General features: G+C 74.1%; 52 protein-coding genes and 4 pseudogenes. 28 read left to right on the plus strand and 28 right to left on the minus strand.

Annotation, left to right across the window (positions count from 1 at the left end; genetic code table 11):
• The 5 genes and pseudogenes from C2142_RS05930 to C2142_RS05950 all read left to right on the plus strand — a co-directional run bounded on the left by C2142_RS05930 (nucleotide 1) and on the right by C2142_RS05950 (nucleotide 6,606).
• A complete protein-coding gene (locus tag C2142_RS05930; protein ID WP_148641418.1) occupies nucleotides 1-1,221 on the plus strand; it encodes a HEAT repeat domain-containing protein in 1,221 nt (406 codons plus the stop codon).
• Nucleotides 1,222-1,361: 140 nt separating this feature from the next.
• Nucleotides 1,362-1,802: a hypothetical protein gene (locus C2142_RS05935; RefSeq protein WP_148641419.1), complete on the plus strand. Its 441-nt coding sequence runs from the start codon at nucleotides 1,362-1,364 to the stop codon at nucleotides 1,800-1,802.
• A pseudogene (locus C2142_RS05940) lies at nucleotides 1,742-2,482 on the plus strand (IS5 family transposase); the annotation flags it as partial. The gene C2142_RS05935 and the pseudogene C2142_RS05940, both read left to right, overlap by 61 nt.
• Before the next feature lie 561 nt (nucleotides 2,483-3,043).
• Nucleotides 3,044-6,007, plus strand: coding sequence for a hypothetical protein (locus tag C2142_RS39375; RefSeq protein ID WP_241002397.1), 2,964 nt, complete (start codon nucleotides 3,044-3,046; stop codon nucleotides 6,005-6,007).
• 377 nt (nucleotides 6,008-6,384) lie between these two features.
• Entirely contained in the window at nucleotides 6,385-6,606 is a 222-nt protein-coding gene (locus C2142_RS05950) for a hypothetical protein (RefSeq protein WP_148641420.1), read from the plus strand.
• Between the two features lie 37 nt (nucleotides 6,607-6,643).
• Here C2142_RS05950 and C2142_RS05955 read toward each other — a convergent pair whose 3' ends face one another.
• Nucleotides 6,644-7,306 (minus strand): DinB family protein, encoded by a 663-nt coding sequence (locus C2142_RS05955; RefSeq protein WP_148641421.1) that lies wholly within the window; start codon nucleotides 7,304-7,306, stop codon nucleotides 6,644-6,646.
• Nucleotides 7,307-7,477: 171 nt separating this feature from the next.
• On the opposite strand from C2142_RS05955, the gene C2142_RS05960 reads away from it, so the two are divergent.
• Complete coding sequence (locus tag C2142_RS05960; protein ID WP_148641422.1) at nucleotides 7,478-8,263, plus strand: VOC family protein; 786 nt, start codon at nucleotides 7,478-7,480, stop codon at nucleotides 8,261-8,263.
• Nucleotide 8,264: 1 nt separating this feature from the next.
• On the plus strand, nucleotides 8,265-8,594 hold the full coding sequence (locus C2142_RS05965) for a hypothetical protein (protein WP_206670901.1): 330 nt from the start codon (nucleotides 8,265-8,267) through the stop codon (nucleotides 8,592-8,594).
• Nucleotides 8,595-8,652: 58 nt separating this feature from the next.
• On the opposite strand, the gene C2142_RS05970 is transcribed toward C2142_RS05965, so the two are convergent.
• From C2142_RS05970 to C2142_RS05985, 4 genes are all read right to left on the minus strand, one after another.
• Nucleotides 8,653-9,189, minus strand: a complete 537-nt coding sequence (locus C2142_RS05970; protein WP_148641423.1) for an aminoglycoside adenylyltransferase — start codon at nucleotides 9,187-9,189, stop codon at nucleotides 8,653-8,655.
• 130 nt (nucleotides 9,190-9,319) lie between these two features.
• Nucleotides 9,320-10,168 carry a carbohydrate ABC transporter permease gene (locus tag C2142_RS05975; protein ID WP_241002398.1) on the minus strand — a complete coding sequence of 283 codons (849 nt, stop codon included), beginning with the start codon at nucleotides 10,166-10,168 and terminating at the stop codon, nucleotides 9,320-9,322.
• Nucleotides 10,165-11,145 carry a sugar ABC transporter permease gene (locus C2142_RS05980; protein WP_241002399.1) on the minus strand — a complete coding sequence of 327 codons (981 nt, stop codon included), beginning with the start codon at nucleotides 11,143-11,145 and terminating at the stop codon, nucleotides 10,165-10,167. The genes C2142_RS05975 and C2142_RS05980 overlap by 4 nt, the downstream gene beginning before the upstream one ends.
• Before the next feature lie 95 nt (nucleotides 11,146-11,240).
• The gene (locus tag C2142_RS05985) at nucleotides 11,241-12,551 is read right to left on the minus strand and encodes an extracellular solute-binding protein (RefSeq protein WP_148641424.1); all 1,311 of its coding nucleotides are present in this window, start codon (nucleotides 12,549-12,551) and stop codon (nucleotides 11,241-11,243) included.
• A gap of 321 nt (nucleotides 12,552-12,872) precedes the next feature.
• Here C2142_RS05985 and C2142_RS05990 point away from each other — a divergent pair, with 321 nt between their 5' ends.
• Nucleotides 12,873-13,766: an IclR family transcriptional regulator gene (locus C2142_RS05990; protein ID WP_148641425.1), complete on the plus strand. Its 894-nt coding sequence runs from the start codon at nucleotides 12,873-12,875 to the stop codon at nucleotides 13,764-13,766.
• A gap of 473 nt (nucleotides 13,767-14,239) precedes the next feature.
• Nucleotides 14,240-14,965, plus strand: a complete 726-nt coding sequence (locus tag C2142_RS05995; RefSeq protein WP_241002400.1) for an alpha/beta hydrolase — start codon at nucleotides 14,240-14,242, stop codon at nucleotides 14,963-14,965.
• Nucleotides 14,966-14,969: 4 nt separating this feature from the next.
• Here C2142_RS05995 and C2142_RS06000 read toward each other — a convergent pair whose 3' ends face one another.
• The 7 genes from C2142_RS06000 to C2142_RS06030 all read right to left on the minus strand — a co-directional run bounded on the left by C2142_RS06000 (nucleotide 14,970) and on the right by C2142_RS06030 (nucleotide 24,111).
• Nucleotides 14,970-15,356, minus strand: coding sequence for a hypothetical protein (locus C2142_RS06000; RefSeq protein ID WP_148641426.1), 387 nt, complete (start codon nucleotides 15,354-15,356; stop codon nucleotides 14,970-14,972).
• 4 nt (nucleotides 15,357-15,360) lie between these two features.
• Nucleotides 15,361-15,945 (minus strand): universal stress protein, encoded by a 585-nt coding sequence (locus C2142_RS06005; protein ID WP_148641427.1) that lies wholly within the window; start codon nucleotides 15,943-15,945, stop codon nucleotides 15,361-15,363.
• Nucleotides 15,946-16,359: 414 nt separating this feature from the next.
• Nucleotides 16,360-17,718 (minus strand): nitrate/nitrite transporter, encoded by a 1,359-nt coding sequence (locus C2142_RS06010; RefSeq protein ID WP_148641428.1) that lies wholly within the window; start codon nucleotides 17,716-17,718, stop codon nucleotides 16,360-16,362.
• Nucleotides 17,715-18,089, minus strand: a complete 375-nt coding sequence (gene nirD / locus C2142_RS06015; RefSeq protein WP_194235759.1) for a nitrite reductase small subunit NirD — start codon at nucleotides 18,087-18,089, stop codon at nucleotides 17,715-17,717. The genes C2142_RS06010 and nirD overlap by 4 nt, the downstream gene beginning before the upstream one ends.
• Nucleotides 18,086-20,680: a nitrite reductase large subunit NirB gene (gene nirB, locus C2142_RS06020; RefSeq protein WP_148641429.1), complete on the minus strand. Its 2,595-nt coding sequence runs from the start codon at nucleotides 20,678-20,680 to the stop codon at nucleotides 18,086-18,088. Before nirB ends, nirD begins: the two co-directional genes overlap by 4 nt.
• A gap of 126 nt (nucleotides 20,681-20,806) precedes the next feature.
• Nucleotides 20,807-22,015 carry an FAD-dependent oxidoreductase gene (locus C2142_RS06025; RefSeq protein ID WP_148641430.1) on the minus strand — a complete coding sequence of 403 codons (1,209 nt, stop codon included), beginning with the start codon at nucleotides 22,013-22,015 and terminating at the stop codon, nucleotides 20,807-20,809.
• Nucleotides 22,012-24,111, minus strand: coding sequence for a molybdopterin oxidoreductase family protein (locus C2142_RS06030; RefSeq protein WP_148641431.1), 2,100 nt, complete (start codon nucleotides 24,109-24,111; stop codon nucleotides 22,012-22,014). Before C2142_RS06030 ends, C2142_RS06025 begins: the two co-directional genes overlap by 4 nt.
• A gap of 192 nt (nucleotides 24,112-24,303) precedes the next feature.
• Between C2142_RS06030 and C2142_RS06035 the strand changes: the two genes are divergently transcribed.
• On the plus strand, nucleotides 24,304-25,446 hold the full coding sequence (locus C2142_RS06035) for a uroporphyrinogen-III synthase (protein ID WP_148641432.1): 1,143 nt from the start codon (nucleotides 24,304-24,306) through the stop codon (nucleotides 25,444-25,446).
• The gene (locus C2142_RS41440) at nucleotides 25,446-26,351 is read left to right on the plus strand and encodes a CbiX/SirB N-terminal domain-containing protein (RefSeq protein ID WP_148641433.1); all 906 of its coding nucleotides are present in this window, start codon (nucleotides 25,446-25,448) and stop codon (nucleotides 26,349-26,351) included. The genes C2142_RS06035 and C2142_RS41440 overlap by 1 nt, the downstream gene beginning before the upstream one ends.
• An 11-nt stretch (nucleotides 26,352-26,362) precedes the next feature.
• On the opposite strand, the gene C2142_RS06045 is transcribed toward C2142_RS41440, so the two are convergent.
• Nucleotides 26,363-26,704 (minus strand): hypothetical protein, encoded by a 342-nt coding sequence (locus C2142_RS06045; protein ID WP_148641434.1) that lies wholly within the window; start codon nucleotides 26,702-26,704, stop codon nucleotides 26,363-26,365.
• On the minus strand, nucleotides 26,701-27,105 hold the full coding sequence (locus C2142_RS06050) for a hypothetical protein (RefSeq protein ID WP_148642218.1): 405 nt from the start codon (nucleotides 27,103-27,105) through the stop codon (nucleotides 26,701-26,703). Before C2142_RS06050 ends, C2142_RS06045 begins: the two co-directional genes overlap by 4 nt.
• Nucleotides 27,106-27,260: 155 nt before the next feature.
• Here C2142_RS06050 and C2142_RS06055 point away from each other — a divergent pair, with 155 nt between their 5' ends.
• Nucleotides 27,261-28,859 (plus strand): acetyl-CoA carboxylase carboxyltransferase subunit alpha/beta, encoded by a 1,599-nt coding sequence (locus C2142_RS06055; protein ID WP_241002401.1) that lies wholly within the window; start codon nucleotides 27,261-27,263, stop codon nucleotides 28,857-28,859.
• A 199-nt stretch (nucleotides 28,860-29,058) separates the two neighbouring features.
• On the opposite strand, the gene C2142_RS06060 is transcribed toward C2142_RS06055, so the two are convergent.
• The 3 genes from C2142_RS06060 to C2142_RS39390 all read right to left on the minus strand — a co-directional run bounded on the left by C2142_RS06060 (nucleotide 29,059) and on the right by C2142_RS39390 (nucleotide 30,328).
• Nucleotides 29,059-29,631: a GNAT family N-acetyltransferase gene (locus tag C2142_RS06060; RefSeq protein ID WP_148641435.1), complete on the minus strand. Its 573-nt coding sequence runs from the start codon at nucleotides 29,629-29,631 to the stop codon at nucleotides 29,059-29,061.
• A gap of 122 nt (nucleotides 29,632-29,753) precedes the next feature.
• Complete coding sequence (locus C2142_RS06065) at nucleotides 29,754-30,206, minus strand: hypothetical protein (RefSeq protein ID WP_241003119.1); 453 nt, start codon at nucleotides 30,204-30,206, stop codon at nucleotides 29,754-29,756.
• A complete protein-coding gene (locus tag C2142_RS39390; protein ID WP_241002402.1) occupies nucleotides 30,122-30,328 on the minus strand; it encodes a hypothetical protein in 207 nt (68 codons plus the stop codon). Before C2142_RS39390 ends, C2142_RS06065 begins: the two co-directional genes overlap by 85 nt.
• Nucleotides 30,329-30,913: 585 nt before the next feature.
• On the opposite strand from C2142_RS39390, the gene C2142_RS06070 reads away from it, so the two are divergent.
• From C2142_RS06070 to C2142_RS06080, 3 genes are all read left to right on the plus strand, one after another.
• Nucleotides 30,914-31,288, plus strand: coding sequence for a transglycosylase SLT domain-containing protein (locus C2142_RS06070; protein ID WP_241002403.1), 375 nt, complete (start codon nucleotides 30,914-30,916; stop codon nucleotides 31,286-31,288).
• A gap of 268 nt (nucleotides 31,289-31,556) precedes the next feature.
• Nucleotides 31,557-32,777: an ROK family transcriptional regulator gene (locus C2142_RS06075; protein WP_162002416.1), complete on the plus strand. Its 1,221-nt coding sequence runs from the start codon at nucleotides 31,557-31,559 to the stop codon at nucleotides 32,775-32,777.
• A gap of 411 nt (nucleotides 32,778-33,188) precedes the next feature.
• Entirely contained in the window at nucleotides 33,189-34,067 is an 879-nt protein-coding gene (locus C2142_RS06080; RefSeq protein ID WP_206670903.1) for a hydroxyacid dehydrogenase, read from the plus strand.
• On the opposite strand, the gene C2142_RS39395 is transcribed toward C2142_RS06080, so the two are convergent.
• Nucleotides 34,049-34,432 carry a hypothetical protein gene (locus tag C2142_RS39395; RefSeq protein WP_241002404.1) on the minus strand — a complete coding sequence of 128 codons (384 nt, stop codon included), beginning with the start codon at nucleotides 34,430-34,432 and terminating at the stop codon, nucleotides 34,049-34,051. The two genes, C2142_RS06080 and C2142_RS39395, sit on opposite strands and share 19 nt — an antisense overlap.
• A gap of 161 nt (nucleotides 34,433-34,593) precedes the next feature.
• Entirely contained in the window at nucleotides 34,594-35,043 is a 450-nt protein-coding gene (locus C2142_RS06090) for an HD domain-containing protein (protein ID WP_148641439.1), read from the minus strand.
• A gap of 179 nt (nucleotides 35,044-35,222) precedes the next feature.
• On the opposite strand from C2142_RS06090, the gene C2142_RS06095 reads away from it, so the two are divergent.
• Together C2142_RS06095 and C2142_RS06100 are read left to right on the plus strand one after the other, a co-directional pair.
• Nucleotides 35,223-36,161, plus strand: coding sequence for an AEC family transporter (locus C2142_RS06095; protein WP_148641440.1), 939 nt, complete (start codon nucleotides 35,223-35,225; stop codon nucleotides 36,159-36,161).
• 183 nt (nucleotides 36,162-36,344) lie between these two features.
• Nucleotides 36,345-36,692, plus strand: a complete 348-nt coding sequence (locus tag C2142_RS06100) for a hypothetical protein (protein WP_148641441.1) — start codon at nucleotides 36,345-36,347, stop codon at nucleotides 36,690-36,692.
• Between the two features lie 43 nt (nucleotides 36,693-36,735).
• Here C2142_RS06100 and C2142_RS39400 read toward each other — a convergent pair whose 3' ends face one another.
• The 3 genes and pseudogenes from C2142_RS39400 to C2142_RS06110 form a co-directional block, all read right to left on the minus strand.
• Nucleotides 36,736-37,338, minus strand: a complete 603-nt coding sequence (locus C2142_RS39400) for a PQQ-binding-like beta-propeller repeat protein (protein ID WP_241003120.1) — start codon at nucleotides 37,336-37,338, stop codon at nucleotides 36,736-36,738.
• Nucleotides 37,318-37,623, minus strand: a pseudogene (locus tag C2142_RS39405) (ABC transporter ATP-binding protein); the annotation flags it as partial. The pseudogene C2142_RS39405 and the gene C2142_RS39400, both read right to left, overlap by 21 nt.
• A gap of 374 nt (nucleotides 37,624-37,997) precedes the next feature.
• Entirely contained in the window at nucleotides 37,998-38,435 is a 438-nt protein-coding gene (locus C2142_RS06110) for a MarR family transcriptional regulator (RefSeq protein ID WP_148641443.1), read from the minus strand.
• A gap of 116 nt (nucleotides 38,436-38,551) precedes the next feature.
• Here C2142_RS06110 and C2142_RS06115 point away from each other — a divergent pair, with 116 nt between their 5' ends.
• The 5 genes from C2142_RS06115 (at nucleotide 38,552) to C2142_RS06130 (ending at nucleotide 41,696) form a co-directional block, all read left to right on the plus strand.
• A complete protein-coding gene (locus tag C2142_RS06115) occupies nucleotides 38,552-39,454 on the plus strand; it encodes an alpha/beta fold hydrolase (RefSeq protein ID WP_148641444.1) in 903 nt (300 codons plus the stop codon).
• Between the two features lie 70 nt (nucleotides 39,455-39,524).
• A complete protein-coding gene (locus C2142_RS39410) occupies nucleotides 39,525-39,665 on the plus strand; it encodes a hypothetical protein (protein WP_241002405.1) in 141 nt (46 codons plus the stop codon).
• 93 nt (nucleotides 39,666-39,758) lie between these two features.
• On the plus strand, nucleotides 39,759-39,911 hold the full coding sequence (locus C2142_RS39415; RefSeq protein WP_241002406.1) for a hypothetical protein: 153 nt from the start codon (nucleotides 39,759-39,761) through the stop codon (nucleotides 39,909-39,911).
• A gap of 168 nt (nucleotides 39,912-40,079) precedes the next feature.
• The gene (locus C2142_RS06125; RefSeq protein WP_148641445.1) at nucleotides 40,080-40,823 is read left to right on the plus strand and encodes a maleylpyruvate isomerase family mycothiol-dependent enzyme; all 744 of its coding nucleotides are present in this window, start codon (nucleotides 40,080-40,082) and stop codon (nucleotides 40,821-40,823) included.
• 252 nt (nucleotides 40,824-41,075) lie between these two features.
• Nucleotides 41,076-41,696, plus strand: a complete 621-nt coding sequence (locus tag C2142_RS06130) for an SMI1/KNR4 family protein (protein ID WP_148641446.1) — start codon at nucleotides 41,076-41,078, stop codon at nucleotides 41,694-41,696.
• A gap of 1,062 nt (nucleotides 41,697-42,758) precedes the next feature.
• Here the strand turns inward: C2142_RS06130 and C2142_RS06135 are convergent.
• A complete protein-coding gene (locus tag C2142_RS06135; protein ID WP_148641447.1) occupies nucleotides 42,759-43,022 on the minus strand; it encodes a dsRBD fold-containing protein in 264 nt (87 codons plus the stop codon).
• A 329-nt stretch (nucleotides 43,023-43,351) separates the two neighbouring features.
• Here C2142_RS06135 and C2142_RS06140 point away from each other — a divergent pair.
• The 3 genes and pseudogenes from C2142_RS06140 to C2142_RS06150 form a co-directional block, all read left to right on the plus strand.
• Nucleotides 43,352-44,200 (plus strand): annotated as a pseudogene (locus C2142_RS06140) (DMT family transporter); the annotation flags it as partial.
• A gap of 439 nt (nucleotides 44,201-44,639) precedes the next feature.
• Nucleotides 44,640-45,284 (plus strand): DUF6629 family protein, encoded by a 645-nt coding sequence (locus tag C2142_RS06145; RefSeq protein WP_148641448.1) that lies wholly within the window; start codon nucleotides 44,640-44,642, stop codon nucleotides 45,282-45,284.
• 310 nt (nucleotides 45,285-45,594) lie between these two features.
• On the plus strand, nucleotides 45,595-45,819 hold the full coding sequence (locus C2142_RS06150) for a hypothetical protein (RefSeq protein ID WP_148641449.1): 225 nt from the start codon (nucleotides 45,595-45,597) through the stop codon (nucleotides 45,817-45,819).
• Nucleotides 45,820-45,825: 6 nt separating this feature from the next.
• On the opposite strand, the gene C2142_RS06155 is transcribed toward C2142_RS06150, so the two are convergent.
• The 3 genes from C2142_RS06155 to C2142_RS06165 all read right to left on the minus strand — a co-directional run bounded on the left by C2142_RS06155 (nucleotide 45,826) and on the right by C2142_RS06165 (nucleotide 48,647).
• Entirely contained in the window at nucleotides 45,826-47,169 is a 1,344-nt protein-coding gene (locus C2142_RS06155; RefSeq protein ID WP_148641450.1) for an MFS transporter, read from the minus strand.
• On the minus strand, nucleotides 47,166-47,903 hold the full coding sequence (locus C2142_RS06160; protein ID WP_148641451.1) for a helix-turn-helix domain-containing protein: 738 nt from the start codon (nucleotides 47,901-47,903) through the stop codon (nucleotides 47,166-47,168). The genes C2142_RS06155 and C2142_RS06160 overlap by 4 nt, the downstream gene beginning before the upstream one ends.
• A gap of 117 nt (nucleotides 47,904-48,020) precedes the next feature.
• Nucleotides 48,021-48,647, minus strand: a complete 627-nt coding sequence (locus C2142_RS06165; RefSeq protein WP_148641452.1) for a hypothetical protein — start codon at nucleotides 48,645-48,647, stop codon at nucleotides 48,021-48,023.
• Between the two features lie 611 nt (nucleotides 48,648-49,258).
• Here C2142_RS06165 and C2142_RS06170 point away from each other — a divergent pair.
• A complete protein-coding gene (locus C2142_RS06170; protein ID WP_148641453.1) occupies nucleotides 49,259-51,076 on the plus strand; it encodes a helix-hairpin-helix domain-containing protein in 1,818 nt (605 codons plus the stop codon).
• 344 nt (nucleotides 51,077-51,420) lie between these two features.
• On the opposite strand, the gene C2142_RS06175 is transcribed toward C2142_RS06170, so the two are convergent.
• Complete coding sequence (locus C2142_RS06175; RefSeq protein ID WP_148642220.1) at nucleotides 51,421-52,116, minus strand: response regulator transcription factor; 696 nt, start codon at nucleotides 52,114-52,116, stop codon at nucleotides 51,421-51,423.
• A 186-nt stretch (nucleotides 52,117-52,302) separates the two neighbouring features.
• Nucleotides 52,303-52,737 carry a hypothetical protein gene (locus tag C2142_RS06180; protein WP_148641454.1) on the minus strand — a complete coding sequence of 145 codons (435 nt, stop codon included), beginning with the start codon at nucleotides 52,735-52,737 and terminating at the stop codon, nucleotides 52,303-52,305.
• Between C2142_RS06180 and C2142_RS06185 the strand changes: the two genes are divergently transcribed.
• Both C2142_RS06185 and C2142_RS39420 read left to right on the plus strand, forming a co-directional pair.
• Nucleotides 52,725-53,879, plus strand: coding sequence for a hypothetical protein (locus C2142_RS06185; RefSeq protein ID WP_174315592.1), 1,155 nt, complete (start codon nucleotides 52,725-52,727; stop codon nucleotides 53,877-53,879). The two genes, C2142_RS06180 and C2142_RS06185, sit on opposite strands and share 13 nt — an antisense overlap.
• 179 nt (nucleotides 53,880-54,058) lie before the next feature.
• Nucleotides 54,059-54,200: pseudogene (locus C2142_RS39420) on the plus strand (IS5/IS1182 family transposase); the annotation flags it as partial.

The following is a 54,200-nucleotide window of genomic DNA, read 5'->3' on the forward strand; positions in this document are numbered from 1 at the left end:
ATGGGAACTCCACTCATCGCGGCGGTCCGGCGCGGGGACGCCCCGGCCGTGCGCGAGCTGCTGGCCGCCGGCGCGGACCCGGACGCGGTCGACGAGGTCGGAACCCCCGCCCTCTGCCTCGCCGTCGACGCCTTCGACCTGCCCACCGCCGAGGAGCTGGCGGCGTCGGCACGCTTGGACCGCGTCGCCCCGGACGGGCGGACCGCCCTGCTGCGGGCGGTCGACCGCGGCGCCCACGACATCACCGACCTGCTCATCGGCAGGGGCGCGCAGATGTGGCACGAGGACGCCGAGGGGCGCGACGCCCTGCACCTGGCCCGGCACTGGCACGAGACCGGGGCGGAGGCCGAGCTGCGCCGCCGGACCGGCCGGCCGGAGCCGGCCACCCGCAGGACGGTGTGGCACGACGGCTGGAACACCGGTGAACTGACCCTCGGCGGCCTGACCGTCCGGACCGGTCACACCGCCGTCCTCACCTCGCTGGAGCCCTCGTACGGGATCACCCCGCCGTTCGCCGAACTGCTCGACCGGGCGCTGGCCGAACCCGACGTCGGCCACGAGGTCTGGTGGGCGACCACCTACGCGCTCCAGCGGCGCAGCGCCCCGGGCGTCTGGGACGCGGCCGCCGCACTCCGGGACGACGACGACCCGTTGGCGCGGTACTTCGGCGCCGAGGTGCTGTACCTGGTCAACCTCCTCGACGAGGACGAGGACGCGCCGTTCGACCGGCCGCTCGTGGACCTCTTCCTGCCCTGGGTGGCGCAGGAGCCGGACCCGCGGGTGGTCCGCACACTCACCGCCGGGCTGCGCGACGCCCTGGACGCGCGCGCCGCCCGGCCGCTCCCCGCGCTCACCCGCCACCGCGAGGCCGCCGTCCGGCTGGTCGCGGTGGACGGGCTGCGGCGGACCGTCGCGGCCGGGGACACGGGGGCGCTCGCGGCCGTGCTCGACCGGCTGACGGACGAGGACCCGGCGGTCCGCCGGACGGCCTGCTCGGCCCTGGCCGCCGCACCCGGCTCCGCCGGCGCCGTGGCGGACGCCCTGGCCGGCCGGCTCACCGACGAGGACGAGGCCGTCCGGGTGGAGGCCGCGGCCCGGCTGGCGCTGCGCGACGACCCGCGCGGCGACGCGATCCTGCACGGCCTGCGGTCGGTGCCCGGGGCGTCGCCCTACGAGGGCCTGCTGCTGGACGTCCAGCAGCACCGGGAGCGGCGCCACTAGGGTCGGCGGTGGGGCCGGCAGCGGGGACGGCGGTGGGGCTGCCCCCATCCCGGCTCGGGGAACAGTCCCATGGGACCGGCGGCCGCCACGGGGAAGAGTGACGACCCGTCAGCACTCCTCCGGTGAAAGGGACTCCGACGATGTCCTCCAGCATGCGACGCTCCACCGCCCGCCGTTCCGCCGTCGGCACCGCCGCCCGGGCCGCCGCCGTCTCGGTGCTCTGCCTCGGCCTCGCGGCGGGGACGGCCGCGCCGGCTCTGGCCGCCGGGTCGGGCCACGGCGCGCAGCCGCGGCGCGGCACGCTCGTCTCCGCCACCGAGCTGGTGCGCATGGACGCCGGCCAGGCCACCGCCTACGTCCAGGGCATGGGGTTCGCCACCGCGCCCGCCGCGGAGGACGGCGTCGACGTGTACCGCCTCACGTACCGGACGGTGGACCCGGCGGGCCGGCCGACCACCGCCAGCGGGGTGGTGGCGCCCCCGCACAGCGCCTCCGCGCGCGGCCCGCACGGGCTCCCGAGCGGCGCCACCGCTTTCCGGGTCGGCTGCGTACTCCCGACCGGGCGGCCCTCGCCGGTGTGATGTACGTGCTGCGGACTGGTGTCGCCTGGCGCGACGTCCCCGCCGAGATAGTCGGTTGCTCCGGAGTGACGGCTTGGCGCCGACTGCGGGACTGGACTGAGGCCGGAGTCTGGTCACGTCTGCACGCCGCCTTGCTGACCGAGCTGCGCCGGGCAAACCTCTTGGATCTCGACGACTGCGCCGTGGACGGCTCACATGTCCGGGCCCTGGAAGGGGGGACCACGTCGGCCCTTCGCCCGTCGATCGCGCCCGGCCCGGCTCGAAGCACCATCTGATCGTCGACCGGCACGGCACCCCGCTCGCCGTCACGCTCACTGGCGGGAATCGGCACGACGTCACCCAGTTGTTGCCGTTGCTGGATGCGGTCCCGCCGATCCGGGGACTTCGGGGGCGCCCCCGCCGCAGACCGCGGCACTTGTACGCCGACCGGGGCTACGACTTCGACAAGTACCGCCGTCTGCTGCGGCAGCGCGGTATCAAGCCGTTGATCGCCCGGCGCGGTGTCGCCCACGGCTCCGGCTTGGGCAAGGTGCGCTGGGTGGTCGAGCGCGCCTTCCGCCTGGCTGCACCAGTTCAAGCGGCCCCGCACCCGCTACGAGCGGCGCGCCGACCTCCATCATGGCCTGCTCGAACTGGCCTGTGGGCTCATATGCCTTCGCCGGCTGCGGCCCTCGCTCTGAAGCGGACGGTGGGGCTGGGGGAAGTGGCCGCTGTGCGGCCTTGGACGGCTGTTCTCCCCCGGCGGCGTCCTGGTACGGGATCAGCCGATGCGGCTGATCCCGCCGCGGCGGCCAGCAGCGACGCCGCGCCGCAGACGGCGAGGCCGCCCGCCGTGCGCGGGGTGCCTGTCGGCGGTCGAGGACATGGGTTCCGCCTTTCGGATGAAACTGACCGGAATCCACCGCTCCAGTTCAACCGATGCTATTCACAGCTCACTTGACGGCGCATCGCATGTCTGACCTTGATCGGAAAAGCACAGTCCTGACCTGTCGCGATCGAATCGAATCGGTTCGCAGGGGCTTCACCGTGGCCGCCGGTCCGACTGGCCAGCTCGCCGGGGCAGACGTTGCAAGAGGGCTGTTTCGGCACGCACCGGATCTGGCCAAGTTCTTTGAAATGCAACGAAGTTGTGATCGTCCTGGATAGCTTTCGAGCGAACCGGAAGGCGTCGTTCGCCCATGGGCTGGGCGTTCCGACGCCCGGCTGCCTCTCCCTGACCTCCTTCGCAGACGGGAACAGTGATGACCACCCCGAGCACCGGAACACCTGCCACCACCCCGGCGACACCCCCGGCGGCCCGTGCCGGGCTGGACGGCGAGACACCCAAGGACCTGCTCCCGACGACCGGCAACTACCCCACGGAGATCGTCCGCTACCGGTCGGTGGTGCTCACCGACATCCCCGGCGCCAAGCCGGCGCGCAAGCTCACCGGCGCCATCGACCTCGGCGAGGAGCACCTGCCGTTCTACGACCGACCGGCCGAGGGCATGATCGTCACCACGGAGCAGAGCTGGAAAGCCGAGGGCGTCACGCTCGGCCGGCTGCTGCACAGCCTGGCGCTCGCGCCCGGAGAGAGCACCAAGGTCGCGGTCGTCGACTGGCAGCGCGGCACCAAGGCCACCGGCACCGAGAACACCGCCGAGAACGACTCGCTCTCCAGCATCACCGACCAGAACCGCTCGATCAGCGAGGTCGCCAACGCGATCGCCCGCGAGGAGCAGTACGGCACCTCCCAGGCCTCCCAAGCAAGCAACTCCGCCAGCTCGGGCGGCACCTTCGGCACCTCGCTCGGCATCATCAGCGGCGGCGCGTCCTGGAGTAACTCGTCCAACTCGGGATTCACGACCGCGGTCTCGCGCTCCACCGGCGTGAAGTCGGTCGCCGCCGAGGCCGCGCAGCGCATCAGCGCGCGCACCCAGCAACTGGCCACCGCCGCCCGCAGCCGGAACATGACCGTGGTACGGGAGACGACGCAGTCGGAGAAGGAGAAGGTCCTCACCCGCGTCGTCACCAACTACAACCACATGCACGCGATGTCGGTGCAGTACTACGAGGTCGTACAGGTCTACAGCGTGACGACCAAGCCGACCAAGCTCGAACGCTGCCTGTTCATCCCGCTGCAGGAACTCACCTTCACCAACACCACCCTGCAGCGGTACAAGGAGGTCCTCGCGTCGGTGGCGCCCGCCGAGTGGGCGAAGAAGATCCGGGAGGCCAACCCCTTCAACACCGCCGAGCGCAAGCTGGACGCGTGCACGGCGCCGGAAGCACCCCAGGTGGCGCACTTCGACGGGGTGGACCTCGCGGACATCGCCGCCTCTCCCATGGGCGTGTACGGGGTGCGCAAGTCCGACGGCAGCCCGGTCCGCTTCGACCCGGTGGCCCGGCAGTGGAACCCGCTGCCCACCACCGGCCTGGACAGCGGCCTGATCCGCATCGCCCCGGGCAAGGACACCCTCTGGGCGCTCAGGACCGACAACCTGCTCGTCCAGTTCGACGGCACGACCTGGCGGCGCGACGCACAGGGCTGGGCGGGACGCTCTCTGGCCTGCGGTTCGGACGGCACGCTCTATGTCATCGGCATGGGCAACGCGATCCACTACCGTGACCCGAACGGCGTGTCGCATGACACGAACGTCCTGGCTGACGACATCACCGCTGTCGGCCGGGACAGGGCCTGGTATTGCCGGCAGGGGCGGACCTACGAGCGCAGCGGCGGCGGATGGCTGGAGCGGACCCCGGTGCCGAACGTGCAGCGCCTGTCCGCAGGTCCGGACGGCACGCTGTGGGGCATCACCGCCGAGGGCAAGGCCCTCGTGGTGGAACCGGGCGCGATCGCCTGGACCACTCCCAAGCCCCCCTTCGCGACGATCACCGGCATAGCCGAGATCGTCTCGTCCAGCAACGGGGACCACTGGGTGCTCAAGAGCGACGGCTCCCTCCTGCGGATCCTGATGGCGCAGCGGGAAGCGCCGGTGGCCTTCGACGCCCCGCCGAAGGCCGACTCCTCCTACGCCTCCAAGATCGACGTCTGGTACGACGAGGCCGGAATCCGCAGCATTCAGGTGGTCTTCCCCGGCCAGACCGTCCGCTTCGGCGACAGTGGCGGCTCCGGCGTCCTCCAGCGCGCCTCCTACACCTTCGGCCCCAGCGACAAGCTGCTCTCCTACGACGCCTGGGCCGGCACCGGCGCCCGCGGCAGCCTCGCCGGACTGCGCCTGACGATGACTTCGGGCGTGGCCAACTTCGGCGTCGCCGAGACCACCACCGCGGCGCCCGACCTGAGCGAGGACGCCGGCGGAGCGGCCCTGTGCGGGCTGTTCGGTGCGACGGTGAAGTCCGGCACTCGTACCTACCTCTCCTCGCTCGGCTTCCACGTGCGCGGCGGGAGCGTGCCGCAAGCGGTGCTAGACCACCTCAACGACAACCGCCGCCACTACAGCCAGGCCGTGTGGGTCAACGCCGACGAGCTGACCCTCAGCCGCATCCTCGCCAACTACTCCTACACCCCGGCCGGCTCGACCGCCGCCGCGGTCCCGCTCGGCATGCTGCTGGACCCCAAGCCCGTTGCCGCCACCGGCAACTACCTCGGCTTTCGGTGGAACTTCCCCACCGAACAGGAACGCGAGGCATGGGCCAAGGCCCGCCACCAGAGCGACACCTCGCTCGGCGCGTCGGTGACCAACACCATCGCCATCGCCACCGACGGCGTGTTCGCCGAGGCCGTCCTCGGCCGGGCCAACTCGGCCGAGAAGATCGACCTCACACGGTTCTGGAACTGGAAGGACTCGCCCATCCAGATCACCGCCCCCGACATCGCACCGGTCGCCACCGGCACCCGCGCGCAGAACCTCGACCTGTCGGTGGCCGGCCTGGGCACCACCGCGGCGTCCTTCACGCCGCTGGTGGCCATGCCCGACCCGACCGGTCTCCAAGCCGCGCAGGCCATTACCACCGCGAACCTGTTCCGCGACATGAGTGGCCTCAACACCATGGGCCAGGTCCTCACCAAGGGCATCGAAGCCGCCGCCGCCGGCGACAAGGCCGCCGGCGAACGCGCCCAGGACGCCATGAAGACCGCCACCCAGCACCTGGAGAAGATGGCCGAACTCGTCATCCAGGCCACCAAGAAGACCACCCCGGCCGGGGCCGCCACCAACCCGACCGTCACCGGAGGTGAGATCAACCAAGCCGTCAAGGCCTGACCACCACACCACGCGGGCCCGGACCACAACCCGGGCCCGCCCCCGCGCTGGCCCCGGTCAGCGGCCCGTACGACCTCCGCGGCGCCGAGCTCCCGGCCGCCTTCGACGGCCGGCTGGCCCCGCCGACCGCGGCCTTCTACCTCGCCTACGTCGTCACGGCGTGGAACCGGCTGCACCCCCTGTACGACTCCCCCGCCGAGGCGTTCCGGGCGCCGTACGCGGACACCGTCGAGGCGCTCTTCGACGGCGACCACACGGACGAGCAGATCGCGGCCGCCCTGCCCGGCACCCCGGAGGAGCTGTTCACGCCGCAGTTCGCCGAATGCCTGAAGCACCCCACCGGCACCCTCGCCCGGCTCCTGCGCTCCGCCGACGCCGTGTGCACCGACTGGACGCCGCGCGCCCCGGTCCGCCTCTACGCCGGCACCGCGGACCGCGACGTGGCCTTCGCCAACACGGAGTCCTGCCGTCGCAGCCTGGCCGCCAACGGCGTCGACGCACCGGTCGAGCAGATCGCCGGCGCCGACCACGTCGGCTCCGCGCTCGCCTCGTACCCGCGGATCGTCCGCTGGTTCCGCGAGCTCGCCGCCCGCCCGTGACCGGCGCCGCACCCCGGGGTGCGGCGCCGCCCGGCCGTCAGCTCCGCGGAGCGGGCGTGAGCGGGGATCCGGAGGCCTTCCCCCCGTCGCCCCGAACGGCGGCCTGATCGGAGGCCTGATCCGCGGCCTGCCTGGCGGCCCGTTCGACGCGGTCGTGGTGGGCCTGCCACCAGGCCGCGTCGCCGGGGGCGGTGTTCCCGCCGTCGGGGCGCTGGCCGGTGGTGCCGTCGATGAGTTCGCGGACGATGTCGGCGTGGCCGGCGTGGCGCTGGGTCTCGGCGATCATGTGGACGAGGGAGCCGTGCAGGGTCACCTCGCTGCGCCCGCCCCAGGGGACGCGGCCGACGGCGTCGAGGGGCAGGGCGGCGATGGTCTCGTCGGCGTGGGCACACGCCTCGCGGTACCACCCGACGATCTGGTCGCGGCTTTCCTCCGGGGTGGCCCAGAGGTCCGCGTTCGGCTCGGCGGCGCCGGTGATCCAGAGCGCCGGGCCGGTGAAGGGGCGGCCGTAGGTCTCGCCGAAGTAGACGGCCTCGGCGCCGGTGAGGTGCTTGACCAGGCCGAGCAGGTTGGTGCCGGTCGGTGTCAGGGGACGGCGGACGTCGTACTCCGAGAGCCCTTCGAGCTTCCACAGGAGGGCGTCGCGGGCGTCCTGGAGGTAGACCAGAAGGTCCTTCTTGGGATCTTTTCCGGTGGTCATGGCGACCAGTCTGCCGATCGCGGGACCGTTGTCCACCGACTTGATCCGACCGTCCGACGAGCACCGCCCGGGCCCGGGTTGCCGGGGCCCGGTTGCCGTGCACCGCCCCGGGTCCGGTTGCCGGGGCCACGGCGGCGGCGGAGGCTGGCGGGAAGGACCGAGGAGGACCGCATGCCGAAGGCGGGCAGGTACCGGGAGGGCGTCCCGTGCTGGGTCGAGCTGGCGGCCGGACCAAACGCGGGCCCGGCGCGGAGCTTCTACGGCGCGCTGTTCGGGTGGGAGTTCGTCGACCTGGCCGGACACCCCGGCCACACCGTGGCGACGCTGCGCGGGGCGCAGGTCGCGGGGATCGCCCGGGGGCCCGGGGGCGACGGCTCCGCCTGGCTGACCTACCTCGCGGTGGACGACGCCGACCGGGCCGCCGAGGCGGTCCGGCAGGCCGGCGGCCGGATCGTCCGGGAGCCCGGCGAGCTGGCCGAGCTGGGGCGCAGCGCGCTCGCCGTGGATCCGCTCGGTGCGCCCTTCGGCCTCTGGCAGGGCCGGCTGAACCCGGGGGCGGCCCTGGTCAACGAGCCGGGTACGTTCACCTGGAACGAGCACCTCTCCCCCGACCCGGACGGGGCCCGGGCGTTCTACCGGCAGGTCCTCGGGTACGAGTACGCGCGCCCGGCGGGCGACTACACGGTGTTCCGGGCCGGCGGGCTGCCGGCGGGCGGGATCGGCCCGAACCCCTGGGTCGGGCCGGAGGGTCCGGCGGCGCTGTGGGCGGTGTACTTCGGCACGGCGGACACCGACTCGACGGTGGAGCGGGCGGTCCGGCTCGGTGGCAGCGTGCTGGACGGGCCCGAGCCGACGCCGTTCGGGCGGGTGGCGGTGGTGCGGGACGACGGTGGGGCGGCGTTCACCCTGATCGCCGTCCCGGCGGGCGGGACGGCGGCCCAGGAGGAGGCGGTCTGAGTTGACCGGACCGGACGAGCAGCGGTTCGCCGCCCTGGCACGGGAGTTGGCGACGCTGGACGGCGTCACCACCCCCTCGGCGGAGGGCCGGCGGCGCTTCGGCTCGGACGCACTGAAGTCCGACGGGCACATCTTCGCGATGCTCTCGGCCGGCCGCCTGGTGGTGAAGCTGCCGCGGACCCGGGTGGACGAACTGGTGGCGTCCGGCGACGGCGAGCGGTTCGACGCGGGGCGCGGGCGTCCGATGCGCGAGTGGCTCGCGCTGGACCCGGGCTCGCCCCTGCCGTGGTCCCGACTGGCCCGGGAGGCCTACGCCTTCGTCCACGGGTAGCGGTGGTGGCAGCGGCAGCGGCAGCGGTGGTGGCAGCGGCAGCGGCAGCGGCAGCGGCTCAGCCGAGCGCCTCCCGCAGCCGGGCGATGTCCTCGGCGTCCTTGGGACGGCGCGGGCGGCGGGTGTCCCAGACCGGCATCATCTGCTTGATCTCGATCTGCGCCTCGGGGCTGACGATCGGGCACTCGACGCCGCCGAGCCGCCCGGGTTCGGCGGCCAGCAGGCCGGCCGGCCAGGGGGTGCCGGCCCAGGGGCCGCCGGCGACCAGCGCCCGCCCGTCGGCGGCGAAGTCCAGCAGGGTGAAGCTGGACTCCAGGCCGTCCTTCTCGAAGTCGAGCTGCTGCTCGGGCGGGACGCCGCCGAGCGGGCGGTAGCCGAGCTCGTGCAGGCCCGCGGCGAGGGCGGGCGCGTCGGCGGCCGGGGCGAACCAGTCGATGTCCTCGTGGTCCCGGGTGAGCCTGCCGAGGAAGAAGTCCATCGCCCAGCCGCCGCGCAGCCAGACGTCGATACCGAGACGGCGGGCGAGGCCCACCGTCCCGGCGATCTGGGCGAGTTGCCCCTCGGCACGTTCCCGGTTCGCAGACCCCACATCCATGATCCGGGACGCTAGCAGCCGCCACCCTGCCTCACCAGGGATTTCCGGGGCCGTCGGACGGGCCCCGGGGCATGGCCGACGGCTCCCGCCGGACGCCCGTCGGGAACCGCCGGGAACCGTCGGACACGCGTCAGTCCTTCACCGCACCCGCCAGGCCGGAGACCAGCCTGCGCTGCACCGCGATGAAGAAGACCAGCACCGGCACCGTCATCAGCGTGGAGGCCGCCATGATCCCGCCCCAGTCGTTCTCGTCCGGCTTGAAGAAGACCAGCAGCGCCGAGGGGAGGGTCTGGTTCTCGGTGGCACTGATGATGAAGGTCTTGGCGAAGACGAAGTCGTTCCACGCCGCGATGAAGGAGAAGACGCTGGTCGCGGCCAGGCCGGGGGCCACCAGCGGGAGCAGGATCCGCCACAGGATGCGGGTGCGGCTCGCGCCGTCGATCTGGGCGGCCTCCTCGATGGAGACCGGGACGGCGGCGACGAAGCCGCGCATCATCCAGATGCCGAACGGCAGTGAGAAGGCCAGCTGGACCAGGATCAGCGAGGCCAGCGTGTTGAGGCCGATGCCCGGCGCGACCCGGCCGGCGTCGCGGAACATGAAGAACAGCGGGATGGTCAGCGCCTCGACCGGGATCATCTGGGCGATCAGGAACATCACCATGACGGTGGTGCGGAACCTGAACCGGAAGCGGGTCACCGCCACCGCGGCCAGGAAGACCACCAGCGCCGACAGCACCACCACCGACACCGCGATGACCAGGCTGTTCGTGAAGTACCGGCCGAAGCCGTCGACGCTCAGCACCTGCCGGAAGCTGTCCAGCGTGGGGTGGGTGGTCCACGGTTTCGGGTCCAGCGACTGCACCTCGCCCTTGGGCTTGAAGGCCGAGAGCACCATCCAGAAGATCGGGAAGGCGGTGACGACGCCCACCACGACGGCGGTGGTGTCGGCGGCGAGCCGCCGGCGGCTGCGGGTGTTCACAGGTCGTTCCCCGTCCGTCGCAGGGTGCGGATGTAGAGGATGGTCGGGATCACCAGGACGAGCAGCATGATCACGCCGATGGCCGCGCCGAGTCCGTACTGGGAGGAGGCGAACGCCTTCTGGTAGGCGTACACGTTGAGGACGAGGTTCTGGCCGGCGATGCCGCCGCCCTCGGTCATCACGTAGATCTGGGTGAAGACCTTGAAGTCCCAGATGACCGACTGGATCACCACGATGGTCAGGATCGGCCGCAGCATCGGGGCGGTGATCCGGCGGAAGGTGGTCCAGGTGCCGGCACCGTCCAGGGCGGCGGCCTCCAGGATCTCCTCGGGGATCGCCCGGATGCCCGCGTAGAGCGTCACCATGACGAACGGGAAGGAGTGCCAGACCACCACGGCGCCGACGATCAGGAACGCCGTCCACTTGTCGTAGAACCAGTTGAACTCGTGGAAGCCGCTCAGCCCGAGGTTGACCAGGGTCTTGTTGACCAGGCCCAGGTTGGTGTCGAAGAGGAAGCTCCACACCGTCGAACCGGTCATCGCCGGCGCCGCCCAGGCCGCCATCGCGGCGGTGGTCAGGAAGAGGCGGGCCGCCCGGCCGACCCTGGTCAGGAGGACGGCGAGGGTGGCTCCGACGGCGAGGGTGGCGACCACGCAGAAGGCGGCGAAGCCGATCGTCTGCAGCAGCACCGACCAGAACTGGCCGTCGTTCAGGATCCGCCGGTAGTTGCCGAGCCCGACGAAGCTGGTCGGCACGCCCCCGGACGCCTGGGCCTGGCCGAAGTCCAGTACCGACAGCAGGCCGAGCTGGTAGATCGGGTACGCCACCAGCGGGATCATGATGATCGCGGCCGGCAGCAGGAGCAGCAGCGGGGTTCGCCGGCGCCGGCCGCTCGGGGGCGCGGCCGGGCCGGTGCCCCGGCGACGCCCGCTCGGGGCGGCCGGCGCCGCCGGGGCGGTCGTGGTGGATGCGGACACGTACGGGACCTGCTCTCTGGATGCGCCTGGCTGCTTCCGCCTGGGGCCCTGTTCGCGCGGGGCCGCTCCGGGCCCCGCGCGCCGGGGGCCGTTGATCAGTGGGCCGCGAAGGCCGAGGTGATCTGCGTGGCGGCGTCGCCCGAGGCCTTGGCCACGTCCGCCTTGCCGGTGACGACCTGCTGGAGCATCGTCGGGACGACGGCCTGTGCGTCGATCTGCGCCCACGCCTGGTCCAGCGGCACGAACCGGGTGCCCGCGGCGATGGTGTCGGTGAACGGCTTCAGGAAGGCGTCCTTGGCCGCGACCTTGTCGTTGACGGACTTGAGCGTCGGCAGGTTGCCCATCGCGTCGTACATCTGCTCCTGGTAGCCGGGGCCCGCCAGCAGCTCGGCGAACTCGACCGCGAGGGTGCGGTGCTTGGCCGCCTTCATCACCCCCAGGTTGTTGCCGCCGCCGAACGCCGGGGCGATCGAGCCGGCCTTCTCGCCGGGCAGCGGGACGACGCCGTACCGGCCCTTGACCGCGCCCGCGTCGACCTTGCTGCGGCTGGAGTTGGGCAGGATCGCCATCGCGGACTTGCCGGCCGCGAAGAGGTCGACGGTCTTGCCGCCGGTCAGGTCGGCGCACTGCTGGGCCGGGCAGCCGTTCTCGCCGAACAGGTCGGTGTAGCGCTTGATCCCGGCCTGTGAGGCGGACGAGTTGATGGCGGCCTTGAAGGTGCCGCCCTCCTTGGTCGCGATGTCGCCGCCCGCGTCCCAGACGAACGGCAGGGCGCCGAAGGTGTACTTTCCGCCGACCGCGATGCCGAAGGTGTCCGGGTGGGCGGCGTGGATCTTCTGGTTGGCGGCGACCAGTTCGTCGTACGACTTCGGCGGGGTCAGCCCGGCCTCGGTGAACAGGTCGGTGCGGAAGTACAGCGCGCGCACGCCGACCCACCAGGGCAGGCCGTACGTCTTGCCGTCCAGCACGGCGGTCCTGGCGATCGCCGGGTCGAGGTCGCCCTTCTCCTTCCACCTGTCGAGGTCGGCACCGATGTCGGCGAGGCCACCGGCGGCGACGTAGCCGGGGAGGTCGGTGTTGCCGAACTCGACCAGGTCCGGGGCGCTGTTCGGGTCGTTGAACGCGCCCTTCATCTTGGCGGCGCGGGCGGAGGCGTCGGTGTCGATGTAGCTGACGTTCACCGTCACGCCCTGGTGGGAGCCCTGGAACTCGGCGACCGCCTTGCCGATCACCGCTTCCTTCGCCGCGTTGCCGGCCTCGTTGTACAACCAGACCTGGAGCGTGCCCGTCCGGTCGTCCCCGGCCCTGTCACCGGCCGGCAGCGCGGTGCCGGGCGAACAGGCGGCCGCCGCGATACAGGTGACGGTGAGAACGGCGGCCGCAGCGGTCCGTCTGATGAGTCGCATGGGTGGAGACCTCCCCTCCCGACAGTTGCCGCCGAGACGTGCGCCGCTGGGGACGGGCACGTCGCAGCAGGCCCTGACCGGGGCCGATGGTGGGTGCGCGAACGCGTTGATGTGGGGGTGCGGCAGAGCGGCCGCTCGGGTGGGGCTGCGGCGCCTGCTCGATGCCAGGACGTTAGGCGGGGGCGCTCGGGGCCAACAAGAGGGCGTTCTGGAAGTTTTGCAGTGCACAACGCTGTATCGAAGAATCGTCGAGCAGGGTCTGAAGGGGTACCTTCTGACCACCGCCGCAGCCCGGCGGCGGAACGAGAGGGGAACGGACCCATGACGGAGACGGGCACCGGGGCGGAGGCCGACGCCGGGGCGGAGACGGCCACCGGGGCGGAGGCCGACGCCGGGAACACTCCCGCGCCCGCCAAGCCCGCGAAGAAGGCGGCGGCCTCCGACCGCAACCAGTCGTCCTCGCTGCGCCGCGCACTGTCCGTGCTCGGCCACGTGCGCGACCACGGCAACGGCCGCGGCGTACCGCTCGCCCAGCTCTCCGAGGCGCTCGGCCTCAACAAGAGCACCGTGCTGCGCCTGACCGGCCCGCTGCTCGACGAGCACCTGCTCGACCGCGACCGGGAGACCGGCTGGTTCCGGCTCGGGCACGGCTCGCTCCGGCTCGGCCAGGCCTATCTCTCCACCCTCGACCTGCGCAGCGTCGCCGCCGAACACCTGAGACGGCTGCAGCGCGAGGCCGGCGAGACCGTCCACCTGACCGTCTGGCAGGCCCCCGGCATCGTCTACCTGGACAAGGTCGAGGACGAGACCAACGTCCGGATGGCGTCCCGGGTCGGCAGCCGCGCACCCGCGTACTGCACCGCGACCGGAAAGGCGATCCTGGCCTGGCTGCCCGAGGAGGCCGTCGCCGAGGTGGTCGCCGCCGGCCTGCGGCCGGTCACCGCCTGGACCATCTCCGACGAGCCCCGTCTGCGCGCCGACCTCGCCCGGATCCGAGCCCGCGGCTACTCGATCGACGACCGGGAGAACGAGCCCGAGGTCCGCTGCGTCGCCGCCCCGATCTTCGACCACACCGGCGAGGTGACGGCCGCCCTCTCGATCTCCGGCCTCACCTCCCGGATGACCGCCGCCCGCGTCCGCTCGCTCGGCCCGGTGGTCGCCCAGGTCGGCCTGCGGATCTCCCGCGAACTCGGCTCCGACCGCCAGCCGGGCTGAGCGCCCCCGGGGGCCCCGGTGCTGGTCCCCACCGGGAACCGCCGCACACGCAAACGAGGCCCGGCGCCGGAAACGGCACCGGACCTCGTCCGACAATGGAGCGCCAGGCCCGGATCGCACGGACTCTCCCTACTGAAAGTAGGGCGTGCTCTAGTAGCACCACTGACGCCTGACGAGGAATCATCTCCCTCGCGACGAAGAGAAGACTAGCAGGTCAGAGACCCTGCCCCGCAACCCGCAGCCGACCCCGGACCACCCGGCAGGACCGCACACGCAAACGAGGCCCGGCGCCGGAAACGGCACCGGACCTCGTCCGACAGTAGAGCGCCAGGCCCGGATCGCACGGACTCTCCCTACTGAAAGTAGGGCGTGCTCTAGTAGCACCACTGACGCCTGACGAGAGATCATCTCCCTCGCGACGAAGAGAATACTAACAGCTCAGCGCACCTGTCCCGAACCGAGGAGAACACCGCATGACCATGAACCCCGCCCCGCCCGAGGTCGTCGAGTACGCCCCGGGCCGGCTGATGGACGTCCACCGCCCCGCCTGCGGAGTCGGGCCCTGGCCCGTCGTGCTGCTCTGGCACGGACGGGGCCCCGACGAGCGGGACGTCCTGCGCCCGCTGGCGAACGAGGCGGCCGGACTCGGCCTGCTGGTGCTCGTGCCGGACTGGCGGTCGGACGAGGAGGACGGCGGCCGGGCCCACCTGCTCGCGTCGTTCGGGCACGCCCGGCGCCACGCGGCCGGGTACGGCGGCGATCCGACGCGGTTCGTGCTGGCCGGCTGGTCGCTGGGTGGTCGCGAGGCCGTCGCCCTGGCCACCCACCCGTCCACCCCCGCGGAGGACCGCCCGACCGCGGCCGTGGGCATAGCCTCCAGCTACGTCCGCCCCGCCGTCACCACCGGCGAGCCGCCACTGCCCCTGCTGGCCGGCCGCCCCTCCCCCGTGCCGCTCTGGCTGGTGCACGGCACGCGGGACGATTTGGTGCCGGCCGAACTCACGCGGGAGCTGAGCGACGCCGTCGGCAACCCGGCGTCACGCCTCCTGGAACCGGACACCGACCACGCCGGCGTCGTCCTCACCGAGTTCGACCCGGCGATCAGCCGGTGCCGGCCCGCCCGGGCCGCACACGCGGTGGACGCCGGACGGGCAACGGCCCGGGTGCTGGCCGAGGCGGCCCGGGCGTCCGCCGGCTGAGGGCTCAGGCGGCGGGCCGCCATGCGTCCCGGCCCGCCGGGGCGGCGGAGCGCACGCGGCGCGGGAGGGCGGCGAGAGCGGACAGCAGGAGGGCGGCCGCCGTGAAGAGCAGGAGGTGGCCGGCCTCGGGGGCGGGCCCGGACCAACCGAGGGCGCCGTGGCGGTGCTCCACGAATCCGTTGTGGAAGAGCCAGGCGGCCAGGCCGATCAGCGGGGCGGCGACCGGGCGGGAGTGGCGGCCGACGGCGGCCGCCAGGAGCGTATAGGCGGCGAGGGCGACCCAGGTCGGGCGCAGCTCGCCGAGGACGGCGAGGGCCGGCAGCAGCGCGGCGGAGGCGAGCAGGGCCACCGCGCCGGACATGGCGGCGGTGAGGCGGAGGGGGCTGGTCACGACGTCACCTCCCGGCGGTGAGCGGCCGGAGCGGTCGCAGCAGCGGGCGGTGGCGTTCGAGAGCCTCCAGCTCGCGTTGCAGCGGCGGCTTGGGCACGGCGAGGACCGGGCAGGTCGCGTGCCGGACGCAGTAGGCCGTGACGGACGGGCGCAGCGCGCGGGCGAGCACGCCGCGGACACCGGCTCCCAGGACGAGCACGTCCCCGGGGCGGTCGGCGGAGCGGACCAGCGCCTGACCGGTCTCGCCGCGGACGGTCTGGCTGCACAGCCGGACGCCCGCGTGCCCGCCGCCGAACGCCTCGTCGAGGGCCTGGCGCAGCCGGACGGCGGCCGTGTCGCGGCAGGCGGTGAGCAGCGGCGGGCACGGGGAGCGGCGGTAGCCGAACTCGCCGCCGGGCGGGGTCCAGCAGTGCACGGCGAGCACCTCGGCGTCGGTGCGGCGCGCCTCGGCGACGGCGTGGTGCAGGGCGGCGAGGCTGCCGAGCGATCCGCTGACCCCGACCACGATCCGGCGGTGGCCCTCGTGTGCGTCGTACGCGTCGTACGTGTCGAACGCTTCGGTGCCCGTCCCGGCGCCGTTGTCCGCCATGGCCCTGCCCGTCCTTCCGGCTGCTGCTGAGGTGCTGTCGGTTCCAGCAAAGCCGGGCGGTGTGCGGCCGGGCCGTTCGTTGACGGAGCTCTGACGCGCGCGGGGCCGTTCCGTACGCGGTCCTGACGTCAGGAGGGCGCGGGCGTCAAGGAGGTGAGGCCGGGGGCGGCCCGGCTGCTGGCGGCCCACCGCGAACTCCACGGACGGCGGGCCCGGGGCCGAGGCGGGCCGGACGCCGGCCGGGCCCCGGGCGCCGGGCGGACGCCGGGCGCCGGGCGGACGCCGGGCCGGGCCTCCTCCCCGGACTCCCGCAGCCGGGCCCCGGACGCCTTCCGCGTCCGGGGCCCGGCCGGCCGTCACCGGCCCGTCGTCAGTACGTCGTCGGTACGTCGTCAGTGGGCCGCCAGCGGGCCGTCAGCCCGCCGCGCGGGGCCGCAGCCAGACCGCCCAGGTGAGCGCCGAACAGAACAGGTACGCCGCCAGGAAGCCCAGGTAGGCGGCGTCGCCGTTGTGGCTGGCGAGGAAGGACTGCCGGAAGGCCAGGTTGACCAGGACCCCTCCGAACGCGCCCACCGCGCCGGCCAGTCCGATCAGCGCGGCCGAGCGGCGGCGGGAGTCGGACTCCGCGGCCTCCGGGTCGGCTCCGGCCGCCACGGCGGCCCGGGCCCGGGCCTGGTAGTGGGCCGGGATCATCTTGTACGTCGAGCCGTTGCCGATGCCGCTGAGCACGAAGAGCGCGATGAAGCCGGAGAGGAAGAGCGGCAGCGAGTGGGCCCGTGAGGCGGCCAGGACGACCGCCGTCCCGGCGCCCATCGCGACGAAGGTGGAGAGGGTGACCACGGCGCCGCCCCAGCGGTCGGCCAGCCGGCCGCCCACCGGGCGCAGCAGCGAGCCCAGCAGCGGGCCGAGGAAGGTCAGCGCGGCCGCCTTGACCGGGGTGTCGAAGCGGTCGTGGAACTGCACCTGGAGCACCTGGCCGAAGGCGAAGCCGAAGCCGATGAACGAACCGAAGGTGCCGATGTACAGGGTGGAGACCGCCCAGCCGTACGGGTCCCGGGCCACCTCGCCCAGCGCCCGGCCCTGGCCCCGCGGCGGGGCGGCCAGGTTGTCCATCCGGGTCCAGGCGCCGGTCGCGGCGAGCACGATCAGCGGCAGGTAGAGCAGCGGCAGCAGCCGGGGATGGGCCGCACCCGCGGTGGCCAGGACGAACAGGCCGAGCAGTTGGACGGCCGGGACGCCCAGGTTGCCGCCGCCCGCGTTGATGCCGAGCGCCCAGCCCTTGAGGCGGTGCGGGTAGAAGGCGTTGATGTTGGCCATCGAGGAGGCGAAGTTGCCGCCGCCGACACCGGCGACACAGGCCACCGCGAGCAGGGTGCCGTAGGAGACGCCGGGGGTGAGCACCAGGGCCGCCAGCGCGGTGGGCACGAGCAGCAGCAGGGCGCTGACCACCGTCCAGTTCCGGCCACCGAACCGGGCCACCGCGAAGGTGTACGGCAGGCGCAGCAGGGCGCCGAGGGCGGTGGGCAGGGCGGTGAGGGTGAACTTGCCGGCGGTGTCGATGTGGTACTCGGGGCCGAGGAAGAGCACCAGGACGGACCAGAGGCTCCAGACGGAGAAGCCGATGTGCTCGGAGAGCACGGAGTAGACCAGGTTGCGGCGGGCGATCCGGGCGCCGGTCCGCTCCCAGAAGGCGACGTCCTCCGGGTCCCAGTGGGTGAGCGGGCCGGTGCCGGCTCTGCCGCCGGCGGGCTGCGTCTCGACGACGACACTCATGCGGCACTCTCCTTCGCTGCGCGGGCGGTCGGGTCGGCGGTCCGGACCGGCCAGAGCCTGAGGACGGCGGGGCTTCCGTCGGGGGCGGTGTCCTCGTCCAGGCAACGGCCGTCGGTGAGGTCGAAGACCTGCTTGTACATCGGCGAGGCCAGGGTGGGCCGGTCGCCGCGGCTGCCGAGCAGTCCGCGCGAGAGGACGTGGGCGCCGCTGAACGGGTCGAGGTTGTCGACGGCGTGCAGGCCGCCGGTGCGGTCGCGGAAGACGGCCACCTGGGCGCCGTCGAGCAGCACGGCCACGCCGCGGCCGGGTTGCAGGTCGTCGAGGGTGCAGACGGGTTGCCAGCGGGTGCCGTCGTGGATCTCCACGGTCACGGGGTGAGCACCTCCAGTCGGGGACCGGCCACCAGGACCGGGGTGGGGGTGGTGAGGATGCGCCCGTCCTCGTCGGGGCGGGCGGGGCGGATCTGGCCGCGTTCGGGGACGAAGGTGACGGCCGGGTCGGGGGTGCCGGGGGCGTTGACGAAGGAGGCGAAGCGGCGCAGCCGTTCGGGGTCGGCCAGGGTGGCGGCCCATTCGTCCTGATAGCCGTCGATGTGACGTGCCATCAGTTCGTCGAGCTCGGCGGCGATGCCGAGCGAGTCGTCGATCACCACGGCGCGCAGGTGGTCCAGGCCGCCCTCCAGCCGGTCCAGCCAGACCGAGGTGCGTTCCAGGCGGTCGGCGGTGCGGATGTAGAACATCAGGTAGCGGTCGATGGTGCGGATCAGCGTCTCGCGGTCCAGGTCGGCGGCCAGCAGGTCGGCGTGACGGGGCGTCATGCCGCCGTTGCCGCCGACGTAGAGGTTCCAGCCGGCCGAGGTGGCGATGATGCCGAAGTCCTTGCTCTGCGCCTCCGCGCACTCGCGGGCGCAGCCGGAGACCGCGGACTTGAGCTTGTGCGGGGAGCGCAGCCCCCGGTAGCGCAGCTCCAGTTCGATCGCGAGGGCGACGGAGTCCTGCACGCCGTAGCGGCACCAGGTCTCGCCGACGCAGGACTTCACGGTGCGTAGCGCCTTGCCGTAGGCGTGGCCGGATTCGAAGCCGGCGTCGACCAGTCGGCCCCAGATGCCGGGTAGCTGGTCCACGCTGGCGCCGAAGAGGTCGATCCGCTGGCCTCCGGTGATCTTGGTGTAGAGACCGTAGTCGCGGGCGATCTCGCCGATGGTGATCAGGCCCTCGGGGGTGATCTCACCACCGGGGACCCGCGGCACCACCGAGTAGGAGCCGTTGCGCTGGAGGTTGGCGAGGAAGTGGTCGTTGGAGTCCTGAAGCGCGGCCTGTTCGCCGTCCAGGATGTGACCGCCGCCGAGGCTGGCCAGGATGGAGGCGACGGTCGGCTTGCAGACCTCGCAGCCCTCGCCGCGGCCGTGGCGGTCGAGGAGTTCGGAGAATCCGGAGATGCCGGTGACCCGGACGATCTCGTACAGCTCGGCGCGGGTCTGCGGGAAGTGCTCGCAGAGGCCGGTCTGGGTGGCGACACCGTTGGCCGCCAGCTCCTCGGTGACGACGGTGGTCAGCTGCTTGATGCAGCTGCCGCAGCCGGTGCCGGCCCGGGTGCACTTCTTGACCGCGGCGACGGACTCGCAGCCCTGCTCGTGGACGGCGGCCCGGACGGCGCCCTGGGTGACGTTGTGGCAGGAGCAGAGCACCGCGTCGTCGGGGAGCGCGACGGGGCCTGCGGCGGCGAACCCGGCGGGCAGCACAAGCTGTTCGGGCGCCGTGGTGAGCGGCTTGCCGCCCATGGCCAGCGGCCGCAGGGTGCCGTAGGCCTCGGTGTCGCCGACCAGGACACCGCCGAGCAGCGCCCCGTCGGCGCCGATCACGAGCTTGCGGTAGACGCCGAGCCGGCTGTCGCTGTACAGCACGTCGAGGGCGCCCTCGGCGGTGCCGTGCGGGTCGCCGAAGCTGGCCACGTCGACGCCGAGCAGCTTGAGCTTGGTGGAGGTGTCGGCGCCGGTGAAGCCGGTGCCGGGGCTGCCGGCCAGCGCGCGGGCGGCGGTCTCGGCCATCTGGTAGCCGGGCGCCACCAGGCCGTAGACCCGGCCGTCCACGGTCAGGGCGCACTCGCCGATGGCCAGCACGGCCGGGTCGGCGGTGCGGCAGTGCTCGTCCACCACGATGCCGCCGCGCGCGCCGACCGGCAGCTCGCAGTCGCGGGCCAGCTGGTCGCGGGGGCGGACGCCGGCCGAGAAGACCACCAGGTCGGCGGTGAGTTCGCGGCCGTCGGAGAGGGCTAGCGCGCGGGCGCGGCCGTCGGCGGCGGTCTCCACGCCGCTGGCGCCGGCGCCGGTGTGGACGGTGACGCCGAGGTCCTCGATCTTGCGCCGGAGCAGTTCGCCGCCGCCCTCGTCGACCTGGACGGCCATCAGCCGGGGCGCGAACTCGACCACGTGGGTGGCCACGCCCATCGCCCGCAGGGCGCCCGCGGCCTCCAGGCCGAGCAGGCCTCCGCCGACCACCACGCCGGTCTTGGCGTGCTCGGCGTCCGCGCGGATGGCGTCCAGGTCCTCGATCGTGCGGTAGACGTGGCAGCCGGCCGCGTCCCGGCCGGGGACGGGCGGTACGAACGGGACCGAGCCGGTGGCCAGCACCAGGGCGTCGTAGCGGAGTCGGTGGCCGGCCCGGGTGGTCACGGTGCGGGCGGCGCGGTCCACGGCGGTGACCGGGTCACCGAGGCGCAGGTCGATGCCGTGCTCGGCGAGGAAGCCGGGCGGGCAGAGCGTGAGGTCCTCGGCGGTACGGCCGTTGAACAGCGAGCTGAGGTGGACGCGGTCGTACGCGGGGCGCGGTTCCTCGGCGAGCACGGTGATCCGCCAGCTCCCGGCGCCGGGCTGCTCGGCGAAGGCCTCCAGGAAGCGCTGGCCTACCATGCCGTGGCCGACGAGGACGAGGTCCCTTGGTCGGTCGGGCGTGTGCGCTGTCATCGCGATGCTCCTCGGGGTCGTGCGGGGGGGTGCGGGTGGGAGTGGTGGCGTCAAGGGGGGTGCGGCGTCGGAGGGGACTGGGGTTTCAGGGGGCCGGGGCGTCAGGGGGCCGGGGCGGCCGGGCGTTCAGGTGAGCAGGTGGAGGGGGTGGCCGGTGAGCGGGTCGTCGCGCCGCCAGGCCTCGGCCAGGGTGTCGACGCCGGCGAGGTCGCCGAACAGGATGGCGCCGACCAGCCGGTCACCGCGCAGGACGAGCTTCTTGTAGCTGCCGCGGGTCGCGTCGGTGAGCCTGAGCACGTCGAGGCCGGGGTCGAGGGTCTCGTCCACGGCGCCGAAGGCCGCGTACTCCAGGCCGCCGGTGCTGAGCCGGGCCGGGGGCCGGGAGCCGGTGTAGCGGGCGTCCGGATCGGCGCCGGACAGGCGCAGCGCCAGAACGTCGGCCTGGTCCCAGGCGGGCAGCGCCAGGCCGTGGACGGTGGACCGGTGCTCGGCGCAGTCGCCGATCGCGTGCACCCCGGGTACGGCGGTGGCGAGCGCGTCGTCGACCAGCACCCCGGTGGCGACCGGCAGGCCCGCGGCGTGCGCGAGGGCGGTCCGCGGGCGGGTGCCGCAGGCCAGCACCACCAGGTCGCAGTCCAGGACATAGCCGCTCGCCAACTCGACGCCGGTGACGCGCTCCTCGCCGCGCAGTGCGCGGGCCCGGTTGCCGGGATAGGTCTCGACCCCGAGTGCCCGCAGCCGGGACCGCAGCACCTCGCCGGCCTCCGCATCGAGTTGACGCTCAATCAGATACGGGCCCTGGTGGACGACTTCGACCGGAACGCCGAGCGTCGCCAGCGCCCGGGCGGCGCTCACCCCGAGCACCCCGCCGCCGATCACGACCGCCCGGCGGGCGCCGACGGCGTCCTCCGCCAGCCGGGCGGAGTCGTCCAGCGTGCGCAGGGTGTGGACGCCCTCGGTCAGACCGCTGCCGTCCGCGCGGCGCAGGCCGCGGATGGGTGGCAGCACCGGGTTGGAGCCGGTGGCGAGCACCAGCTCGTCCCACGGCTCCACGGTGCCGTCGGCGAGGCCGAGCGTACGGGCGGCGGTGTCGAGCGCCACCACCTCGCAGCCGGGCCTCGGCTCGGCCCCGCCCAGCGGCAGTGCGATCGCCTCGGTGTCGTACCGGCCGGTGAGCACGTCGGCGAGCAGCACCCGGTTGTAGGGGGCGCGGGCCTCGGCGCCGTAGACGGTGACCCGGCCGGCGCCGCCCAGCGCGGTGTGGCGCTCGGCGAACCTGGCCGCGGCCATGCCGCCGCCGACCACCGCGATCCTGCGGTCCTTCGCCGTCCTCATGACGCCTCCCCTTCGGCCCGCTCGACGCGAACGGCACAGAGCTTGAACTCCGGCATCCGGGACACCGGGTCGAGCGCCGGGTTGGTGAGCGTGTTGGCCCGGCCGGCGCCCGGCCAGTGGAACGGCATGAAGACGGTGTCCGGCCGGATGGTGTCGGTGACCCGGGCCGGCGCCACCGCCCGGCCGCGCCTGCTGGTCACCGACACCAACTCGCCCTCGCCGACCGCGAGACGGGCGGCCAGCCGCGGGTGCAGCTCCACGAACGGTCCCGGCGCGGCGGCGTTCAGCTCCGGCACCCGCCGGGTCTGCGCGCCGCTCTGGTACTGGGCGAGCACCCGGCCGGTGGTCAGGTACAGCGGGTAGTCGCGGTCCGGCTCCTCGGCCGCCGGGCGATGGGTGACGCCGGCGAACCGGGCCCGGCCGTCGGGGGTGGCGAACCGGTCCAGGAAGAGCCGGGGCGTGCCCGGGTGCGCCGCGTCCGGGCAGGGCCAGAAGACGCCGTCCTCCGCCGCGATCCGCCGGTAGCTGATGCCCGCGTAGTCCGCGTCACCGCCGGCCGAGGCGCGGCGCAGCTCGTCGAAGACCGGCTCGGCCTCGGCCGGGAAGCCGTCCGGCACGCCCAGCCGGGCGGCGAGTTCGCGCAGCACCCAGAGCTCGCTGCGCACCCCCTCGGGCGGGTCCAGCGCGCGACGGCGGAGGATGACGCGGCCCTCCAGGTTGGTGGTGGTGCCGTCCTCCTCCGCCCACTGGGTGACCGGGAGCACCACGTCCGCCAGCCGGGCGGTCTCGGAGAGCACCGGGTCGGCGACGACCAGCAGGTCCAGCGCACGCAGCCGGCCCGCGACATGACCCGCGTTCGGCGCGGAGACCACCGGATTGGAGCCCGCCAGCAGCAGCGCCCGCACACCGCCGGGCTGCCCGAGCCCGTCCAGCAGCTCGTAGGCGGAGCGGCCCGCGCCGGGCAGCGCCTCCGGGTCGACGCCCCAGACGCCGGCCACGTGCGCCCGGGCCACCGGGTCCTCGATCGAGCGGTAGCCGGGGAGCTGGTCGGCCTTCTGGCCGTGCTCGCGGCCGCCCTGGCCGTTGCCCTGGCCGGTCAGGCAGCCGTACCCGGAGCGGGGCCGGCCGGCCTTGCCGGTGGCCAGGCAGAGGTCGATCCAGGCGCCGACGGTGTCCGTCCCCTTGCTCTGCTGCTCCGGGCCGCGCGCGGTCAGCACCATGCCGGTCGCCGCGCGGCCGAACAGCGCGGCGGCCTCCCGCAGCCGGGCCACCGGGACGCCGGTGAGCCGCTCCACCCGGTCGGGCCAGTGCGCCGTCGCGGCGGCGCGGGCCCGGTCGAAGCCGGTGGTCCGGGCGGCGACGAACTCCTCGTCCACCAGGCCGTCGGCGATGACCAGGTGGAGCAGGCCGAGCGCCAGCGCGAGGTCGCCGCCGGGCCGGGGCTGGAGGTGCAGGTCGGCCTCGGCCGCCGTCCGGGTGCGGCGCGGGTCGACCACGATCAACGTGCCGCCGTTCTCGCGGAGTTCGCGGAAGTAGCGGAGCGCGGGCGGCATCGTCTCGGCCGGGTTCGCGCCGACCAGGACCAGGCAGTCGGTGTGCGGGATGTCCTCCAGCGGGAACGGCAGCCCGCGGTCCAGCCCGAACGCCCTGCGGTGCGCGGCCGCCGCCGAGGACATGCAGAACCGGCCGTTGTAGTCGATGTTGGCGGTGCGCAGCACGACCCGGGCGAACTTGCCGAGCTGGTAGGCCTTCTCGTTGGTCAGCCCGCCGCCGCCGAACACCCCGACGGCGTCCGCGCCGTGGCGCTCGCGGACCCCGGCCAGGCCCTCGGCCACCCGGGCCAGCGCCTCCGGCCAGCCCGCCGACCGCAGCGGCCCGCCCGGCCGGTCGCGCAGCAGCGGCCCGGTCAGCCGGACGTCCCGCGCCAGCAGCGCGGGCGCCGAACGGCCCTTGCCGCAGAGCGCGCCGCCGTTGACGGGGAAGCCGGGCCGCTCCAGCACCTCGGCCCCGGCCGCACCCACCTCGGGTCCGGTGCGCAGCCGCATGCCGCACTGCAACGAGCAGTACGGGCAGTGGGTGTCGGTGGTCGTCGTCATGCCGATGAATCTGACCGCTGATCGTTTCGCCACCGGGTCCCCCGTGTTGCGCGCGCGGTACGCGTCGCTCACGCCGCCGCGGGGGCGGGGTGCGCGGCAGGACATCAGCCGTAACCGGGCGGGCGGATTCGCTAACGCGCAGGTGACGGGCGGGCAATCCCCACGTAACGCGGCCATCGCACCCTTGCGGCCATGGCACCCTCCCCCACCGGCCCGCGTCCCAGCGGGCAGCCCGGGCCCCTCACCGGCTTCACCATCGGGGTCACCGCCGCGCGCCGCCGCGACGAGCTGGTCGCCCTGCTCACCCGGCGCGGCGCCCAGGTGGTCGAGGCTCCGGTGCTGCGCATCACCCCGCTCGCCGACGACCTGGCCCTGCGCCAGGCCACCGAACGCTGCCTGGCCGCGCCGCTCGACTACGTGGTCGCCACCACCGGCGTCGGCTGGCGCGGCTGGATGAGCGCCGCCGAGGGCTGGGGCCGCGGCACCGCCCTCGCCGACGCCTGCCGGGACGCGGTGGTGCTCAGCCGCGGCCCCAAGGCCACCGGTGCGGTCCGGGCCAGCGGCCTCGGCGAGGGCTTCTCCCCCGACACCGAGGCCACCGACGAGCTGCTCACCTGGCTGCTGGCCCGCCCGCTGGCCGGCCGCCGGATCGCCGTCCAGGAGCACGGCATCCGGCTGGACGCCTTCGCGGCCGCGCTGCGCGAACGCGGCGCCGAGGTGATCTCCGTCCCCGTCTACCGCTGGGAGCCGCCGGACGACCCGGCGCCGGTGCGGCGGCTGGTCGAGCAGACCGTCCGGCGCCAGGTCCACGCGCTCACGTTCACCAGCGCCCCCGCGGTCACCGCGTTCGTGCAGACGGCCACCGCCGAGGGCCTGCGCGAGCCCCTGCTGGAGGCGCTGCGGGGCGACGTCCTGCCCGTCTGCGTCGGTGTGCTCTGCGCCCGGCCGTTCGCCGAGCTCGGCCTGCCCGCGGTCTTCCCGGAGCGCGGCCGGCTCGGTTCGCTGGTCCGCCTCCTCGCCGAGACCCTGCCCGGCCGCGGTCGCCAGGACGTCACCGTCGCCGGGCGGACGCTCACCCTCCAGGGCAACGCCGTGATGGTCGACGGCCGGAGCCACTGGCTCAGCCCGCGCGGGGCCGCCGTCCTGCGGGCCCTCGCCGAACGACCGGGCCGGGTGCTCAGCCGCGCCGAACTGCTCCGCACCGCCTGGGCCGACGCGACGGCGGACGAGCACGCCGTCGAGGCGGCGGTCGGGCGGCTGCGGGCCGCGTTGGGACCGCACGGCGGGCTGATCCGGACGGTGCCCAAGCGCGGCTACCGCCTGGCGGCGGGCTGATGGGCGGGTTCGCGCGTACCACCGACCGTCCGGTGCTGCTCGCGGTCGCGCACGGCAGCCGGAACCCGGCCGGCGTCGCCGCGACGCGCGAGCTGCTGGAGCGGGTGCGCGTGCTCCGCCCCGAACTGGACGTCCGCTGCTGCTTCCTGGACCTCGCCGCGCCGTCCCTGCCCGAGGCGCTGGCCCGGCTGGCCGACGGCGAACCGGCCGTCCTCGTGCCGCTGCTCCTCGGCACCGGCTACCACCTCCGGGTGGACATCCCCGGCGCGCTGGCCGCCGCCCGGCTGCCGCACGTCCGGCTCGCGCCCTCGCTCGGCCCCGACCCGCTGCTGGCCGCCGTCCTCGCCGACCGGCTCGCCGGGAGCGGCCGTCCCCCCGGCGCCGGCCCGGTGGTGCTCGCCGCGGCCGGCTCCTCCGACCCGGCGGCCGCCGCCGACACCCGCCGCACGGCCCGTCTGCTCGCCGCACGCCTGGGCGACGGGCGGCCCGTCGTCCCCGCCTACCTGTCCGCGGCCCGCCCGACCCCGCACGAGGCGGTCGAGGCCCTGCACGCCGCCGGACACCGCCGGGTCGCCGTCGCCACCTACCTCCTCGGCCCGGGCTTCTTCGCCGACCGGGCCGCCGCCACCCCCGCCCGCTGGACCAGCGACCCGCTCGGCACCCACGACGCCCTCGCCCGCCTGGTCGCCGAACGCTACGACCGGGCGTGCGGCGTCCCGGTGCACGAGGTACGGGAGTGCGGCGCCCCGGCGTGCGGCGTCGCGGTGTACGGCGCCCCGGCGTGTGGCATCCCGGCGTGTGGCATCCCGGCGTGCGGCGCCCCGGCGTGCGGGGTCGCGGTGTACGACGGGCGCCTCCCCGACGGCGGGGCCCGGTGGTCGGAGCCGGCCGTCGCCCGCGGGTGAGGCCCGGCGGCTCAGTCCGGGCGTCCGGGCCCGTCCCGCAGCGGCGCCCGGTCGACCACCTCGACGTACATGATCCGCCCGTCCAGCACGTCCAGGGCGAGCAGCCCCTCCTCGGCGGGGAGCGGCACGCACCGGTGGCCGGCACCGAACGGCTGCCCCTTCGGGTGCGGCGCGGTCGCGAAGCTCTGGCAGAAGTCATCGCCGCAACCGCACTCCGCAACCAGACGGAGATCACGGGCCACGAGGGCCAGGTCGCGCTCACCCTCCGCCTCCAGGAGGGCCGTCAACTCGCGGGCGAAGGCGGGGAAGACCTCCCGGACGAGCGGGTGTTCCCGGTCCACTCGGGCGCTCATGCCGGTCCGGCGGCGCCCCGCCGGTCCTCGACGTGGACGACCCGCAGCCCTGTGCCGTCCTGGTGACGCCTGCCCCGCCCGTACACGCCGACCGCGAGCGTCGAGTCGTCACCCGGCTCGGCCGGCCCGACGTAGGTGAGGACGTCCGGGTGGTCGCCGGTGACGACCCAGCCACCGGCCTCCCCGAGGTCGATCACGCCGAAGTCCCCCGCGGGGGAGCCCGGACGGACCGGTCCCGCCTCGGCGAGCAGCGCGGTCGCCCGCGCCGCGAGATCGTCGGAGTCGGCCGGCCCGGTCAGCACCACGCAGGTGCCGTGCTCGAACAGCACCAGCGACTTGGCAGGGTGGTCGATGAGGCGGGTCCAGGTCTCGATGAGCGTCTCGGTGTCCACGGCCGCCATCATGCCGAAGCCCCGCCCCGGCGGCGACGGGGTTTTTCCCGGCTCCCCGAGGCTGTCGGCCTGCTCACATCCGCACGTCGGACCGGGACGGGCCCGCCACCACTGCGTAGGGTGGATCTTGACGGTGCGGGCGGCTCGGCTGACGGGGTGGGACCTTGGGTACGGGAACTTCTCTGACGGCACGCCAACTGCTCGGACTGCTCGTCGATCCCGGAACGTTCACGAGCTGGGACGAGCCGCTCGGCCCGGAGCCCGCCGAGGCCGGCTACCGGGCGGCGCTGGCCCGGGCGCGAGAGCGGACCGGAACGGACGAGGCGGTCGTCACCGGGACCGGACGGATCGGCGGCCGGGCGGTGGCGCTGGTGGCCTCCGAGTTCGGCTTCCTCGGCGGGTCGATCGGGGTGGCCACGGCCGAACGGATCACCCGGGCCGTGGAGCGGGCGACCGCCGGACGGCTGCCGCTGGTCGCCCTGCCGGTGTCGGGCGGGACCCGGATGCAGGAGGGCTCGGCGGCCTTCCTCTGCATGCTCCGGATCACCGCCGCCGTCCAGGCCCACCGCGCGGCCGGACTGCCGTACCTCACCTACCTGCGCAACCCCACCATGGGCGGGGTGTTCGCCTCCTGGGGCACACTCGGGCAGCTGGTCTTCGCCGAGCCGGGCGCCCGGCTCGGGTTCCTGGGCCCACGGGTGTACGAGGAACTGCGCGGCGTGGAGCTGCCTGCGGACGTGCAGCGCGCCGAGACGCTGGCCGCGCGCGGCCTGGTGGACGCGGTGGTCGCACCGGAGGAGCTGCGCGAGGTGCTGCGGCGCGCGCTGGCCGTGCTGGCCCTCGGCGCGACGACCGCGGAGCGCCGGGCGGACGGCCTTGACCCGGCCCCGGAGCCGGCACCGACCTCGGAACCGACACCGGCCTCGGGCTCGGAACCGACCTCGGCCGAGCCGCCGCCGACCGGGCCCGGGACCCGTCCCGACGCCTGGGAGGCCGTCCGCAGCACCCGTCGCCCCGACCGGCCGGGGACCCGCGAGCTGCTGCGCCGCACCGCCGGGGAACTGGTCCTGCTGGACTCCCCCGGCGGCCGGGACGGTGCGCTGGTGCGGGCGCTCGCCGTGCTACACGGCCGGCCCGCGCTGGTGATCGGCCAGCAGCGGCAGGAGCCGGACCGGGAGCGCCCGTTCACCGCCGCCGACCTGCGGGCCGTCCGCCGCAGCGCCCGGCTCGCCGAACAGCTCGGGCTGCCGCTGGTCACGGTGGTCGACACGGCCGGTGCCGAACTCTCCGCGCAGGCCGAGCTGGACGGCATCGCCGTCGAGATCGCGCACTGCCTCACCACGCTGCTCGCCCTGCGCACACCCGTCCTCGCGGTCCTGCTCGGCCAGGGATCCGGCGGCGGCGCGCTCGCCCTGCTGCCCGCCGACCGGGTGCTCGCCGCCGAACGCGCCTGGCTCGCGCCACTGCCGCCCGAGGGCGCCTCCGCAATCGTCCACCGCGACGGCGCGCACGCCGCGGAGCTGGCCCGCTCCCAGGGCATCGGTGCGTACGACCTGGCGGACGTCGGCCTGGTCGACGCCGTCGTGCCCGAACTACCGGACGCGGCCGAGGAGCCGGCCGCCTTCTGCGACCGGCTGGGGCGGGCGGTCGGCACGGCGCTCGGCGCCCTCACCGCCCTTCCGGAGGCGGAGCGGCTCGCCGCCCGGGCCGGCCGCCACCGGCGCCTGGGCGACACGCTGGCCGGCCGGACGCCCTCGGCATGATCCCCGGCGGCTGACCGGCGGGCGGCGCGGTTCCTGCTGCTTCGTCCGATGCGCAGGCGGCCGGCCCGGGTCGGCCACGGCCGGTCGGCGCCAACCGGGGGCACCGGCCGGGCTGCGTCGGCCGGTCGCCACCGACCAATCGGCACCGGCCGACGCATGCCACGCGCGGTGGATCCGCCACCGTGAGCGCCCGGCCCCCTCAGCCGGCCTCGGCGGCGAGGGCCTTCGCCCGGTGACGGGTCAGCCGCCAGATCTGTTCCTCGCCGGTCTCGGCGGGGGCCACGCGCTCGCGGGGGCGGCGGACGTGCTCGGTGAAGCCGAGGCGGGCCGGGACGGCACCGCTGGCGAGGTTGGCCGGGTCGTGCACGACCTCGACGAACTCGACGCCGGGCAGGCGGAAGGCCTGTTCGACGAGCTCGCGGACCGCCCGCGTGACCAGGCCTCGGCCGGTGGCGGCGGGGTGCAGCCAGTAGCCGATCTCGCGGCCGCCGTCCGCATCGTCGGCGCTGCGGAACAGCCCGCAGGCGCCGACGATCTCCCCGTCCGACACGATCGCGTAGCTGTAGTCCTGACCACGCGCCCACCGCTCTGCGCGCTTCACCAGGAAGGCGCGGGTGTTCGCCTCGCTGTGCTCCGCCACCCAGCCCATCCACGGCCGCAGGTGCTCCAGCGACTCCTCGATGACCCGGAGGAACTCCGGAAGGTCCGCCTCGCCGTTGAACGCGCGCAGCGTGAAGCCGTCCAGTTCGATCACCTGCTGGGGATGTTCCATGCCGGAAGCGTCGTCCACGGCCGCCCTTGCCGGCAACGGAATTCCGCACCCCCGAGAGCGTTGCGGGGTCGGCCTCGTCGTCAACCGGGCAGCAGCCGGCCCCTGCATCCCGTCCGGTCGGGTCAGTCCCGCCGACCGGACGGGACGCCGGGAACGGCCGGGACGCCGGGGACGGGGGCGGCGGGAGCGCCGGGGACGGGGACGGCCGGAGCGCCGGGGACGGGGGCGGCGGGAGCGCCGGGGACGGGGGCGATCGTCGCGGCCAGCGGGTCCAGGGCGGCGGCCTCCGGGGTGCCCTTCCCGGCTCTGAAGACGTGCACCACCAGGCCCGTCTCACCGGGCTCGGCCGGCACGTGCAGCGTTTCGAAGTCCAGGGTCAGCGGCCCGGTCACCGGGTGCCGCAGGCGCTTGCGCCCCGCCGCGCACATCACGATCTCGCCGGTGGCCCAGATCCGCCGGAAGTCCGCGCCGCGGTCGGACAGTCCGGTGATCAGTGCGGCCAGCCCGGGTCGTCCGGGTAGCGGCCCGCGGCGACCCGCAGCTGGCCGACGGCCTCGCGCGCCCGGTCCTCCCAGTCGGGGTGGACATCGCGGGAGGCCGGGTCCAGGAAGAGGAAGGCGGCGTTGTTGCGGTCGCGACGGGCCGGGTCGGCGAGGCCGCCGAGCAGCTCCGTACCGAGGGCGTTCCACGCGACCACGTCGAGGCGGCGGTCGGTCGCGAAGCCGCGGCGGCGACGTGGTCGACGTCCGCCCGCGAAGCCGCGGCGGCGACGTGGTCGACGTCCGCCCGCGAAGCCGCGGCGGCGACGCGGTCCGGCCGGCGTGTGGCGCCGCTCTCAGATCGTCTGCACACGCAGTGGTGCCGACCGAGCGGTCGGTGACGGACCCCGATAGGCGTCCGGTGAGTGCGCTCACACGCGAACCACCGCCACGACGACCGGTAGTGGCCACCGGACGACGGGCAGCCGGAACCCCCGGCGGGCGCGTTCGCCCAGGTCAGTGGGCACGACACCAGCCGCCACGGCGGGCCTTCGATTCCACGGCGCACACCCTCGCTACGACGGTGGATCGTAAGCAGGGGGTCTTGGCGGCGGCCGATCCGGTCTGGCAACAATGGCTCAGTCGTCAGCCGCCCCGGCACCTGTCCCGCCGGGAAAGCGGCTAGCTGCCGAGTCACGCCCCGCGACCGTTTCGGCCCCTGTCCGGCCACTGGTCGAGGCGGGGCGTGACACCGGCCCAACCCGATTGAGGTCTTGTTCTACATGCCCGCTTTCAAGCTCCGTATGCGTACCTCTGCTGCACTTCTTGCCGGCGCCGCCGGTCTGACCGCCCTGGGCGCCGGCCTGATGCCCGCCGCCGCCTCGGCCGCGACCGCCTCCCCGCAGACCATCGCCGCCCAGATCGTGCCGGCCAACCAGCTCGCCTCGTTCAGCCAGATCATCTCCCACGAGTCGAGCTGGAACGTGACCGCGACCAACCCGAGCTCGGGCGCGTACGGCCTGGCCCAGGCGCTGCCGGGCTCCAAGATGGCCTCGGCCGGTGCGGACTGGAAGACCAACCCGACCACCCAGATCAAGTGGGCGCTGGACTACATGAACTCCCGCTACGGCAGCCCGAACGCCGCCTGGTCGTTCTGGCAGAACCACCACTGGTACTAAGCCGCTCCGCTTCGGCCCCGCCGAACCGTTGAGCCGGTGTAGCACCGACACCTCCGTCAGACCACTGTCCCCCCTCACCCCGGGGATCGGACAGGGAGAACCGGGGTGACCGAGAGGGCCCGTGCACGCGCGATCCGCGTACACGGGCCCTCTCGCCCGTTTCCGGCGCGGGACACCGGCCGGGCCGACACCGCCGTTCGGATATATTCGGGCCGAGACAAAGTCCCGCACGCTCGGGCCCCGCCCGGCCCGGCCCGAGGAGCACCCGGTGCCCCAGCCCCCGCGCACTCCGGCGACCGCCACCACGCAGACCGTGGCGCAGGTCAACCGGACCGTGCTGCTGGAGGTGCTGCGCCGGCACGGCTCGCTCTCCCGGCAGCAGCTGGCCGTCGAGAGCGGGCTCAGCACGGCGACCGTGCACCGCCTGGTGGAGGTGCTGCGCGCCGAGGGCGCCGTCGTCGTGGAGGCCGAACGGGCGCCGTCCAGCGGCGGGCGCCCGCCGCAGCTGATCCGCTACAACGCCGGAGCGCAGACCGTGCTGGCCGTCGCCATGCGGCCGCGCCGGATCGTGGGCGTGGTCACCGACCTGCACGGCACGGTGCTGCACGAGACCGAGCATCACTGGACCGGCCTCGGCCCGGCCCGCACCCGCGAACTCACCACCGAGGACCTCACTGGCCCCCTGCTGGCCCTGGTCGACGGCCTGCGGAAGTGGGCCGGCCGCCATGCGGGCCCGCCCCGCGCGCTGGTCGTCGGCGTCCCCGGGGTGGTCCGGGAGCGGACCGGGCCGGTCGAGTTCGCGCCCGCACTGGACTGGCCCGGAATGCGGCTGCACGCGCTGCTCCAGCAGCGGTTCGGCATCCCGGTGGCCGTCGAGAGCAACGTCAACCTGGTCGCCCTGGCGGTGCAGCACAGCGAGGCCGCCGCCGGGGTCAGCGACCTCGCGGCGGTGGTGGTCGGCATCGAGGTCGGCGCCGGGATCGTGCTCGGCGGCCGACTGCACCGCGGCCGGCTCGGGTCGGCCGGCTCCCTCGGCCAGCTGATGACCGACCGCCGGGCCCTGGACCGGCCACTCGGGCGCACCGGTGACACCCAGTCCCGGATCGGCGACCACGCCGTGGACCGGCGGATCACCGAGGCCGGCCTGACCGTCGGCACCGGCTCCCCTGCCGAGCGGGTCGCCGAACTGTTCCGGCTCGGGCGGGCCGGCGAGCCCGCCGCGGTCCGCCTGATCGACGAGCTCACCGACGACCTGGCGCTGTTGGTGGCCAACCTCTCCGCCGTCCTCGGCCCCGAACTGATCGCGCTCGGCGGGCGGCTGTTCTGGGAGAGCGCGGGCGAGATGCTGCCCGCGATCGAGTCCCGGCTGCACGGGCGGGTGCCGGTGATGCCCCGGCTGACGATGGTGCACTCGACCACCACCGAACTGGTCGGCGCCGCAGCCGCAGCCGTCCGCCTCGCCGACGGGGCCACCTTCATCACGCGCTGACGGGGCGTCTCCACCTCGCGCCGACGGGGGCGCCCTCACCTCCCGCCGACGTGGGCACCTTCGGCACGCGCCGGCACCCCGACCGGGGCCAGGGCGGGGTGTGCGCCCGCCCCTGTATGCCGCGGGCCCGCCTCCCACGCACCCTCACTCCTCCCTCGCCCCTCCCTCGCCGCCATTCCCCGCCCCTCCCTCGCCGCCATTCCCCGCCCCTCCCTCGCCACCCTTCCCTCCCTACTATTTCTCAACGTGATAGAAACTCTCCCATGGGCACTCGACCAAGGGAGACGCGAATGTTCGCAGCCGCCTTCGCGATGGACCCGGGGCGTTTTCCCGACGGGTACGGCCCCGAGGCCCTCGCCCGGGTGGCCCGCCTGGCCGACGTGGCCGAGAACGGGACGGCCCCCCGGCGGGGTGTGGAGCACCGAACGGCTGGCCGCCGAACCGGAGGCGCTGCGCGGTGTCGAGGTACTGTTCATCGGCTGGGGCGGTCCCGTGCTGGACGCCCCGACCCTCGCCCGCCTGCCCCGGCTGCGCCTGGTGGCCTACGCCGCAGGCTCGGTAGGCCGGATCGCCACCGAGGCGTTCTGGGCCGCCGGGGTCCCGATCGTCACCGCCGCCCAGACCAACGCCGTCCCGGTGGCCGAGTTCGCCGTCGCCCAGATCGTCTACGCCCTGAAGAACGGCTGGCGCCACGTCCTCGCGGCCCGCGCCGCCCGCGCGCCGGTCCGGGCCGGCCGGGCGCGCGGCGCGTACAGGCCGACCGTCGGCGTGCTCTCGCTCGGCGCCATCGGCCGGCTGGTCTGCGAGCGGCTGCGCGACTACGACGTCCGGGTCGTCGCCCACGACCCGTACGTGCCCGCCCCGACGGGCGTCCGACCGGTCGGCCTCGACGAACTCTTCGCCACCGCCGACGTGGTGAGCGTCCACACCCCGCTCACCGCCGAGACCAGGGGGCTGGTCGGACGCCGGTTGCTCGCCTCGATGAAGCCCGGCGCGACCCTGGTCAACACCGCGCGCGGCGCCGTCCTGGACGAGCCCGCCCTGCTCGCCGTCCTCGCCGAACGGCCGGACCTGTTCGCCGTGTTGGACGTCACCGACCCCGAGCCGGCGGTGCCCGGCTCGCCGTTGTTCACACTCCCCAACGTCATGGTGACCCCGCACCTCGCCGGCAGCCTGGCGCTGGAGCGCCGGCGCCTCGGGGACCTGGTGGTGGGCGAGTTCGAGCGTTGGACGGCCGGCGAGCCACTGCGCTGGGCTCTCGACGCGGACGCCTACGAGCGGATGGCCTGACCATGACGACACCCGACGACCGTCCCGACGGCTCCGGCCGCCCCGACGGGCAGGACCGTCCCGACGGCTCCGGCAAGCCCGACGGCCCTGACCGTCCCGACATCCTCGTCGTCCTGACGGACCAGCAGACCGCCGACGCCATGAGCGCGGCCGGCAATCCGCACCTCGCCACGCCGAACATGGACGCGCTGGCCGCCGCCGGCACCAACTACCGCCAGGCGTACTGCCCCCAGCCGCTCTGCGCGCCGTCCCGGGCGAGCCTGCTCTTCGACCTGGACGCCGATCCCGGCGAGATGGTCAACCTGGCGGTGGGCGCCCGGCACGCGGAGCCGCTGGACCGGTTCCGCGCCCTGCTCGTCGGGCACTGCGCAGGCACCGGTGACCCGTTCGCCCGGTTCGTCCCGGCCCCGTCGGCCGACGGCACCACCTGGCGGCCGGTCGGACGGTGTCGGTCGCCCGACGACGGCGGCCGACCGGTCTCCGTCAGCCGGCCTCCGTTCAGCCCGCCTTCGTCCGCCGGCCTCCGTCAGCCCTCGTCCAGGCCGAGCAGCGCGCGGGTGCGCCGGTACTTGGCCGCCAGCCGCTCCGCCGTCGCCGGGTCCAGGGTCGCCAGCCGGGCCGGGTCGGAGTTGTGGGCGAGGTCGGCCTGCTTGACCAGCAGGGCGCCGGGGGTGGCCAGGATACGGGCGGTGTACTCCTCCAGGGCCTCGCCCGGGCGCTTGGTGAGCGCGTCGACGATCGACTTGGTGGTGTCGGTGAGCGCGGCCGAGGCCAGCCAGTCCCGGGTCAGCACGTCGTCCTCGATCGCGTCGTGCAGCCAGCCCGCCGCGATCTGTTCCTCGCTTCCCCCGCGGTCCGCCACGCCGTGGGCGACCGCGGCGATGTGTTCGCTGTAGGGGTGGCCGTTCTTGTCGACCTGTCCCTCGTGCGCACGCCGCGCGATGGTCTCCACCTCGGCCAGGCTCAGATAGTCCACCAGGCCATCGTAGGGCTCCGGGCATCTGGTTGACTGCGGCGGTGCCGGGCGACCCCTGGCCGTGCCCACGGACCGCAGACACGACCTGTCGCCACCGCGGCAGCTCGCCGACGCGGCCATGTCGCCATGTCGCCACGTCGCCAACCCGACGAAGCGGCCCGAGCCCCCTTGAGGAACCCATGCCCAGCCTGCCTCCGTTGCTCTCCGGCTTCGCCCCGATCTGGGTCCTCACCGCGGTCGGCTACCTGGTCGGACGCAGCGGCCTGCTCGGACCGCAGGCCGACATGGTCCTGAACCGCTTCGTGTTCCATGTGGCCATGCCCGCCGCACTCTTCGTGATGATCGCGCGCACCCCGCTGGACCGGTTCGCCAACGCCTCGATGCTGGCCTTCGCCGCCGGGACGGCGGTCGCGGCCGGGCTCGGGCTGCTGGCTGCGCACCGGCTGTTCGACCGGGCGCTCCCCGAGCGGGCGATCGGCGGGATGGCGGCCGGCTACGTCAACTCGGCCAACCTCGGGATCCCGGTCGCCATGCAGGTGCTCGGCGACGCCTCGTTCGTCGCTCCGGTGGTCCTCTTCCAGATCCTGCTGGTCACTCCGGCCGTGCTGACGGTGCTGGACAGCGGGCGCGCGGGCCGGCGCGCGCTGCTCACCCTCCCCCTGCGCAACCCCGTCCTGCTGGCGGTCGCCATCGGCGCCGCGGTCTCCGCGGTGACCACCGCCACGGGGTGGCACCTGCCCGACGAGGTGGAGCGGTCCTGCCAGCTGCTCGGCGGCGCCGGTGTGCCGACCGCACTGGTGGCGCTCGGCATGTCGCTGCACCATCGCCCGGCGGCCGCCGGCCCGGCCCGGTTGGCCGAGGTCGGCGTGGCCGTCGCGGTCAAGACGCTGATACAGCCCCTGGCCGCGTTCGCCGTCGGCGCGTTCCTCCTCCACCTGCCCCCGCACCAGCTGCTCACCGTCGTGCTGTTCTCCGCCCTGCCGACCGCGCAGAACGTGTTCACCTACGCCCGCGAGTACGGCCGGGGCACCGCCCTGGCCAGGGACTCGGTGCTCTGGTCGACCCTGGTCTCGATGGCGACGCTCTCGGCCGTCAGCTGGGCACTCGGGCCGGCCTGACCCGGCCCGACCCGTCGCCGTCCCGGACGTCCCTGACGTCCCTGGCGTTCATGACGCCCCAAACCTCCCGGACGCCCGGACGCCCGGGCAGGAGCCGGTGGAAACCCACCCCAGGTGGACAGGAGGCGTACAACAGGGCGGAAACCTACCGGTCCCGGGCGGCCCAGTGGGATGCCGGCGGCCATGACCCACGCCTACCGCGAACCCGTGGACAAGCGTCAGTGCCCCGCCGCCGTCACCCTCCCCCCGGCCGATCTGGACCGCTTCGACACCATGCCGGACGCAGCCTTCACGATGGTGCCGCAGCTACGGTGCGAGCTGGTCGCCGGGCACGGGGGCGCCCACTCCGCGCTGGTCCAGGGCAGCGGCTACGACCTGCACTGGGCGTCCTGGCCGCAGTACGCGGTCGAGAAGGCCTCGCGCTGCCCGGCCGCGGCCGGTCCGGTCGGACCGCCCCACCTCCAGGAGCCGGAGATCTGCCTGCTGCGCGAGGGCCACCCCGGAGACCACTACGGGGAGACCTTGTTCTGAGCCCTGGACGTCGCCGGCCCAACCCTTCGCCGGCGCTCCCCCGTCACCCGTCCCGGACGGCGACCAGCTCGCGCCCACGCAGGGTGTAGAGCAGGCCGCGCTCGTCGGCCGCCAGCCGGGCGCCGCTGTACCACTCGGAGTCGACCTCCAGCAGGACGGTGGCGGTCAGGGTCTCCGGGTCGAGCCGGAACAGCGTCCGCTCGCTGATCCCGTACAGCCGGCCGCGCGCCACCAGCAGCCGCGGGTTGGCCGCGGTGACCGCCCGCAGGTCGGCGCGCGGGCCGACCACGGGGACGCGGCCGCCGTCCCTCCCCGGCCGCCCCTCCTGCCCGGCCCACCCGGTCCACCCCGTCCGTCCGGCCCGTCCGGCCCTCAGGTCGACGGCGAAGGCCTGCCCGTCGACCGTGATCCCGTACAGCCGGTGGCCGTGCACCACCAGGCTGCTGATGCCGGAACCGAAGTCGGTTCCGGTCCGCCAGAGTTCGCGCCCGGCCGCCAGGTCCCAGGCCGCCAGGCCGCCGCGCGGGCCGGTGGCCTTGGCGTTGTCGCCGCCCAGGAACGCCTGGCCGTGCCCGGCCGCAACCGCCCGTACCAACTGCTCGGCGCCCAACGGGTCGACGTGGACGACCACCCGGCCGTGCCGCATCACCAGGACCTCGTCACAGAGGTGGCGGACCAGCGCGAGGTCGTGCGAGATGAACACCCGCCCGATGCCGGTCCGCGTCCGCAGGTCGGCGAGGAGGTTGAGGATCTGCGCCTGGACGGAGACGTCCAGCGCCGAGGTCGGCTCGTCAACCACCAGCACCTCCGGCCCGACGGCGAGCGCCCGGGCGATCGCCACCCGCTGGCGCTGGCCGCCGGAGAGCCGGTGCGGCAGGGCGTCGAGCAACGCCGTTGACAGGCCGACCAGTTCGCAGAGCTCGCCGACCCGGTCGGCCGGCAGTCCGTGCACGACGAGCGGCTCGGCGAGCGCCGGGGCAACTACGAGGAGCGGTGCGGCCTCGCCGTCTCCCCCGATCTGCGGCAGTGGCACCGCCTCACCCCGGACGCCCCCTGGCTCGGCGTCCGCTACGCCGACGTGGTCGCGGCCCGGGGCAGTTGGCACCTGTACTACGAGCAGACCCGGCCGGACGGCGCCCACGAGCTGAGGGTCGCCGTCCTCGACGAGTTCGCCGGCCTGAAGCCTCTGAAGCCCCACTGGCAGCTTCCGGTTGCCGTAGCCCCCGGGCCCCCTTCCCCGCACCGGACCCCCGCACCGCCCCCGGTCCGCCCCGGGCCCCGCCTCGGGGGCCCGGGGCGGACCACTCAGTCCGTCTCACGGGCCGCGGTGACCACCTCCGTCATCGCCAGCAGGAAGCGCCGGGCCGCCGCCAACTCCCCCGCGTCGAAGCGGCCCATCGCGGCCACCAGGTCGGCGATCAGGCCGCCGAAGAAGGCCTGCCCCAGCTCCATCGCCTGCTCCTCCACCACCAGCCTGACCTTGCGGCGGTCCCCCGGGTCGCGCTCGCGCCGGATCAGGCCGAGCCGCTCCAACCGGTCGATCAGGCCGGTGGTCCCGGCCGAGTTGAGCCGCAGCGCCTCGCCGAGCCGCCCGGGGGTCACCACCGTCCCGGCCCGCGCGGCGTCCAGCAGGTGAATCAGCGCCCGCAGGTCGGTCGGGTGCAGGCCGTGACGTCCGGCGAACTCGGCCCCGAACAGGTCGAGTTCGACGGTCAGCCCGCGCAGCAGATGGACCAGTTGCATTGGTTCCTCGGTTTCGTCCACCCTGCCATTCTTCCGTGGGCACGCCCGTGCGACTATTCTCTCGCTCAGCGAGATTATTGATCAGCGAGTGAGTTCGCGATCCACCGGAGGACACGATGGCAGCACGCTCCACCAGGACGTCCGGCACCGCCGACCCCGCCGCACCCCCGGAAGCCAGCCTCGGCCGCTTCCTCGCCGCGTACGACGCGGCCCTGGCCCGCTGGCCCGTCCCCATCGAGGCCCTCACCGTCCGCACCCCGCACGGCACCACCCGGGTCAACGCCTGTGGCCCCCGCGACGGCCGCCCGCTGGTGCTGCTCCACGGCGGCGGCGCCACCTCCACCAGCTGGCTCGCCAACGTCGGGGCGCTCGCCTCCGCGGGCCACCGGGTCCTCGCCGTCGACCTCATCGGCGACCCCGGTCGCAGCATCCTCGACGGCCCGCCACTCAACGGCGTGCCCGGTCTGCTGGGCTGGCTGGACGCCGTCCTCGACGGGCTCTCCGTCCCCGAGGCCGACCTCTGCGGCCACTCGTACGGCGCCTGGATCGCGCTGGAATACGCACTGCACGCCCCGGCGCGCATCCGGCGGCTGGCCCTGCTCGACCCCACCCAGTGCTTCGCCGGCCTCCGCCCGGGCTACCTGCTGCGCGTGCTCCCCATCTTCCTGCCGCCCCGCACCGCCGGGAGGACCCGCTCCTACCTCGACTGGGAGACCCGCGGCACCGGCCTCGACCCCGCCTGGCGCGAGGTCTACGCCCTCGGCCACGCCGGCTTCCCCGCCACCCGCCCGATCACCGGCCCGCGCCCGGCCCGCGCCCGCCTCCGTGCCCTCACCGCCCCCACCCTGGTCCTGCTCGCCGAACAGAGCCGCCCGCACGATGCCCGCCGCCTCGCCGACCTGGCCCGGCAGGCCCTCCCCACCGCCACCGTGACCGTCCTGCCCGGTCTCTCCCACCACAACCTCCTGACCGCCCGACCGGCCGAACTCAACGACCACATCACCGAGTTCCTCGCCTGACTCCGCCGGGACCGACGGACCCTCCCGGGAGACCGCCTGACACCATGAGGCGACGAACCCGGACCAGCCCGTGCCCCGCGAGGTGAAGGCCGTCGACACACCCGCACTGCTCGGGCTGGAGCAGCGGGCCTTCGAACTCCGCCTCGGCCAACGTCTGGACCCGGCGCGGACGGCAACCGTCGCGGCACCCGACCGACCCCACTACCTGTAGCCGGCGCTGTGGCACAACCTGTCCCACCGCCCGTCCGTCCCGAGCCAGTTGCGATGCGAGCCACTGATCACACTGCGCGCGGGAGAGCACCCGGTGAGCCTGCTCGACGTGCTCCCCGACGGCTTCGGCCCGCTGCCGAGGGTGACCTCACGTGACGAGGGCACCCGCATCCGCCGACTCCTCGACGGCGCCCCGTCAGTCCGGGAACGGCTCCTGCACACGGGCGGGCAGCGCCCTTCCCCGTGAAGCCACGCGCACGCCCGGATCCGGATCCGCGCGGATCCGCATCGGGGCGGGTCTGCATCAGGGCGGGTCCGCACCGGGGTGGACCTGCATCGGGGCGGATCCGCACCGGGGTGGGCCGGGGAGGGCCCGCGGCACCGTCGCGGTCGGCCGTCGGGCAGTCTCGTCGTCATGACCCCACCCCTCAACGCCTCCCGGTCCGCCCTCATCGACGAACTGGCCCACTCCGGCGCCAGGCTCGCCGGCACTCTCGCCGCCCTGACCGGGGACGACCTGCGCGCCGCCTCCGCCCTCCCCGGCTGGACCCGCGCACACGTCGTCGCCCACCTCGCCCGCAGCGCCGACGCCTACCGCCGGCTGCTGAACACCGCCCGTACCGGCGTCGAACCGGGGCCGCGCCCCGACGCCGGAGCCCTGGCCCGCGCCGTCGAGAACAGCACGGCCCGACCGGCCCCCGACCTGGTGAACGACCTGCACGACTCCCTCGCCGCCCTCATCGAGGACGCGCGGTCCATGCCCGCCACCGCATGGGACGCGGAGGTGACGGCGGCAGCCGGCTGGCCGCACCCGGCGCGGTTCACCCTGTACCGCTGCTGGCGCGAGCTGGAGGCCCACCACACCGACCTGGCTGCCGGCCACGGCCCGTCCGACTGGCCCGCCCCCTACGTCGCCTGGGCGCTCGACGACACCCTCACCACCCTGGCCGCCCTCGACTTCCCGCTCGGCCGGGTCGACGCCGTCGACCTGGGCCGACGATGGACCCTCGCGCCGTCCGGCCCCGCCGTCACCGCCCCCGGCCACGCCATCCTCGCCTGGCTCACCGGCCGCGCCGGCACCGCCCCCCTCACCATCACCGGCGGCCCCCTCCCCACACCCCCGGCCTGGCCACTCCCTCCGACACGGACCTGGACCTGACCGGTCACCGCACTCGCCGTCAGCACTCTCCCTGGCCGTCAGCACACTCCCTGGCCAGGTCTCGGCCTGCGACGACGCGGACCTCCTGTTCTCCGCCCTTGCCCGCCCCCATGGAAGCGCGGCGAACACGGAGCGGGAGAAGGTGATACGCCTGACGGTTTCCACCGCGCGGCGTGGGGCCCGTTCGGCTCCGGCAGCCCGCAACCTCGGAGCGGGGTGCCGGTGTCGGAGCGGCCTGGGAGACTGCCGGCCATGACGCCCATTGATCACGGTGTGCGGGAATCGTGGGACCGCATCGACGGCCGGCTGAGCGCGCACGTCCGAAAGGCCCCCGTCAGGCCGGCAGTGGATGCGACGCGCCTCCGTGCAGTCGAAGCCGAGCTGGCAGTGACGCTCCCTACCGACGTGCGGGAATGGTGGACCCTGGGCAACGTCAGAGCCGACTACTGGATCCCGGGACCCTTCGCTCCGGTGACGCTGGAGGAGGCCCTGGAGACACGAGAGATCTGGCTTCTCGTCGCGGATCAGGAGGAATCGCACTTCGATCGGAGTGGGGCGGACGAACCCCGGTTCCTGCCGGAGTTCATGCCGATCGCGATGAGTCCTGGTGGTGATGGCCTCATCGTCGATCTTCGGGTCGGCGAGCACCACGGCGCGGTCTTCTTGTGGGATCACGAGCGCAGGGGGCTCGGGACCCCGTTGTGGGACTCCGTCGGCTCGATGCTTCAGGACATCGGCGTCGCACTCGGGTCCCGGACGCCGGTCCTGCGTCGACACACTGCTCCCGGCGGCGCCGAAGCGGCCTGCACCGGCGAGGGCAACGGCTCGGGCGACCAGATCAACGACTCAGCTGATCGCCCGCACACTGCCTGAGGCCGGCTGAGTCTCGAAGAGTCCGGGCCCGTGATCTCCAACTCTCGGTCAGGAGCTGGGCCGTCAGCCCGTCGTGCTGCAGTGGGCTGCGCCCGCCATGGACATGGACGCGCACTCCGCACCCGAGCCGACCCGGCACTGTCCTCCGCATGCTGCAATCGCCGCCGGTCCGCCGGTCCGCCAATCCGGCGATCCGGCGATCCGGCGATCCGGACCTGCTGACCCGATGGCCCCGCCGAGCGCCCGGCGGCCCGCCCTCGCCTCACTCGCGCACTCACCGCACTCGCCGTCGTCTTCCCGACGGACCGCACGCTGCCCGCCCTGACCCCGCGCCCGCGGGGTTGCGCGGACCAGCTGGCCACCGAGAGGTTCACCGACGCCTACTGGACGGGCGCTGTGCCCGGAGTACCGACACGGGCACGAGCCGTCCACCTCCTCGGCCAGATGCGGACCAAGGTCACCCGGCACACCGCTCCCGGCAGTGGACGAAGCCGGTCCGTAGGAGTGGCGGGCCGCTCAACGGGAGGCACCACCTCCGCTCCCAGCCAGGAAGGCAGGAAGGCAGGAAGGCAGGTAAGGACTCTCGGCACAGTGCTCCACATCCTGGGGGAGGGTGTTCCCGGTGACGACTTCGCCACCGGTCAGGACGTGCAGCCTTCGGGCGGGTCGCTCGGAGGGGCGGTCGTGGGCGGCGTGCGAGCGGTGTAGCGGGCAGGCACGAGGGGCGGTCGGCGCCAGGACATCGGCCGGCGAGCCCCAGCGGTCTGCTTCGGTACCGCCAGGGCCGCCGTTCCCTCGTGGTCGGCGGCGCCCGGCGCGCCGCCGCGAACGTGGCCACGGGGGGCCGACCGCAGGGGGGCCGCAGCTGGCGTCGGCACCCGAGTCCGGGACCCAGGGGCTCGGGTTCGCCGACATCCACGACGCCCACGGCAGCCACGGGAGCCACGGGAGCCACGGCGCTGGACCTGCCGGGGCCGCCGTCGTTCCCCGCAGCCGCGGACACGCCCAGACGAGCCCCGGTCGGTCGGCGAACGGCCCGGCGGGTGCCGGCGGGCCCGCTCGTCAGTAGATCAGGTAGCCGGGCCGGTGGCCCTCGTCCTCGATCTCCCCTGTGGCCTGTGCCCTCAGCTTGCGGGACAGCTCCTCCAGTGCGCGGGAGGCCGCGACCTCCTCGCCGATGCGGGCGAGCGGGCGGTCCTCCGCGCTCTTGACCGCCTCCCCGTGCGCGCTGAGGCCCGGCGCCCTCGCGCCGGTCAGCCGGGCGTTGCACCCCGTGTGCACACCGTCTTCCTCGAAGCTCAGCTCCACGTCCCATTGGTTGTGCATGCCACACCTCCTGGTGCCGGCCCCCGACCTGCCTGCTCAGACCGGCACGGACACGGACCCCGTGGCGGCTGCTCACACCAGCGTGCGCCCGCTGCGCCCGAGGCGGCAAGCGCGGCGGGCCTGGCCGGGCGGGCACGGTGGGCCCCGCCTTCCGGGCGCGGTGGGCACCTCCTTCCGGGCGTCACGGGCCCGCCCTTCGCCTCCTCTGCGGCTGCGTCCCGGGGGTCGGCGCCCCGCCCCGGCGGTAGGCTGGCGACAGCGCGCCACGACCGAGGCCGAACCACGGACCGCCGGTCCGGTGCCGGCAGCGACGTTCGGGTGGTCCCTCCGTGGCGGTCTTCCTTCTCGCACTCAGCGCCGCCTGTTGTCTGGGCCTCGGCTTCGTCCTCCAGCAGCACGCGGCACAGCGGGCGCCGCGCTCCGACCTGCTGCACTGGCGACTGCTGCTCGACCTGCTGCGGATGCGCGAGTGGCTGCTCGGCACCGGTTTCATGGTCAGCGGCCTGATCCTCTCCGCCCTCGCCCTCAACAAGGGCGAGGTCTCGCTGGTCGAACCCCTCCTCGCCACCAACCTGTTGTTCGCGATGGCACTCTCCCGGGTGCTCACCCGCCAGAGCCTCGGCCGCTCCGGCTGGGCCGGCGTGCTACTGCTCGGCCTCGGCGTGACCGCCTTCATCGTGGCGGGCCGCCCCACCGGCGGCGGCCCACCAGCCGGGGAGCTGCGACATTGGCTGGTCGTCGGCACGGTCACCGGACTGACGCTGCTGCTGGTCTCCTTCGCCCGCCGACTCCCGCTGTTCGAGGAGGCCACCCTGCTCGCGCTGGCCGCCGGCCTGCTGTACGGACTCCAGGACGCGCTCACCCGGACCACCACCCAACGCCTCGACCACGACGGGCTCGACGCCGTACTGCGCAGCTGGCAGCCGTACGCCGTGGTGGCGGCGGGCGTGGTCGGACTGCTGCTGGTGCAGAGCGCGTTCGAGGCCGCGCCACTGCGGATGTCCCTGCCCGCGCTGACGGCTGCGCAGCCGATCGCCGGAATCGCCTGCGCGGTCGGGTTCCTCGGCGACCGCCTGCGGGTCACCCCCGGCGCGCTGGCCTGGCAGGTGGCCGGGCTGGTGGCCATCGTCATCGGCGTGATCGTGATCGGCCGCCACCCCGCCATGCCAGGCACCGCGCACGACCGCCGGGACAGCGCCGTCCAACCCGCCCAAGCCGGGGCCCCGGCCGGGGAGGCGAGGGCGACGGGGTCGGCGGGGTCGGGCGGGGAAGCGAGGGCGGCGGGGTCAACAGGGTCGGCAGGGGAAGCGGGGCAGGCAGCGCCGGCCGGCCGCGGCAACCCCGCCATCAGCACGGACGGCACCGATCCTCCACGTCCGGACCCCTCCGGCTCGCCGGGCGCCACGGGCTCCCCCGACTCGCCCGACTCCGGCGGCTCCGGCAGCTCCAGCTCCGGCGGCTCCGGCGGCTCCGGCGGCTCCAGCTCCGGCGGCTCCCGGTAGCCGGCCGGACGGCAGCGGGACCAACGGCAGCCACGCCCATGGCAGCAGAAGCAACGGCAGCAGGAGATGCGGCGGAGAGGCGGCGGCGGAGAGGCGGCGGCGGAGAGGCGGCGAGATGTGCTGGAGCGCGCAGGCGGATCTGATCGCCGGCGGAGTGGTGTCGGGCATCGGTGTGCTCTGCCTGGTCCGGACCCACCACGCCGGACGGCCGGAGCGGATGCTGCTCGCCGCGCTCCCCCTTGTCCTGGGCGTGCACCAGTTGATCGAGGCCGCCGTCTGGTACGGCAGCGACGGCGGTGCCCCCGCCGTACCGGCCGACTGGGCACGTACCGCCTGGGCGGTGATCGCGCTGCCGCTGCTGCCCGTGCTCGTTCCGGCCGGTGTCTGGTGCGCGGCCCGCGAACCGGCCCGACGGCGAATCGTCCTGCCCTTTCTCCTCCTCGGCCTGCTCGTCGCCGTCCCGCTCGCCGTGGCCGTCGCCACCCACCCGGTGGCGGCCACCGAACACGGCCACACTCTCAGCTACGCCATCGGCCTCCCCCACCCTGCCGTCCTCCTGACCGGGTACCTGCTCGCCACCGTCGGTTCGCTCCTCGTCAGCGGCGACCGCCTGCTGCGCCGCCTCGGCCTTCTCACCGGCGTGGGTGCCGTGGTCTGCGCGCTGCTGTGGCGGCTCGCCTTCGTCTCCACGTGGTGTGCCCTCGCCGCCCTCGCGAGCCTGGTCCTCCTCCGATGGACCGGCCGCCCAACGCACGAGTGACGGCCGCATGACTGACTACCGCAGGATTGACTACCGCAAGACCGACAGCCGCAGGACCGACGGGCCCCCGCTGGCCGTCGACGGTCGACCACCCGGCACCCGATCGCCGCGGCCCCCGACCACCCGGCCCCGACCGCCCCCTCGATCACGTGAAAACCCGGGCGCGGGCCGTGCCGGGCGGGGCAGAATGTCCGCCATGACTGATCCGAACTCCGACTGGGTCACCGTTGTGGCCTACGAGAACGTGTCCGGTCGCCTTCATCCGCTGGCCTCCGTCCGCGCTTGACTGCGTGACCGCGGAATCGACTGGATGCCCTTCACCGCCGACGAGATCCGCTGGGGCCTCACCTGCGGCCGTGACTCCGACGGCCGCTGGCGCGGCTGGATCATCGTTCGCGTGCAGGCCTCGGCGCTCAGCCGGCTCGGGCTCCACCCCGACCAGCCGTCCGCAACGGTCACCGGGCCGACCCCTCCGGGCTGGTGGCACGCCGCCGCAGAACGCAACCCCCATCAGCAGTTCGGCATCCGCTTCTGAGCCGTGCTACGCCGCCAGCGTCGGCCCCGGGGGATTCTCGATCGCGCTCGCCGGACCGTGACCGCGCAGGCGGTCCATCTCCCGCCACTCCGGGCGGAGACCGGCGAGCGTGGTGGTCGCGAAGTACAGACCACCGGAGACAAGCAGCACGGGTATCAGACCGGTGAGAGAGATGGCGGCGCCGGCGAGGAGGCCGCCGAGGGGGATGCCGGCCCAGGCGAGGGAGTCACCGAGGGCTCCGACGCGGCCGAGCAGATGGCGCGGCACACGTTCGAAGAGCATCGCGCCGAGGATCGGGTTGAGGAAGCCGGAACCGAAACCGCCCACCGCGAAGACGACGAGCACGACGCCCATCGGCGCGCCCATGGCAAGGACCAGGAACCTCGGGGCGCCGCAGAGCAGGAAGCCGGTGAAGAACACGACCCGGCGCGGGAGCCTGTGGGCGAAGGCCGCCGCTATCAGGCTGCCGCCGACCGCGGCGATCCCCCAGACGCTGCCGGTGAGGCCGATGACCGCCGGGCCGCCCCCGGACTCCTGTGCCCAGACCGGGACGAGGACCGTCATGAACCCGGCGTCCAGCAGATTCGTCACGCCGATCATCACGATCACGGTGAGCATCAACGGCTCGGTCCGTACGAAGGAGAAGCCCTCCCGGAACATCTGCCAGTAGCCGGCCTGCTGCTGTGCCTCGCCCTCCCCGGCTTCCGCCGGCGGCGGGGTGGCGGCCGCCCGGCCCATGCCGCGCGGCAGGACGAGCGAGATGACCAGCGAGCCCAGTGCGAAGGCGACGGCGTTCACCGTCAGACCGGCCATCGGGCCGAGCAGGGCGATCAGCCCGCCGCCGACCGCCGGGCCGACCGTCGAGGCCAGCCGCTCGGTGACCCCGGCGAGGCCGGTGGCCCGTTCCAGCGGTACGCGGGCCCGGTCGGCCGCCTCGGGGACCATCACCTCCTTGGCCAGGTCACCCGGACCACGAACGGCTCCGACCAGCCCGACCATGACCAGCAGCAACCAGAACGGCAGCACGCCCAGGCCGTGCAGCAGCGGGATCAGGCCCGCGGCGACGGCGCTCACCGCATCGGTGGTCCAGGAGATGACCCGCGGGCCCAGACGGTCCACGACCGGCCCGGCAAGTGCCTTGACCAGGACATACGGCGCCATCTCGACGAAGGCGACGACGCCCGTCATGGTGGCGCTGCCGGTGGTGGCGAGGACGAACCACGGTAAGGCGATCGCCGAGACCCGCGTCCCCGTCAGGGAGATCGCCATGGCCCCGAGCACCCCCGCCAACGGCCGGACCGTTCGCGGCGAACCGGCGGCCTCCGGGGCCGCAACGGGGACGGTGGTCATGACCGGCCCTCCGATTCGTCCGTCTCGGGGCCGCTCGCGGGGTCGGGCAGCACCTGGAACACCACCGCGACCCGTTCCGCCCCCTCCGGCACGGCCCCGAGCGAGGAATCGGACACGGCCCCGGACTCGGACGCAGAAGCGGAGTCGGGGCCGGGGCCGGGGCCGGGGCCGGACGCGGATGCGGGCTCGGACTCGGTCCCCGTTCCTGGCGCCCGTCGGTAGCGCCCGACCACCTCCGCCACCTCGTCGGCGAGGCGGCGCGCCTCCTCCGGCGTCAGCAGCAGCGACCAGTCGCTGAAGTCGAAGGAGTGCCGCCACTCCCGGGGCATGGTCTCGAAGGAGTTCAGTGCTCGCTGGGTGGTCAACGCATTGGCGGCAACGACCGACCGCAGGTAGGAGAGCGCGGCCTCGGGCTCCTCGTCGGCCAAGTCCCGGTCCGCGAACCAGGTCATCTGGTGGAGCGGCTTCCACCAGCGCTCGCGGGCGTTCCCGCGCTCGGTGTCCTCCGCGACGAAACCCGCGGCCGCCAGCTGGCGCAGGTGGTAGCTGGTCGCCCCCGACGTCAGCCCCATCCGCTCGGCGAGCCTGGTCGCCGTGGACGGCCCGTGCCGGCGCAGCAGCCCGACCAACTGCACGCGCACGGGGTGGGCAAGGGCCCGCAGACCCTTGGCGTCGAGGACGACGACGTCGTTCTGCGGCTCCGGGCCGTGCTGCCACTTCTGCTCTTCGGTCATGGCAGACAGCGTAGGACCGCAAAGACTTCTTCGCAAAGGATTATTTGCGAAGAAGTCTTTGCGGTCCTCGGAGGCCGGACGACCGCGCACCGCCGCGTCGCGAACCCCCGGTGACCGTCAGTCGCGGGCCACCTCCAGGATCAGGACCACGGTGAGCCCGCCGCCCGGAGTGGGCTCCACGGCCAGCCGCCCGCCGGCCGCACGGATCAGCCCGTACCCGGCCGGGCCCACCGGGCCCTCCGGACGCAGCCCGGCGAGCAACCACTCACGGGCCTCCGGGAGTTCACAGGGTCCGCGGTCCACCACCCTCAGCTCCACCCGGGCCCGGTCCGCCACCGGACCGCCCGCACCGGCCGGCCCCGACCCCCGGCCGCGGACGGCCCCCGTGCCGCTCCCGCCGCCCGCGCCGCGCGTACTCCCGAAGCCGCCGATGCCGCCCGAACCCCTCCGGCCGGACACCGCGTCGGCCCGGACCAGCACCCGGTCCCCCGCCGGGTTGCGCCGGATCGCGTGGTCGACCAGTCCGGCCAGCGCGGACTCCAGCCGCCGGGCGTCCACGGCCACCACCGGCAGACCGACCGGTATCCGCACCGAGACCGCCGCCGCACGCCCACCGCCGCGCAGCACCCGCTGCACGACCTCGCCGACCTGGACGTGCTGCGCCTCCGGGCTGCACCCCTCAGTGCGCTCGGTCCAGCGCACCCGCTCCAGCTCGGGCCGGGTGAGCGGGCGCGGTGCGGCCATCTCCCGGGGTGGCGGCCGCCCCGGACCACCGGCCCAGCCGGAACCGGCGCCACCGAACCCGTCCGCGCCCTCGGCGCCGCCCGCACCACCCCCGATCCCGTCGTCCCGGCCACCACCCGAGCCACCGTCCCGGCCGGACCCGCCACGGTGCCCGGACGCCCCGGACCCGCCCGGGCCACCGAGGCCGCCGAAGGCACCGAACCCACCGAGTACCCGGGCACCCGACGCGACATAGCCCCAGAGCTTCCCGCGTGCCATCGCCCTGCCCCTCGTGCATCACCGGCCGCCACCGCCGATCGGGCGGCAGGCCGGACAGGGCCGCGTTTCGGGCCCTTCCGCCAAGCCTGCGCCCCCGCCACCCGGGTGACAATCCGGCTCATGGGCGCAAATCGGCCACCGCACCCCGCCGGTCGGCGGGTGTCGTCCCGGCCGACCGACGGGGCGGGGATCCACCTCCCGGGCCGCACACCCCCCGAGGACCACGTGCTCCGGGTACGCGCGCCCGGGGCCTTCCCGGCACACGCCCCGGGGGCGCACCCTGGGCACGGGGCCCCTTGGCGCACCCGGCCCGACGCCCGGCCCGATCCGGCCGCCGAACCTAGACTGACCCCATGACCCGGCTCAACGACCAGGTCCAGGAGTTGCTCCAGGAGTACGCCGACCTGATCTCGATCACCGGCGGGGACGCCTTCCGGGCCCGCGCCTACGAGAAGGCCGCCCGAGCGGTGGGCGGTTACCCGGAGGACGTCGCCGGACTGGACGCCAAGGGCCTCCAACAGATCCCCGGCGTCGGGAAGTCCACCGCCGAGAAGGTGGCCCAGTACCTCACCACCGGCCGGATGGAGGCCCTGGAGACGCTGCGGGCCGCGATCCCGCCCGGCGTGCGCGAGATGATGGCCGTCCCCAGCATGGGCCCCAAACGCGCCCTCGCCCTCTACCAGGACCTCGGCATCGCCTCGGTCGGCGAACTCGCCGACGCGATCCGCGCGGACCGGCTGAGCGGGGTGGCCGGATTCGGCGAACGCAGCGGAGAGAAGATCCTGCACGGCATCGAGCTGATGCGGCAGTCCGGCGGGCTGACACTGCTCGACGCGGCCACCGAGCAGGCCGAGCAGATCGTCGCGGCGATCGCGGCCGTGCCGGGCTGCACCCGCTGCGCGTACGCGGGTTCACTGCGCCGGATGCGCGAGACGGTCGGCGACATCGACGTGCTCGCGACCGCCGAGGACTCCGCACCGCTGATGGCCGCGCTCACCGAACTCCCCTACGTGGCCGAGGTGATCGTACGCGGCCCGACCAAGACCTCGGTGCGCACGGCGAAGGGCATCCAGGTGGACCTGCGGGTGGTGCCGGAGGAGGACTGGGGCGCGGCGCTGCTGTACTTCACCGGCTCGAAGGCGCACAACATCAAGCTCCGCACCATGGCCGTCCGGACCGGCCTGAAACTCTCCGAGTACGGGCTGTTCGAAGTGGCGAACGCGGGGAACGGGGACAGTTCCGGGAACGGGGAGAGCACCGAAGGCGAGGAGACGACCCAGGAGGCCGAGAGGAGCGCGAGCGGCGCGAACGGCGCGAAGGTGGTCTCGGCCACCGAGGAGGAGGTCTACGCGGCACTCGGGCTGCCGTGGATCGCGCCGCCGTTGCGCGAGGACCGGGGCGAGATCGAGGCGGCGCTACGCCGAGAACTGCCCGAACTGGTCACCGAGGCCGACCTCCGCGGCGACCTGCACACCCACACCGACCTCACCGACGGGCTCGCCGGCCTGGAGGAGATGATCGACACGGCGGCCGCGCGCGGCTACGCCTACTACGCCGTGACCGACCACGCACCCGACCTGGTCATGCAGCGGATGACCGACGAGAAGATGCTCGCCCAGCGTGAACAGTTGCGCGAACTCGCCGGGCGGCACAGGAAGATGCGTCTGCTGCACGGCACCGAGCTGAACATCGGGCCGGAGGGCGGGGTCGACTGGCCCGCCGAGTTCCTGGCCGGCTTCGACGTCTGCGTGGCCTCCGTCCACTCGCACTTCGGTGCGGACCGGGCGACCCAGACCCGCCGGCTGATCCGGGCCTGCGAGAACCCGCACGTCCACGTCATCGGCCACCTCACCACCCGCCGGATCGGCCGGCGGGGGCCGATCGACGTCGACCTGGACGCCGTCTTCGAGGCCGCCGCCCGTACCGGCACGGCGATCGAGGTCAACAGCTCACCGCAGCGGCTCGACCTGCGCGACGAGGACGTGCTGCGGGCGAAGCGGTACGGCGTGAAGTTCTCGATCGACAGCGACGCCCACGCCACCGGGCACCTCGCCTACCCGCGGTACGGAATCGGCACAGCCCAGCGCGCCTGGCTGACCACCGAGGACGTGATCAACGCCTGGCCGTGGCAACGGCTGAAGCGGTTCCTGCGCAAGGACGCGCTGCGGTAGCGGCGGACCCCGCCTCCACCTCGCATCCGACCTGCGAAGTTCGCCCGAGTTTGCGGTAGAAAACCCTGGTGCAACCGACGTGGGAGGAGCATCATGGAGGTGGACCTGCGAGGTAGATGAGGGAGTTCGACCGCAGGAGGCAGTGGCGACAGATCGAGACGGATCAGGGTCTGCCGCTGGTACCTCGGTCGACGATCGAACTGTTAGGCCGGAGGACGCGACGTCCGGAGGCCACCCCCGCCTCGCAGGTTCCGCATGCCCGCACCGCATCGGCCGTACGAGCCGTACACCACTGGCCTGGACCGGACCGGCCGTACACGGCGGGGCCCGTGCGGCGGACACCGCTACGTGGTCGGGACCGCGTACCCCATCTCCCAGGCGTGCACGGCGATGCCGACGCGGTTCTGCACGCCCAGCTTGCGCTGGATGCTGGCGACATGCGTCTTCACCGTGCCCGGTGAGATGAACAGCTCGGCGGCGATGTCGGCGTTGGTACGGCCCGCCGCGACGTGACCGGCGATCTCCACCTCCCGTTCGGTGAGCGGCACCACGGGAGCGCGACGGCTCTCCGGGCGCCGGGGCGCCGTCACGTGCTTCAACAGCCGGACCGTGACGGACGGGCTGATCAGGCTCTCGCCGCTCGCCGCCGCCCGGACCGCCTCGGCCAGCAGCGCCGGACCGGAACGCTTCAGCAGGAAGCCCGACGCGCCGTGCTGAAGAGCCGGGTAGACGTACTCGTCCAGGTCGAAGGTGGTCAGCACCACCACCCGCACCGGCGTGACGGCACCCGGTCCGGCCAGCCGCCGGGTCAGCTCCAGGCCGTCCATCCGGGGCATCCGGATGTCGACCAGTGCGACGTCCGGGCACAGCTGCCCCGCGAGTTCGAGTGCGGCGACGCCGTCGGCCGCCTCGCCGACCACGGTGATGTCGGGCTGGGCCTCAAGGATCCGCCGGACGCTCCGGCGGACCGCCTCCTGGTCGTCCGCGATCAGCGTGCGGATGCGGGCCGGGCCAGCCCCCGGCGGCTCGGCGCCGACCATGGCGGCGGACGCGGCGGCGGACGCGGCGGCGGTGACCGTACCGGGCGCCGCAACAGGTGCCGCACCGGACACCACGGAAGGCACCGCGGCGGGCACCGGATCGTTCGGGCTGCGCTCCGGCTGGGGACTCGTCACGGGGAGCAGTCTCGCACGCACCGCCGGGCCCGCCATGAGCCGCATGCTGGTTCAGGCAGCCTTGCCCGTGAGCTCGGTCGCCCGGCCGTCGCGCAGCACGGTTATGTGCGGCGGGACTTCGACCCTGAACCGGGCGTCGCAGTTGGCCATGCCGCTGCAACTCGCCTCCAGCGTGAGGGTGTCGCCGTCCAGCGCCCACTCGCTCCTCTGCTTGCCCAGGACCTCTGCCTTGAACCAGCGCGTGACCTTGACGTCCTGACTGTCCGTCGCCACCAGATCCGTCGGGACATGGTGACGGGAGACGACGTTGAGCGTGGTACCGCTATAACCGAAGGTCTTGTCCTCCGGCGTGGCGTCGTCGGCCTTCGCACAGCCGGCGACGGTGACCAGCGCGGCGAACGCGACCAGCGCGGCCACGGCGGCAACCACCCGACGAACGGGCGCTCGACGAGCAGGCGTGTCCGGCACGGCCGGTGTGGTGGTCATGGGGTGGCTCCTCCAACGCGAACGACGATGACGGCTACGGCTACGGCTACGGCTACGGCTACGGCTACGGCTACGGCTACGGCTACGGCTACGGCTACGGCTACGGCTACGGCTACGGCTACGGCTACGGCTACGGCTACGGCTACGGCTACGGCTACGGCTACGGCTACGGCTACGGCTACGGCTACGGCTACGGCTACGGCTACGGCTACGGCTACGGCTACGGCTACGGCTACGGCTACGGCTACGGCTACGGCTACGGCTACGGCTACGGCTACGGCTACGGCTACGGCTACGGCTACGGCTACGGCTACGGCTACGGCTACGGCTACGGCTACGGCTACGGCTACGGCTACGGCTACGGCTACGGCTACGGCTACGGCTACGGCTACGGCTACGGCTACGGCTACGGCTACGAGCTTGCCCGTTCCGCGTCGCCCTGCCATCTGCCGTTCGGCAGATATCCGGCCCCGATTTCGCCCCGTTCCGCCCCGTTTTCGCCGCCGACCCCTGCCGAACGGGCCACCCCGCCGGCCGTCCCACGTCCGCCCCGCCTGCTCCACCTGCCGCGCCAGCAAGCGAGTGATGTGCTCTCCGAGGTCGGGTGGGGAAGGCGACAGGGTCCGCCGGCCACCGGCCGGGCCGATCTGCTGACGGCCCGTACGGCCCGTAGTCAACACGTCGTCCCCAGCGCGACCACCCGGGAAGGGGCAGACAGCCGGACGGGAAGTCGTGGTTGCTCTGCACCTCTTTGCGACCGTCGCCAAGGGTCACCGTCACCTCGCATCGGCGCGAGGCGAAGACGGCCGTGGCGTTGCCCGTCAGGAGGGCGTCGATGGTTGCCTCCATCAGATCCAGTTCCTCTACGGACCGGCCGAGTTCCCAGCTCACACCACCTGCTTCGACCCCGAGGACGATGGCAGCGGAGTCCCCCTGGTACAGCCAGGAGAAGCCGAGCGGGCCCGCACGCCCAGGACGGACACGACATCCCAGAACCAACCGTCGTCCCGTTGCTCGACCTCTGCAACGCCCTCAAGGTCCTGCCTCAACCGGTCGACCAGTGTGTTCAGCGTGGTCTTGCGAGGAACCCCGGCCGTTCAGTCCTTCAGGGCCGGGTCAAGTTGACCCTTCGACGTACGTGATCGCCGTCGGCTCCCTCGTTGTGCAGGGCGTCGGACCCTACCGGCCCCGCGATACCGGGCCGTGGTGACAGGCCCCGAGGCAAAGGCCGCCTGATGCGGCGCCTAGGGGCTGTGTGATGTCGTGATCAACATTGCGGTTTCGTGCCCGCCCGAGGGTGGAATCCGGTAGGACGCTGTGTGTGACGCGTAGGCAACTCACCGACGAGCACGTTCATCGAGCCGTACTTGCCGATCGGCGAGTACGGCCCGTACCCCGAGAGGCTGCGGGATCAGTTCGAGGGCGTGATCTGGCGGTTCCGCTCCGGCGCCCAGTGGCGTGGC

Source organism: Streptomyces sp. CB01881 (assembly GCF_002953255.1).
Classification (GTDB): domain Bacteria; phylum Actinomycetota; class Actinomycetes; order Streptomycetales; family Streptomycetaceae; genus Kitasatospora.

Excerpts from the sequence above, each read along its gene's own strand:
- C2142_RS39375 (WP_241002397.1), top strand. The coding sequence starts at position 3,044 with ATGACCACCCCGAGCACCGGAACACCTGCCACCACCCCGGCGACACCC.
- C2142_RS06025 (WP_148641430.1), bottom strand. The coding sequence starts at position 22,015 with ATGAGGACGGCGAAGGACCGCAGGATCGCGGTGGTCGGCGGCGGCATG.
- C2142_RS06045 (WP_148641434.1), bottom strand. The coding sequence starts at position 26,704 with ATGAGCGCCCGAGTGGACCGGGAACACCCGCTCGTCCGGGAGGTCTTC.
- C2142_RS06165 (WP_148641452.1), bottom strand. The coding sequence starts at position 48,647 with ATGGCCGCACCGCGCCCGCTCACCCGGCCCGAGCTGGAGCGGGTGCGC.
- C2142_RS06135 (WP_148641447.1), bottom strand. The coding sequence starts at position 43,022 with ATGCACAACCAATGGGACGTGGAGCTGAGCTTCGAGGAAGACGGTGTG.
- C2142_RS06050 (WP_148642218.1), bottom strand. The coding sequence starts at position 27,105 with ATGGCGGCCGTGGACACCGAGACGCTCATCGAGACCTGGACCCGCCTC.
- C2142_RS05995 (WP_241002400.1), top strand. The coding sequence starts at position 14,240 with ATGACCATGAACCCCGCCCCGCCCGAGGTCGTCGAGTACGCCCCGGGC.
- C2142_RS06125 (WP_148641445.1), top strand. The coding sequence starts at position 40,080 with ATGACCCCACCCCTCAACGCCTCCCGGTCCGCCCTCATCGACGAACTG.
- C2142_RS06150 (WP_148641449.1), top strand. The coding sequence starts at position 45,595 with ATGCCCTTCACCGCCGACGAGATCCGCTGGGGCCTCACCTGCGGCCGT.
- C2142_RS06130 (WP_148641446.1), top strand. The coding sequence starts at position 41,076 with ATGACGCCCATTGATCACGGTGTGCGGGAATCGTGGGACCGCATCGAC.
- C2142_RS06160 (WP_148641451.1), bottom strand. The coding sequence starts at position 47,903 with ATGACCGAAGAGCAGAAGTGGCAGCACGGCCCGGAGCCGCAGAACGAC.
- C2142_RS05970 (WP_148641423.1), bottom strand. The coding sequence starts at position 9,189 with ATGGATGTGGGGTCTGCGAACCGGGAACGTGCCGAGGGGCAACTCGCC.
- C2142_RS06005 (WP_148641427.1), bottom strand. The coding sequence starts at position 15,945 with ATGGCGGACAACGGCGCCGGGACGGGCACCGAAGCGTTCGACACGTAC.
- C2142_RS06070 (WP_241002403.1), top strand. The coding sequence starts at position 30,914 with ATGCGTACCTCTGCTGCACTTCTTGCCGGCGCCGCCGGTCTGACCGCC.
- C2142_RS06110 (WP_148641443.1), bottom strand. The coding sequence starts at position 38,435 with ATGCAACTGGTCCATCTGCTGCGCGGGCTGACCGTCGAACTCGACCTG.
- C2142_RS06100 (WP_148641441.1), top strand. The coding sequence starts at position 36,345 with ATGACCCACGCCTACCGCGAACCCGTGGACAAGCGTCAGTGCCCCGCC.
- C2142_RS06175 (WP_148642220.1), bottom strand. The coding sequence starts at position 52,116 with ATGGTCGGCGCCGAGCCGCCGGGGGCTGGCCCGGCCCGCATCCGCACG.
- C2142_RS05990 (WP_148641425.1), top strand. The coding sequence starts at position 12,873 with ATGACGGAGACGGGCACCGGGGCGGAGGCCGACGCCGGGGCGGAGACG.
- C2142_RS06060 (WP_148641435.1), bottom strand. The coding sequence starts at position 29,631 with ATGGAACATCCCCAGCAGGTGATCGAACTGGACGGCTTCACGCTGCGC.
- C2142_RS05955 (WP_148641421.1), bottom strand. The coding sequence starts at position 7,306 with ATGACCACCGGAAAAGATCCCAAGAAGGACCTTCTGGTCTACCTCCAG.
- C2142_RS05985 (WP_148641424.1), bottom strand. The coding sequence starts at position 12,551 with ATGCGACTCATCAGACGGACCGCTGCGGCCGCCGTTCTCACCGTCACC.
- C2142_RS06145 (WP_148641448.1), top strand. The coding sequence starts at position 44,640 with ATGTGCTGGAGCGCGCAGGCGGATCTGATCGCCGGCGGAGTGGTGTCG.
- C2142_RS06180 (WP_148641454.1), bottom strand. The coding sequence starts at position 52,737 with ATGACCACCACACCGGCCGTGCCGGACACGCCTGCTCGTCGAGCGCCC.
- C2142_RS06035 (WP_148641432.1), top strand. The coding sequence starts at position 24,304 with ATGGCACCCTCCCCCACCGGCCCGCGTCCCAGCGGGCAGCCCGGGCCC.
- C2142_RS06010 (WP_148641428.1), bottom strand. The coding sequence starts at position 17,718 with ATGAGTGTCGTCGTCGAGACGCAGCCCGCCGGCGGCAGAGCCGGCACC.
- C2142_RS05935 (WP_148641419.1), top strand. The coding sequence starts at position 1,362 with ATGTCCTCCAGCATGCGACGCTCCACCGCCCGCCGTTCCGCCGTCGGC.
- C2142_RS41440 (WP_148641433.1), top strand. The coding sequence starts at position 25,446 with ATGGGCGGGTTCGCGCGTACCACCGACCGTCCGGTGCTGCTCGCGGTC.
- C2142_RS39400 (WP_241003120.1), bottom strand. The coding sequence starts at position 37,338 with ATGCGGCACGGCCGGGTGGTCGTCCACGTCGACCCGTTGGGCGCCGAG.
- C2142_RS06155 (WP_148641450.1), bottom strand. The coding sequence starts at position 47,169 with ATGACCACCGTCCCCGTTGCGGCCCCGGAGGCCGCCGGTTCGCCGCGA.
- C2142_RS05960 (WP_148641422.1), top strand. The coding sequence starts at position 7,478 with ATGCCGAAGGCGGGCAGGTACCGGGAGGGCGTCCCGTGCTGGGTCGAG.
- C2142_RS06170 (WP_148641453.1), top strand. The coding sequence starts at position 49,259 with ATGACCCGGCTCAACGACCAGGTCCAGGAGTTGCTCCAGGAGTACGCC.
- C2142_RS06115 (WP_148641444.1), top strand. The coding sequence starts at position 38,552 with ATGGCAGCACGCTCCACCAGGACGTCCGGCACCGCCGACCCCGCCGCA.
- C2142_RS06095 (WP_148641440.1), top strand. The coding sequence starts at position 35,223 with ATGCCCAGCCTGCCTCCGTTGCTCTCCGGCTTCGCCCCGATCTGGGTC.
- C2142_RS06030 (WP_148641431.1), bottom strand. The coding sequence starts at position 24,111 with ATGACGACGACCACCGACACCCACTGCCCGTACTGCTCGTTGCAGTGC.
- nirB (WP_148641429.1), bottom strand. The coding sequence starts at position 20,680 with ATGACAGCGCACACGCCCGACCGACCAAGGGACCTCGTCCTCGTCGGC.
- C2142_RS05930 (WP_148641418.1), top strand. The coding sequence starts at position 1 with ATGGGAACTCCACTCATCGCGGCGGTCCGGCGCGGGGACGCCCCGGCC.